Annotated in this window: 53 protein-coding genes and 6 pseudogenes; 24 read left to right on the top strand and 35 right to left on the bottom strand. The window is 69.4% G+C overall.

The window, feature by feature from the left end; all coding sequences use genetic code 11:
- The first annotated feature begins 13 nt into the window (after positions 1-13).
- The 3 genes from ABZ826_RS26230 (at position 14) to ABZ826_RS26220 (ending at position 1,491) form a co-directional block, all read left to right on the top strand.
- On the top strand, positions 14-535 hold the full coding sequence (locus ABZ826_RS26230) for a hypothetical protein (protein ID WP_361453007.1): 522 nt from the start codon (positions 14-16) through the stop codon (positions 533-535).
- Positions 532-1,245 carry a 2OG-Fe(II) oxygenase gene (locus ABZ826_RS26225; protein ID WP_361453004.1) on the top strand — a complete coding sequence of 238 codons (714 nt, stop codon included), beginning with the start codon at positions 532-534 and terminating at the stop codon, positions 1,243-1,245. Before ABZ826_RS26230 ends, ABZ826_RS26225 begins: the two co-directional genes overlap by 4 nt.
- Before the next feature lie 81 nt (positions 1,246-1,326).
- Positions 1,327-1,491 (top strand): hypothetical protein, encoded by a 165-nt coding sequence (locus ABZ826_RS26220; RefSeq protein ID WP_361453001.1) that lies wholly within the window; start codon positions 1,327-1,329, stop codon positions 1,489-1,491.
- A gap of 260 nt (positions 1,492-1,751) precedes the next feature.
- Here ABZ826_RS26220 and ABZ826_RS26215 read toward each other — a convergent pair.
- Positions 1,752-1,877: pseudogene (locus ABZ826_RS26215) on the bottom strand (transposase); the annotation flags it as partial.
- 258 nt (positions 1,878-2,135) lie between these two features.
- Positions 2,136-2,555 carry a CBS domain-containing protein gene (locus tag ABZ826_RS26210; protein ID WP_361452998.1) on the bottom strand — a complete coding sequence of 140 codons (420 nt, stop codon included), beginning with the start codon at positions 2,553-2,555 and terminating at the stop codon, positions 2,136-2,138.
- Positions 2,556-3,660: 1,105 nt separating this feature from the next.
- Here ABZ826_RS26210 and ABZ826_RS26205 point away from each other — a divergent pair.
- Entirely contained in the window at positions 3,661-6,378 is a 2,718-nt protein-coding gene (locus tag ABZ826_RS26205) for a GNAT family N-acetyltransferase (protein ID WP_361452995.1), read from the top strand.
- Positions 6,379-6,513: 135 nt separating this feature from the next.
- On the opposite strand, the pseudogene ABZ826_RS26200 reads toward ABZ826_RS26205, so the two are convergent.
- The 8 genes and pseudogenes from ABZ826_RS26200 to ABZ826_RS26165 all read right to left on the bottom strand — a co-directional run.
- Positions 6,514-6,783, bottom strand: a pseudogene (locus ABZ826_RS26200) (flavoprotein); the annotation flags it as partial.
- A gap of 75 nt (positions 6,784-6,858) precedes the next feature.
- Positions 6,859-7,956, bottom strand: coding sequence for an XRE family transcriptional regulator (locus ABZ826_RS26195; protein ID WP_361452992.1), 1,098 nt, complete (start codon positions 7,954-7,956; stop codon positions 6,859-6,861).
- Positions 7,957-7,988: 32 nt separating this feature from the next.
- Entirely contained in the window at positions 7,989-8,627 is a 639-nt protein-coding gene (locus tag ABZ826_RS26190) for a hypothetical protein (protein ID WP_361452989.1), read from the bottom strand.
- Positions 8,628-8,769: 142 nt separating this feature from the next.
- Complete coding sequence (locus ABZ826_RS26185) at positions 8,770-9,462, bottom strand: hypothetical protein (protein WP_361452986.1); 693 nt, start codon at positions 9,460-9,462, stop codon at positions 8,770-8,772.
- 405 nt (positions 9,463-9,867) lie between these two features.
- A complete protein-coding gene (locus tag ABZ826_RS26180) occupies positions 9,868-10,941 on the bottom strand; it encodes an HAD family hydrolase (protein WP_361452983.1) in 1,074 nt (357 codons plus the stop codon).
- Positions 10,910-11,299, bottom strand: a complete 390-nt coding sequence (locus ABZ826_RS26175) for a hypothetical protein (protein ID WP_361452980.1) — start codon at positions 11,297-11,299, stop codon at positions 10,910-10,912. The genes ABZ826_RS26180 and ABZ826_RS26175 overlap by 32 nt, the downstream gene beginning before the upstream one ends.
- Before the next feature lie 22 nt (positions 11,300-11,321).
- Positions 11,322-11,462: pseudogene (locus ABZ826_RS26170) on the bottom strand (hypothetical protein); the annotation flags it as partial.
- A 35-nt stretch (positions 11,463-11,497) separates the two neighbouring features.
- Positions 11,498-11,785, bottom strand: a complete 288-nt coding sequence (locus ABZ826_RS26165; RefSeq protein ID WP_361453087.1) for a cation-transporting P-type ATPase — start codon at positions 11,783-11,785, stop codon at positions 11,498-11,500.
- Positions 11,786-12,319: 534 nt separating this feature from the next.
- Here ABZ826_RS26165 and ABZ826_RS26160 point away from each other — a divergent pair.
- A complete protein-coding gene (locus tag ABZ826_RS26160; protein ID WP_361452977.1) occupies positions 12,320-13,474 on the top strand; it encodes a site-2 protease family protein in 1,155 nt (384 codons plus the stop codon).
- Positions 13,471-13,701, top strand: coding sequence for a hypothetical protein (locus tag ABZ826_RS26155; protein WP_361452974.1), 231 nt, complete (start codon positions 13,471-13,473; stop codon positions 13,699-13,701). Before ABZ826_RS26160 ends, ABZ826_RS26155 begins: the two co-directional genes overlap by 4 nt.
- Positions 13,702-14,320: 619 nt before the next feature.
- Here the strand turns inward: ABZ826_RS26155 and ABZ826_RS26150 are convergent.
- Positions 14,321-15,442, bottom strand: coding sequence for a YbhN family protein (locus tag ABZ826_RS26150; protein WP_361452971.1), 1,122 nt, complete (start codon positions 15,440-15,442; stop codon positions 14,321-14,323).
- Positions 15,443-16,148: 706 nt separating this feature from the next.
- On the opposite strand from ABZ826_RS26150, the gene ABZ826_RS26145 reads away from it, so the two are divergent.
- The gene (locus tag ABZ826_RS26145; RefSeq protein WP_361452968.1) at positions 16,149-16,613 is read left to right on the top strand and encodes a universal stress protein; all 465 of its coding nucleotides are present in this window, start codon (positions 16,149-16,151) and stop codon (positions 16,611-16,613) included.
- 199 nt (positions 16,614-16,812) lie between these two features.
- Here the strand turns inward: ABZ826_RS26145 and ABZ826_RS26140 are convergent, their stop codons facing one another.
- Complete coding sequence (locus tag ABZ826_RS26140) at positions 16,813-17,316, bottom strand: hydrogenase maturation protease (RefSeq protein WP_361452965.1); 504 nt, start codon at positions 17,314-17,316, stop codon at positions 16,813-16,815.
- A gap of 178 nt (positions 17,317-17,494) precedes the next feature.
- Between ABZ826_RS26140 and ABZ826_RS26135 the strand changes: the two genes are divergently transcribed.
- Genes ABZ826_RS26135 through ABZ826_RS26115 form a run of 5 tightly spaced genes read left to right on the top strand, consistent with a single transcriptional unit; the run spans position 17,495 to position 22,094 of the window.
- A complete protein-coding gene (locus ABZ826_RS26135; protein ID WP_361452962.1) occupies positions 17,495-18,655 on the top strand; it encodes a 4Fe-4S dicluster domain-containing protein in 1,161 nt (386 codons plus the stop codon).
- Positions 18,652-19,113, top strand: a complete 462-nt coding sequence (locus ABZ826_RS26130; protein WP_361452959.1) for a cyclic nucleotide-binding domain-containing protein — start codon at positions 18,652-18,654, stop codon at positions 19,111-19,113. Before ABZ826_RS26135 ends, ABZ826_RS26130 begins: the two co-directional genes overlap by 4 nt.
- On the top strand, positions 19,110-19,946 hold the full coding sequence (locus ABZ826_RS26125) for an FAD/NAD(P)-binding protein (protein ID WP_361452956.1): 837 nt from the start codon (positions 19,110-19,112) through the stop codon (positions 19,944-19,946). Before ABZ826_RS26130 ends, ABZ826_RS26125 begins: the two co-directional genes overlap by 4 nt.
- 1 nt (position 19,947) lies before the next feature.
- Complete coding sequence (locus ABZ826_RS26120; protein WP_361452953.1) at positions 19,948-20,730, top strand: oxidoreductase; 783 nt, start codon at positions 19,948-19,950, stop codon at positions 20,728-20,730.
- The gene (locus ABZ826_RS26115) at positions 20,727-22,094 is read left to right on the top strand and encodes a nickel-dependent hydrogenase large subunit (RefSeq protein ID WP_361452950.1); all 1,368 of its coding nucleotides are present in this window, start codon (positions 20,727-20,729) and stop codon (positions 22,092-22,094) included. Before ABZ826_RS26120 ends, ABZ826_RS26115 begins: the two co-directional genes overlap by 4 nt.
- Before the next feature lie 91 nt (positions 22,095-22,185).
- Here ABZ826_RS26115 and ABZ826_RS26110 read toward each other — a convergent pair whose 3' ends face one another.
- Complete coding sequence (locus ABZ826_RS26110; protein ID WP_361452947.1) at positions 22,186-22,467, bottom strand: dsRBD fold-containing protein; 282 nt, start codon at positions 22,465-22,467, stop codon at positions 22,186-22,188.
- 283 nt (positions 22,468-22,750) lie between these two features.
- On the opposite strand from ABZ826_RS26110, the pseudogene ABZ826_RS26105 reads away from it, so the two are divergent.
- Both ABZ826_RS26105 and ABZ826_RS26100 read left to right on the top strand, forming a co-directional pair.
- A pseudogene (locus ABZ826_RS26105) lies at positions 22,751-22,936 on the top strand (Tn3 family transposase); the annotation flags it as partial.
- A pseudogene (locus ABZ826_RS26100) lies at positions 22,936-23,238 on the top strand (PadR family transcriptional regulator). The pseudogenes ABZ826_RS26105 and ABZ826_RS26100, both read left to right, overlap by 1 nt.
- A gap of 4 nt (positions 23,239-23,242) precedes the next feature.
- Here the strand turns inward: ABZ826_RS26100 and ABZ826_RS26095 are convergent.
- Complete coding sequence (locus tag ABZ826_RS26095) at positions 23,243-24,502, bottom strand: APC family permease (RefSeq protein WP_361452944.1); 1,260 nt, start codon at positions 24,500-24,502, stop codon at positions 23,243-23,245.
- A 331-nt stretch (positions 24,503-24,833) separates the two neighbouring features.
- Here ABZ826_RS26095 and ABZ826_RS26090 point away from each other — a divergent pair, with 331 nt between their 5' ends.
- From ABZ826_RS26090 to ABZ826_RS26080, 3 genes and pseudogenes are all read left to right on the top strand, one after another.
- Positions 24,834-25,067, top strand: a complete 234-nt coding sequence (locus ABZ826_RS26090; protein ID WP_361453084.1) for a recombinase family protein — start codon at positions 24,834-24,836, stop codon at positions 25,065-25,067.
- 17 nt (positions 25,068-25,084) lie between these two features.
- Positions 25,085-25,234 (top strand): annotated as a pseudogene (locus ABZ826_RS26085) (recombinase family protein); the annotation flags it as partial.
- Positions 25,235-25,332: 98 nt separating this feature from the next.
- On the top strand, positions 25,333-25,554 hold the full coding sequence (locus ABZ826_RS26080) for a hypothetical protein (RefSeq protein WP_361453093.1): 222 nt from the start codon (positions 25,333-25,335) through the stop codon (positions 25,552-25,554).
- A 43-nt stretch (positions 25,555-25,597) separates the two neighbouring features.
- Here the strand turns inward: ABZ826_RS26080 and ABZ826_RS26075 are convergent, their stop codons facing one another.
- From ABZ826_RS26075 to ABZ826_RS26035, 9 genes are read right to left on the bottom strand one after another with little or no spacing between them, the layout of a single operon-like run.
- Positions 25,598-26,233, bottom strand: a complete 636-nt coding sequence (locus ABZ826_RS26075; RefSeq protein WP_361452941.1) for a V-type ATP synthase subunit D — start codon at positions 26,231-26,233, stop codon at positions 25,598-25,600.
- Positions 26,230-27,609: a V-type ATP synthase subunit B gene (locus tag ABZ826_RS26070; protein ID WP_361452938.1), complete on the bottom strand. Its 1,380-nt coding sequence runs from the start codon at positions 27,607-27,609 to the stop codon at positions 26,230-26,232. Before ABZ826_RS26070 ends, ABZ826_RS26075 begins: the two co-directional genes overlap by 4 nt.
- Entirely contained in the window at positions 27,606-29,339 is a 1,734-nt protein-coding gene (locus ABZ826_RS26065) for a V-type ATP synthase subunit A (protein WP_361452935.1), read from the bottom strand. Before ABZ826_RS26065 ends, ABZ826_RS26070 begins: the two co-directional genes overlap by 4 nt.
- Positions 29,336-29,860, bottom strand: coding sequence for a hypothetical protein (locus ABZ826_RS26060; protein ID WP_361452932.1), 525 nt, complete (start codon positions 29,858-29,860; stop codon positions 29,336-29,338). Before ABZ826_RS26060 ends, ABZ826_RS26065 begins: the two co-directional genes overlap by 4 nt.
- Positions 29,857-30,078 carry a V-type ATP synthase subunit F gene (locus tag ABZ826_RS26055; protein ID WP_361452929.1) on the bottom strand — a complete coding sequence of 74 codons (222 nt, stop codon included), beginning with the start codon at positions 30,076-30,078 and terminating at the stop codon, positions 29,857-29,859. Before ABZ826_RS26055 ends, ABZ826_RS26060 begins: the two co-directional genes overlap by 4 nt.
- A 2-nt stretch (positions 30,079-30,080) precedes the next feature.
- A complete protein-coding gene (locus tag ABZ826_RS26050; protein WP_361452926.1) occupies positions 30,081-30,503 on the bottom strand; it encodes an ATP synthase subunit C in 423 nt (140 codons plus the stop codon).
- A complete protein-coding gene (locus tag ABZ826_RS26045) occupies positions 30,500-31,906 on the bottom strand; it encodes a V-type ATPase 116kDa subunit family protein (protein ID WP_361452923.1) in 1,407 nt (468 codons plus the stop codon). The genes ABZ826_RS26050 and ABZ826_RS26045 overlap by 4 nt, the downstream gene beginning before the upstream one ends.
- Positions 31,893-32,777: a hypothetical protein gene (locus ABZ826_RS26040; protein ID WP_361452920.1), complete on the bottom strand. Its 885-nt coding sequence runs from the start codon at positions 32,775-32,777 to the stop codon at positions 31,893-31,895. The genes ABZ826_RS26045 and ABZ826_RS26040 overlap by 14 nt, the downstream gene beginning before the upstream one ends.
- A gap of 14 nt (positions 32,778-32,791) precedes the next feature.
- Complete coding sequence (locus ABZ826_RS26035; protein ID WP_361452917.1) at positions 32,792-33,166, bottom strand: hypothetical protein; 375 nt, start codon at positions 33,164-33,166, stop codon at positions 32,792-32,794.
- Between the two features lie 337 nt (positions 33,167-33,503).
- On the opposite strand from ABZ826_RS26035, the gene ABZ826_RS26030 reads away from it, so the two are divergent.
- On the top strand, positions 33,504-35,381 hold the full coding sequence (locus tag ABZ826_RS26030; RefSeq protein ID WP_361452914.1) for a GAF domain-containing protein: 1,878 nt from the start codon (positions 33,504-33,506) through the stop codon (positions 35,379-35,381).
- Positions 35,382-35,399: 18 nt separating this feature from the next.
- Here the strand turns inward: ABZ826_RS26030 and ABZ826_RS26025 are convergent, their stop codons facing one another.
- The 3 genes from ABZ826_RS26025 to ABZ826_RS26015 form a co-directional block, all read right to left on the bottom strand.
- Positions 35,400-36,110, bottom strand: a complete 711-nt coding sequence (locus ABZ826_RS26025) for a response regulator transcription factor (protein ID WP_361452911.1) — start codon at positions 36,108-36,110, stop codon at positions 35,400-35,402.
- A gap of 102 nt (positions 36,111-36,212) precedes the next feature.
- The gene (locus ABZ826_RS26020; RefSeq protein ID WP_361452908.1) at positions 36,213-36,674 is read right to left on the bottom strand and encodes a cyclic nucleotide-binding domain-containing protein; all 462 of its coding nucleotides are present in this window, start codon (positions 36,672-36,674) and stop codon (positions 36,213-36,215) included.
- A 248-nt stretch (positions 36,675-36,922) separates the two neighbouring features.
- Entirely contained in the window at positions 36,923-37,654 is a 732-nt protein-coding gene (locus ABZ826_RS26015; RefSeq protein ID WP_361452905.1) for a pyridoxamine 5'-phosphate oxidase family protein, read from the bottom strand.
- Between the two features lie 466 nt (positions 37,655-38,120).
- Here ABZ826_RS26015 and ABZ826_RS26010 point away from each other — a divergent pair, with 466 nt between their 5' ends.
- Entirely contained in the window at positions 38,121-38,519 is a 399-nt protein-coding gene (locus ABZ826_RS26010) for a hypothetical protein (RefSeq protein WP_361452902.1), read from the top strand.
- A gap of 335 nt (positions 38,520-38,854) precedes the next feature.
- On the opposite strand, the gene ABZ826_RS26005 is transcribed toward ABZ826_RS26010, so the two are convergent.
- The 4 genes from ABZ826_RS26005 to ABZ826_RS25990 all read right to left on the bottom strand — a co-directional run bounded on the left by ABZ826_RS26005 (position 38,855) and on the right by ABZ826_RS25990 (position 43,212).
- Entirely contained in the window at positions 38,855-39,730 is an 876-nt protein-coding gene (locus tag ABZ826_RS26005; RefSeq protein WP_361452899.1) for a universal stress protein, read from the bottom strand.
- A gap of 60 nt (positions 39,731-39,790) precedes the next feature.
- Positions 39,791-40,792 carry a nitroreductase gene (locus tag ABZ826_RS26000; protein ID WP_361453081.1) on the bottom strand — a complete coding sequence of 334 codons (1,002 nt, stop codon included), beginning with the start codon at positions 40,790-40,792 and terminating at the stop codon, positions 39,791-39,793.
- A gap of 133 nt (positions 40,793-40,925) precedes the next feature.
- On the bottom strand, positions 40,926-41,573 hold the full coding sequence (locus tag ABZ826_RS25995) for a CBS domain-containing protein (protein WP_361452896.1): 648 nt from the start codon (positions 41,571-41,573) through the stop codon (positions 40,926-40,928).
- 211 nt (positions 41,574-41,784) lie between these two features.
- Positions 41,785-43,212, bottom strand: coding sequence for an MBL fold metallo-hydrolase (locus ABZ826_RS25990; RefSeq protein WP_361452893.1), 1,428 nt, complete (start codon positions 43,210-43,212; stop codon positions 41,785-41,787).
- A gap of 175 nt (positions 43,213-43,387) precedes the next feature.
- On the opposite strand from ABZ826_RS25990, the gene ABZ826_RS25985 reads away from it, so the two are divergent.
- The 5 genes from ABZ826_RS25985 to ABZ826_RS25965 all read left to right on the top strand — a co-directional run bounded on the left by ABZ826_RS25985 (position 43,388) and on the right by ABZ826_RS25965 (position 52,002).
- Positions 43,388-44,461 (top strand): zinc-dependent alcohol dehydrogenase family protein, encoded by a 1,074-nt coding sequence (locus ABZ826_RS25985; protein WP_361452890.1) that lies wholly within the window; start codon positions 43,388-43,390, stop codon positions 44,459-44,461.
- Between the two features lie 241 nt (positions 44,462-44,702).
- A complete protein-coding gene (locus ABZ826_RS25980; RefSeq protein ID WP_361452887.1) occupies positions 44,703-47,105 on the top strand; it encodes a glycoside hydrolase family 65 protein in 2,403 nt (800 codons plus the stop codon).
- Positions 47,106-47,219: 114 nt separating this feature from the next.
- Positions 47,220-48,731, top strand: a complete 1,512-nt coding sequence (locus ABZ826_RS25975; protein WP_361452884.1) for an ArsR family transcriptional regulator — start codon at positions 47,220-47,222, stop codon at positions 48,729-48,731.
- A gap of 322 nt (positions 48,732-49,053) precedes the next feature.
- Complete coding sequence (ppsA, locus tag ABZ826_RS25970) at positions 49,054-51,495, top strand: phosphoenolpyruvate synthase (protein ID WP_361453078.1); 2,442 nt, start codon at positions 49,054-49,056, stop codon at positions 51,493-51,495.
- 51 nt (positions 51,496-51,546) lie between these two features.
- Positions 51,547-52,002 carry an Hsp20/alpha crystallin family protein gene (locus ABZ826_RS25965; RefSeq protein WP_361452881.1) on the top strand — a complete coding sequence of 152 codons (456 nt, stop codon included), beginning with the start codon at positions 51,547-51,549 and terminating at the stop codon, positions 52,000-52,002.
- 185 nt (positions 52,003-52,187) lie between these two features.
- Here the strand turns inward: ABZ826_RS25965 and ABZ826_RS25960 are convergent, their stop codons facing one another.
- From ABZ826_RS25960 to ABZ826_RS25940, 5 genes are all read right to left on the bottom strand, one after another.
- On the bottom strand, positions 52,188-53,063 hold the full coding sequence (locus ABZ826_RS25960; RefSeq protein WP_361452878.1) for a universal stress protein: 876 nt from the start codon (positions 53,061-53,063) through the stop codon (positions 52,188-52,190).
- Between the two features lie 118 nt (positions 53,064-53,181).
- A complete protein-coding gene (locus ABZ826_RS25955; protein WP_361452875.1) occupies positions 53,182-53,820 on the bottom strand; it encodes a CBS domain-containing protein in 639 nt (212 codons plus the stop codon).
- A gap of 17 nt (positions 53,821-53,837) precedes the next feature.
- Positions 53,838-54,440, bottom strand: coding sequence for a CBS domain-containing protein (locus ABZ826_RS25950; protein WP_361452873.1), 603 nt, complete (start codon positions 54,438-54,440; stop codon positions 53,838-53,840).
- Between the two features lie 237 nt (positions 54,441-54,677).
- The gene (locus ABZ826_RS25945) at positions 54,678-55,370 is read right to left on the bottom strand and encodes a CBS domain-containing protein (RefSeq protein WP_361452870.1); all 693 of its coding nucleotides are present in this window, start codon (positions 55,368-55,370) and stop codon (positions 54,678-54,680) included.
- A 28-nt stretch (positions 55,371-55,398) separates the two neighbouring features.
- Positions 55,399-56,268 (bottom strand): universal stress protein, encoded by an 870-nt coding sequence (locus ABZ826_RS25940; protein ID WP_361452867.1) that lies wholly within the window; start codon positions 56,266-56,268, stop codon positions 55,399-55,401.
- Between the last annotated feature and the right edge of the window lie 208 nt (positions 56,269-56,476).

Raw genomic sequence — 56,476 nt, 5'->3', positions numbered from 1 at the left:
GATCGCCAAGCGGGTGGCCCCACTTGACGACTTGGGCCGCGACTACGGCGAGCGCCACAGCACCCTGCACCCGGAGGTCTGGCAGGCGCTGCGCGCCTCGCCGTTCCCGGCCGCCGCGCTGCCCCTGCCCTTCGGCGGACTCCAGTGGCCTGCCGGGCAGATCATCGACGCGGTTCGCCAGCTCGCGCTCGCCGACCCGTCCGCCTTCCGCGTCGGCATGCTGCCGCGCACCCGCGCCGAATACGCCGCGCTCGCCGCCCGGCTGTGCCACGTGCTCGCCGCCGCCGACGGCTACCTGCCAGCCGCCATCACCGCGGACGTCGTCCGCACCGAGCTGACCAGCACCCGCACCGGCCGCCGCCACCCCGTCCTCAACCTGACGCTCACCCCGGCCCCCACCAGCACGTGGGCCGACTACTTCACCGGCCTCGACCAGGCCGTGCGCACCCTCACCCGCATCGCCCGCCACACCCCGGCTGTCACCGGATGCGCCTGCACATCCCGCCCGCCCCGCCCCTCCCGGGAGGCACAGTGATCCACATCGCGGAGACGCTCACCGTCTCCAGCATCGAGAACTTCCTCACCACCGACGAGGTCGCCACCCTCATCACCGCCGTGGACGACGTCCTCGGCGACACCGGCTTCCGCCGCTTCGACACTGAGCGCACCACCACCCTGCACTCCATCCCCGGCCACACCAGCGAACAGGCCATGGCCGTCTACGAGCCCGCCGGCCGCCTCGAAATCCACCCGCCGCCCGAACTCGCCACCAAGGTCCTTGACCAGGCCGTCGAGCGGGCGATGCCCGCCCTGCGGCGCGCCCTGCCCGCCCTGACCTCCTGCCGCGAATGGATGTACGTCGAGTACGCGCCCGGCCAGCACATCACCCCGCACGTCGACGGCATCGCCCCGCACCCCACCGACCCCGTACGCCAGCTCGCCGGGATCAGCGTCGTCCTCGAACACGCCGAAGAGGGAGGGGAGTTCTTCGTCGATACCACCTCCTACCCCGCCCTGTGGAGCGAGCACAAGGGCGACGACGGCTACGACCGGGCCATGGCGTTCATTCACGACGGCGCGGACCACTCGGCCGACTGGTTCCGCGCCATGCCGCGCACCCGCTGGAGCGTGAGCCCCGCGCCCGGCACCGCGCTGCTGTACGGATCCCAGGTCACCCACGGCACCGAACCGGTCCGCGCCGGGCGCGAACGCAAGTTCATCAGCTGGCTGATCAGCGAAGCCTGACCCGGCCATGGCCCCGCCCATCCGCAGTCCGCCCCTCATGCGGCGTATCGCGACCAGGTCCCTGCAACCCCGGAGGAAGAGATGACGAAGACCCCGACGACCGATCCGTGCGGCGAGTTCCTCGCCGCCGTGGACAAGCTGCACGACGACGGCGGGACCGTGCGCATGACCGCGCACACCTCCAGCGTCTCCGCCGACGCCTGGAGCACCCCGGATCTGCTTATGCGTGCAGGTGCTGAACAATGAGAGAGGCCGCGCGTGGTTGAGGCAGGGCGGTTTGTCCGTTCCGATCTGTGTGTGATCCCTCGGGAGGGTTGAGGGCGGGATCTTGGAGCGCCTGGAGCATCGGCCGGAGTCCATGCGGAACCCGGGCGGTGTGCCGACTTGAGTGTGGCTGCTCCGACCGACCCGCCAGGGTGGCCAGGAGGTGTTGGAGGAGGACCAGGGCCTGGCAGGAGCTTTTGGGTAGGGCCGCTGTTCGGTCAGGAACAGTTGGCGTCGGTCACGAGGGCGACGTGGTGGTGCCGGCCGGTGAACGAGCGGCCTTCGAAGTGGTCGAGTCCGAGGATGGTTTTGAGCTCGCGGTAGTCGTGCTCGATGCGCCACCGCAATTACGCGAGGCGGACCAGATCACGGGCAGGGAGGTCGGAACAGAAGTCCCCGCTGCCACGGACACATGACGCTGTGGTGTCTGAGTGAGGCGGGCGTCGACGTGGTCGAAACAGCCACCACACCGCGGTTCCGCGCCGCAGACCGCACAGTTGCCGAGATTACTGCCCAACAGGCACCGTCACCGGAACTCCTCGTGGCCCCACGCCGCCACCGAACAGGAGATCCGCGCCGCCTTCCAGTGACGGCCACGTCCCGAGCCTGGGCCCACAGCCGAATCGTCAGGCAGTGGCGCAGACGACCTCGACGAAGTGGCCCACCTGTTCCTCCGGCAGGCGGCGTGCGAGGTCCGCTTCGCTGATCATCCCCACGAGGCGATGGTTTTCGATGATCGGCAGTCGCCGGATCTTGTGTTCCTCCATGGTCTGGAGGACCTGTTCCGTGTCGGCGTCGGCGTCGACCGTGATCGGTTTGCCCTGCTCGAGTTGGCCCGCTGTCATAGTCCGCGGGTCTTTGCCCTTGGCGAGACACTTCACCACGATGTCACGGTCTGTGATGATCCCGTGGAGCCGGTCGTCCGGCCCGCAGATCGGGAGCGCTCCGACGTCCAGCTCTTTCATCCGGCGCGCCGCGTCCTCAAGCGTCTCGGTCTCCTGGACGCAGGTGGCACCGGCGTGCATGATCTCCCGTGCAGTGGTCATGGCCATCTCCTTCGAACCTCGCGATATGCGTGGGGCGGCCGATCGAGCCGGACCCGCCCCGACTGGTACTCCTACGGCCAGTGTGGATTCTCCGTATCCCGTACGCATGCTGGCAATGAGGAGGTGACCAACTGTTGTGCCCTCGCTGTGCGAAGGCCGGTGGTCACGGCTGTCTTTGTACGGCCCGATTGGATGCGGCTGGCCAGGGCCGCCCCCTTCGGCACCGACCACCACGACCGATGAAGGGATCGAGCAGCTACCGGTGGACCCAGCGGGCCAGAGCGGCCCAAGGGGCGAGGCTGATGTGCACTGGCGCCCTTCTCGGCAGCCGTGGAGAGTGGAACAGTCGCAGGAGGTGAGCCACGGTGATGTACTGGAACGGTGGCTGGACTTGGATGACTCTGATGCCCCTGCTGTGGATCGCGTTGACGGCCCTGGTGGTGTGGGCGGTCGTGCGCCTGACGCAGCACTCGGCCGGTCGCCACGACGCCACGGATCCCCGATAAGGCGCTGTGCGGTGCAGCACCGCACATGCCAACAAACGCCAACGACTCTCTGCTGCAGTGACCCGAGGCTTTGACTGATGTGGTCCTACTGCGAGTACAGAAGGCAGCTCCGGCCTCGTGGCCGGCCAATGGGTCGGGCGCGCTCTTCGTCGAGGACGGCGCGGGCGGGGTGCAGGCTCAGCTCCTTCAGCGCGGTGAGTGTGAGCCGGTCCTCCAGGGTCGGCTCACCCGGGACCGGGGCCGGGGCGATGTTGGTGAATTGCGACGGCGGTGAGGCCCTCACCGCTGGTGGCCCCGGGGGCCGGGTTGCACGGGCGGGCGGTCGCGTTGAGGACCTGGCGGGTGTCGAAGTACATCGTGATGAGCGTGCACCCGTGTACTTCAGCCGGTCCGCCTCCGGGTGCGCGAGGTGCCCGACAATTGCGGCGCGGTCCTACGCGGCGTGGGCGCGCATCAGGTCGAAGGGATCATGCCTATCTGCTGGCGGACCAGGATGACAATGGGAACGGGGCCCGCCGTGGCGGACCGCGAGATGGGCAGCCACTCGGGTGCTCGGCCACCTCCACCGAGCGGAGCACTGGCGCAAAGGCGGGACGCAGATGTCAGATACACCGCAGCGACGGCACCAGGTTCACGCACTGCTCACCGACGGCAGCACCGTTGAGATACGGCCCGCCGGCCCGCAGGACCTGGACGGGGTGCAGCGAATGCACCAGGAGATGTCGCAGGAGGACCTGCGGCTGCGGTTCTTCACAGCGAACCCCCGCTACGCGCGCGAGGCGGCGGCGCGTATCTGCACCCCGGACCGCAGTGGCTACTGCTCCATTGTCGTCGTGGACAATGGGCGAGTGGTCGGCGTGGCCGAGTACACGGTCCTTCCGGCGGACCCGGACGCGCCCCGCTCGGCCGATATCGCCCTTGCCGTTGCCAGCGGCCGACATGGCCGGGGAATCGGCACCTTGTTGCTGGAGCACCTGGTGCACGCCGCCCGGGAGGCGGGCATTGGGACCTTCATTGCCGACGCGCTCGTGGAGAACCACACGGTCCTGAAGGTCTTCGCCGATCTGGGCCTGCGGACCTCCCGGCACTTCGAGGGCACCGAGGTGCGCTGCACCGTGCATCTGGAGCAGGACGAGCACTACCTTTCGGCCGTCGACGAGCGCGGCCGGATCGCCGATGTGGCGAGCCTGGTTCCGCTGCTGCGCCCGGGCTCGGTGGTCGTTGCCGGAGCTGGAAGGCGGCCGGGATCGGTCGGACGCGCCGTGCTCAGGAACCTACGTTCTGGCGGCTTCGGCGGCTGCTTGCACGCGGTCAACCCGCACGCTCACAACATTGAGCAAACGCCGACATACCCGTCGGTTGAATCTCTGCCGTCCCCACCGGACCTCGCCGTGGTGGTCGTCCCTGCGCGGGCCGTTCCGGAGACGGCCGAGCAGTGCGGCAAGATCGGCGTACACGCGCTGGTCGTCCTGACGGCCGGACTCGACGCTGATCAGGCCACAGCTCTGCTCGCCATCTGCAGGCACTACGGAATGCGGCTGGTCGGCCCCAACTGCCTGGGGATCGCCCACACGGACGACACTGTCCGCCTCAACGCCACGTTCGCCGCCCACCGCCCTGTGCCGGGCCGCGCGGGCATCGCCGTACAGTCGGGCGGTGTCGGCATCGCGCTTCTCGAGCACTTCTCCCGGCTTGGCATCGGTATCTCCAGCTTCGTCTCCCTCGGCGACAAGTACGATGTCAGCGGCAACGACATGCTCCAGTGGTGGGAGTCCGACCCCGGCACCGACCTCGCCGTGCTGCACCTGGAGTCCTTCGGTAACCCGCGGGTCTTCTCCCGCACCGCACGGCGCGTCGCCCGCAGCATGCCAGTGCTCACCGTGGACGCGGGCCGCTCGGACGCCGGACGCCGCGCCGCTGCCTCGCACACGGCGGCCGCGGCCACCCCCACCATGACCCGCCAGGCGCTCTTCACGCAGGCTGGGATCATCGCCACCCACGGTATCGGCGAACTCGTCGACACCGCAGCCTTGCTGCACGCCCAGAAGTTGCTCACCGGCACTGGGGTCGCGGTGGTCAGCAACGCCGGAGGAGCCGGCGTCCTCGCTGCCGACGCCTGTGTCGACGCGGGGCTGACCGTCCCCGCCTTCGACGCAGCTCTGGCCGACGAGCTGCTGGCCGTTCTACCGCCCGGGGCGGCCTCGGCCAACCCTGTGGACACCACGGCCGCGGTGACCGCCGACCGGCTTCGGACCTGCGTGGACCGTCTCGCCGCCCACGGAGCCGTCGATGCGGTTCTTGTGGTGTTGGTGCCCACCGCTCTGGCCACAGGGACCGGCGAAGACCCGCTGCTGGCTCTCACCGGTGTACCGGGCCGGCGCCCACGGCCCGTCGCAGCTGTCCTCCTCGACCAGGACACACCGGTACGGCTCCTCAGGACGGCCGATGACGTTACCATCCCCTCCTACGCCGAGCCGCAGTCGGCCGCGCGCGCCCTCGCCCACGCCGCACGCTACGGCTGCTGGCGCGCCGAACCCTCTGGCAGCATTCCGCCTCTGTCGGGAATCGACCGGCCCTGGGCCACTGCGAGGGTCGAGGCGTATCTCGCCGAACATCCCGACGGGGGATGGCTCCACCCGCGCGACTGCGCCGCCCTTCTCGACCGGTACCACATCCCGCAGGTGCCTTGGGGCTGGGCCGAGACCGAGGACTCCGCCGCACATATCGCGGGGCACCTGGCCGGCCCGGATGGAAGGGTGGCACTCAAGGCTTATTGGCCCGGGCTCGTACACAAGAGCGACCGGGGCGCACTGCGCCTGGACCTGGAAGGTCAGGACCAGGTCCGCATGGCCTACCTGGACCTGCGGGCGCGCTTCGGTGACCAGATGACCGGAGCACTCGTTCAGCCCATGGCGCGCCGCGGGACGGAGCTGTTCGCCGGCGTCGTGCAGGACGAAGTGTTCGGCCCCCTGGTGCTGTTCGGCCTCGGCGGTACCTCCACCGAGCTCCTGGCCGACCACGCCGCCCGGCTCGCCCCGCTCACCGACCGCGACGTCCACGCACTCATCACGTCCCCGCGCTGCGCCCCGCTGCTCTTCGGCTACCGAGGCGGCGGCGCGGTCGACGTGGAAGCGCTCGAACAGCTGCTGCTGCGACTGTCCCGCATGGCCTGCGACCTGCCGCAGCTGGCCGAGGCCGACCTCAATCCGGTGGTGGCCCGGCCTGATGGTGTGATGGCACTCGACGTCCGTATCCGCCTGCTGCCGCGCCACGCCCACGATCCCTACCTGCGTCAACTACGCGGATCGGCCCAATGACCGTACGTCCAGGAGGGCCGCCCGTGCCCGGCTGTGCTCGGCCTTCTGACGGCCGCACCGAGCGGCTCGACGCGGCAAGGCCGATGATGAACGGTGAGCGCGGCCGGGCTCGTCCTTTGCGACACCGACGAAGGTGGCCTGGGCGGTGAAGGTGGAGGCGGCGAGCCGACGACGGCGGTTCGTCGCTTGCCGACGTAGCGGGCGCGGACGGCCGCGTCCTTGAGGTCGGGGGCGCGGTAGGTGATGTGGTCGGCCGGCGCCTTCTTGCGGAGGGTGGGCAGGCTGCTGGCGTCCGCCGGGCCGGGGGTGGTCCAGGGCGCCGGAGGCGTCGATGACCGCACGGGCGAAGGCACTCTCTTCGCCGTCGTCGGCAGTGGTGAAGTGGACAACGAAGGGCTGGGCCTCGCCGCCGCCCCGGTCCGGGCGGGGCGGCAGGATCAGGGCATGTCTGATGGTCATCCATGACTCATCGGACAGCTCCTAGCCGTGTACGAGCCGTAGGTCGGGGCGTTGCGCGGTGGTGGTCGGCTGACCGCCACCGCCGCCGTTCAGTTTGACGGGGACGAGGCCGAAGACGTAGTCGTTCAGGTCGTCTGCGTGAATGCCCATGTGCTGTGCGGCTTCGGCGGGGGCCATGCCTTTGGCGCGCAGGGCGTCGAAGACCTTGGCGAGGAGCTGGCTGCTCTCGCGTGCCAGGAGGGAGCCTGGTTCGCCGTTGCGGTAGCCCATCTGGGCCAGTTTCTTGACGGTCTGGTTGTGCCGCCATTCTGAGAGCAGGCCGAGGTCGCGGAGCCGGTAGGCCAAGGCCATCGCGGATACGCCCCAGCGGCGCTTGGCGCTCAGTATCCGCTCGACGGAGGCATCGTTGAGCTGTTGGGCGATGATGCCGGCCCGGGGCATGAGGAAGGCGGAGGCGAAGGCGTTGGCTTCCGGTTCGCCTTCGCGGCCGCCGGGAATGCGGTGTTCGGAGTGCAGGACGAGGTGGCCGAGTTCGTGGGCGGCGTCGAACCGGCCGCGTTCACCGGTCTTGCGGGTGTTGAGGAAGACGTAAGGGGTACCGGAGTGAGTGGTGGAGTAGGCGTCCGCGTCCAGGCAGTCCGGGGCCAAGGAGAACACGCGCACCCCGTTGGCCTCCAGCAGATGGACCAGGTTCGGCACGGGAGCCTCGCCCAGGCCCCAGGCGGCCCGCACCTGTTCCGCAGCCTGCTCCGGGGTCAGGTGCGGGTAGGTGGGCACGTTCGGCCTGGGAAGCCGGAAGCGGTCCTCCAGCCAGGCGTTCAGGGTGGAGGCGATGGCCCCGGAGCTGAGCGTGGCGTCGCGCTCCAGGGCGCTCATCTTCGTCGGTGCCCTGAAGCTGACGGCGTCCAGTTGCATCTCCGGGGCGGGTGGGGCTTCGAAGAACGCCACGGGGAAGCGCAGGGTCTCGGCGAGCAGGACAAGGGAGTCCGCGGACGGCGTCTTACGGTGCTTCTCGAAGCCGTTGATGCTCTGCGGGGACAGGTCCGCAGCCGCCGCCAGGGCGGCCTGGGTCATGCGCCGGCGCTTGCGCGCGAGGACCAGACGCTCTGGCGTGAACACGTGCCTCAACTCCCATGTCTTGCTCTGACCAGCTAATTCTCCCCCAGGAACTCCACGATGACCTCCGGGCCCTGGTCGTCGCCGGGCTCGTCCAGGGAGATGTCGAAGCCGGGGTCCTCCATCAGCGGGAGGCTGACCGGGATGCGGGTGAGCCACTCGTCGACGAACTTGCCGTTCATCTTCACCGGCAACGACAGCTCTGCCCGGATGTCGCCGTCCTCTTCCCTTTTGTACAGCAGGCACCACGTCGGGAGCTGGTCCAGTTCCACCCCGTACAGCACCTCGTCGCGGGAGAGGAATGCCAGCTGGCCGTTCCTCTCCACCATCCGGGCCATAGCGGACCCCTTGGGGTTCTTCGACCGGACCGGCTTGTCCGGGTCGCCCACCGCGCCCGCCGCGCTGATCGCGGTGATGGCGTGCGTGCGATCGGGGTGGATCACCCGCATGATGCTGTCCCTCGATGTCCAGGCCCAACCGTCCGGGACCAGGATTTCAGCAAGGTAGCGGTTGGTGCGGCTCCAGAAGGTGAACCCGTGCATCGCTGGGGCGTCGAAGTCCGTGCAGCCGCGCACGTCCTCCAACGCCATCCCCAGCACAAGAGTGAACAGGTCGATGGATACATCGAGTTGGTCAAGTCGCTGGCTGTGGTGCTGGGGGTCGAGCTGGGCCAAGGTCCAGTCCTCCAGGCGTGGTTGGTTTCAGAAACTGTACCTCAAGCGAGGTGCCGTTTCTGAAACCAACGACATGTTCGCACACCAGTTTGAAAATGTCACGTAGGCCGGCCTGTTCCGGTTGCCCTGGCTCATTGGTCCGTCAGGAGCTCGTCGTGAGCCGTGCGTTCAGTTGGGATTGCGTCCTGGACGGCGGGGGCTTTTCCGGGGTGTGCCGCTCCCTGTGGATGCGGCGGCTGGTGGCGTTCTGGGCTAGAGCGAAGCCGAGGGCGAAGACTCTCTGGCGTTCGAGGCCGTAGGAGATCATGCGGTTGTTCCACATGCTCTGGTCGAACTGGTTGTGCAGGGACTCCGAGTCGCTGCGCAGCGGGTAGGTCAGCTGGTGGCTGAGAGTTGCCTCGGGAATCTGCTGGAGGTGTTCGGCGCGGTGGAAGTCGCGCTCGGTGTCGCTCTTGAGGCGGCGGCCGGTGGCCGGATCGGTGCCGGTGCGGTCGTCGGGGGTGGTCGTGATGCCGAGCTGGACGCGGTGGGGGTGGGCGCCGTGGCGGCAGGGGATGTCAAGCAGGTGGTACCAGCGTGACTTGGTGCGACCCTGTCGGTGTTCGAGACGGGTGACCGGGACGGGGAGCAAGGCGCTGGTGCCGTCGTCGAGGAGAATGCGTTCCGCGATGCGGCCCTGGTCGCACCACAGGTCGTGGCGGCAGCGCCCGAAGCGCAGGAGTTCGTAGGCCCGGGGTTTGACCGAGCCGTGCTGCCGGTTGACGACCAGCAGGCCGAGGCGGGCGAGGGCGTCGCGGTGGACGCCGCGGAAGGCTCCGTCGTAGGCGACGCCCATGCAGCCGGGCAGGACGCTGCTGAGCTGACTGAAGGCGCGTACGGCGACGGCGGCCTCGTCCTCGTACTCGCCGCCGGCGACATGCCGGACGGTGAGGATGACGCGCTGCCAGTAGCCGTCGTTCCGGGCCGAGGCGAAGAACCACTTCGTGCCCCTGGCGAGGCGCTTTTCCGTCTCGCCGTTCTCGTAGTACAGGCGGGCGGCGGAGTCGACACGGTGCGTGCGCTCCTGGCCGGTGACGGCGTCGACGGTCAGGGCCTGTTCTGCTTTGGAGGGTGCTTTGGGGACAGTGGCGTCGCCGACGAGGAGCTGGCGGCGCTCGGGCCGCGCCCAGGTCCGGGCGGCGTCTTGTGGGAAGAGTCCCTGGTCCAGGGCCTGTTGGACGGCGCCCTGCTCGAAGAGGCCCTAGAGGGCGTCGATGCTGGGGGCCAGGAGATTCAGCTCGGCGTACCGGTACTGGTAGCGGCTGGGCGGGTGGACCGGCAGGAGTGCGGCCGCTCTACGGCCGGCGTGACGGCGTACGGAGGCGCGCACCGCGCTCCACTGCTTGTCGTCCAGGGTGCCCACAGCGGAGCGCTTGGAGCCGGTGACGACCATCGGCTGCTCGCCGGCGATGCCGAGCTGGTGGGCGATGGCGGCGGCGGTCAGCGCGTGGTCGCCGGAGACCACGGTGATCCGAATGCCGGCGGTGTGGCAGTCGGCGACAGCCGCGGCCACTTCCGGGCGTGGTGGGTCGAGCATCGCTACCAGGCCGAGCAGGGTCAGCGACAATTCGGCTGACTCGCGGCGTTCGGGCAGCGGCTGTTCGGCTTGCAGGCGCCGGTCGGCGACTGCAAGCACCCGAAGTCCTTGCCGTGCATAGGTATCTACACGCTGCTCGACGACGCGGCGCTCCTCGGGGGTCAACGGGTGGAGGCAGCCGTCGGGCTCTGCGATCTTGGTGCAGCGCGGGATCACGGCCTCGGGGGCTCCTTTGGCATCCACCCACACACTGCCGTCGCGCTCGTCTAGTGTCGACATCAGCTTGAGCACCGGGTCGAAGTGGAACTGGCGACGGCGGTCTTGGTCCCGATCCGTCGTGGTGAGGCGGTGGCCGAGCCGGGCTGCCGCCTCCAGCAGCGCCACCTCGGTGGGGTCTCCCACTGTGCCGCCCGCGGAATCGGGCTGGGCGTTGGTACAGGCCGCCATCGCCACCGCGAGATCGCGCATCGCGACATCGCCTGGTCGGCCGGGTGATGTGCCGTCCAGATGCTGTTCCCCCGAAGCCGTCCAGACGATGCTGACCCGCATGTGGTTCTCGGTCAGGGTGCCGGTCTTGTCGGTGCAGATCACGTCGGTGGAGCCCAAGGTCTCCACCGCGCTCAGGCGCTTGACCACCGCGCCGCGCCGCACCAGGGCGCGTACGCCCAGGGCCAGGGTGATGACCGACAACAGCCCTTCGGGGACGTTACCCACGAGCAGACCGACCGCGAACACCACGGCATTCCTGATCGAGGGCCCGGAGCCCGGCGCCGAACGTCGCGACCGGGAGGAAGGCCAGGCCGGTGAGCACGGCTATCAGCGCGATCAGCCAGGCCACCCGGCGGACCTGGGACTCCAACAGGCTTTCCTCACGCTCGACCCGTTCGGACAGGGCAGCGATCCGGCCCAACTCGGTGTGCATGCCGGTGGCGAATACAACAGCCCGCGCTTCACCCTCGGTGCAAGTCGTTCCGCTGAACACCAGGTCGCGGGCGTGCAGCAGCGGAACACGAGTGTCGAGCAGGTCCGCGGACCGGAAGGCAGGCATCGATTCCCCGGTGAGAGCGGGCAGGTCGACCTCGATGCCTCCATCCATCAGCCGAGCCGTCCGCGGAGATGCGATCCCCCTCTTCGATCACCAGGACATCCCCAGGCACCAAAGCACTGGCGTCGACCACCTGCACCTGGCCCTCGCGCACCACCTTGGCATTCACCGGAAGAAAAGCCGCCAGCGCCTCCACCGCCCGCTCGGCCTGCATCTCCTGCGCGAACGCAAACCCCGCGTTGACGATGATCACCACCACGATCGCCACGGCCACCGCGGCGATCCCCGCCACCCACGCCAGCCAGCCGCCGCCCACAGCAGCAGCGCCAACGGATGCGCGACCTGTCGCGCCAGCTCTCCCGGCCACCGCCGCCCACCCCTCCGGCGCAGCTCGTTCGGACCGTAATGAACCAGCCGCCGCGCCGCCTCCCGCGCGGAAAGCCCCTGCCGCGAGCTGCGCAGATCCCGCCGCAGCCAGTCCACCCGCTCCGTGGGATCCAGCGCCGGGCGGACCTGCTGCACCTCGGGCACCGTCATCAGCCTCACCCAACATCCCTGTGCCGGATACTGCCCGGCTTCACGGAACGGTCCTGGGCCTGGGGTGGCTTCCCCTCCATCCGATTGTGCGTCACCGCCCCGGGACTCGCTCCCCGGCCCTCATCGGCGTGTGCTACCCGCTTGGCCAAGGCCCGAGTCATAGATCCTGTGGCCCAGGGCTCCACAGCCGCGATGTTCACCACGGCACCGCAAGGGCACGTGGGTACGGGGGTACTCGGTGCAGACACGTTGGATGCACTCGGCTCAGGCGGTGAGTGGATGGTGCGTCGGGGGTCGGACGGCCGGACCACCACTGATACTCAAACTGCGGCAGAGGCGCCATGGACATCCCCGGTTCGGCGCTGTGCCGGGGCCCGGATCGGGCTTTCCTGGGCGACGATGGACGGAGCGAGGATGCGGCCGCACGATTGAAGGGTGGGCCTTGTCTGCGGACTCGCACCACCTCACACGAAGATCCCAGGACGTCGGGGTCGGAGCCCTGTCCTGGGCGGGTTCGAGCAGGGGAGAGACGCTGTGCGGGCGACCTTTGCGCTGGGGCGGATCGCGGGGGTTCGGATCGGGGTCCACTGGAGCGTGCTGTTCATCTTCGGCATCATCGCGTTCGGCCTCGCGCAAAGTCGTCTCCCGCATGTGTATCCGGGCCATGCGCTGGTGGTGTACTGGCTGGCCGGCCTCGGGGCTGCCGTGGTCTTCTTCGCCTCTCTGCTCGCCCACGAATTGGCGCACGCCGTGGTGGCGCGGCGCAACGGGGTGGTCGTGGACGACATCGTGCTGTGGCTGCTGGGCGGGGTCGCCCGGCTGAAGTCGGAGGCTTCGAGCCCGGGGGCGGAACTGCGGATCGCGGGTGTCGGCCCGCTGGTCAGCCTTCTGCTGGGCGGGCTCTTCCTGCTGGGCACCTGGCTGCTCGCCCTGGTGTCCGCGCCCGTGCTTCTGGTCGAAGTCGTGGCCTGGCTCGCGGGCATCAACCTGTTGCTCGCCGTCTTCAACGCTCTTCCCGCCGCTCCGCTCGACGGCGGGCGGCTGTTGCGCGCCTACCTGTGGTGGCGTACGGGAGACCGGCTGCGGGCGACCGCCGGGGCCACCACGGCGGGACGCGTCCTCGGCTGGCTGCTCGTCGCGCTGGGGCTTGTGGCGTTCATGAGGGGCGGCGGGTTCGGCGGGCTCTGGCTGGCCCTGATCGGCTGGTTTCTCATCGCTGCCGCCACCGCTGAGGGACGGCAGGCGCAGCTGCGCGGTGTGCTTGCCGGTGTCCCGGTGCGTGACGCGATGACAAGGGATCCGCTCACGGTGCCCGCGGCCCTGGCGATCGCGGACCTGTTGGCCGATCCGCTGTACCGGTACCGGCACTCGGCGTTCCCGGTCAGCGGTGTGGACGGGGCACCGCTCGGGCTCGTGACGCTGGACAGCGCCAGACAGGTGCCGCTGGAGAGGAGCGGGACGGTGACGGCGGGCGAGGTGATGGTGCCGCTGTCGCGGGTCACGGTCGCGGGCCCGGACGGCTCACTGGCGGATCTGCTGCCCCGCATGGAGCCCGGGGCCGAGCACCGCGTCCTGGTGATGGACGAGGGCAGACTCGTCGGGATCCTGTCGCTGTCGGACATCAGCCGTACGGTGACCTGGCTGATGAACCCCGCATCGAGAGGGCCGCACGGTGTTGGGGGCCTATGACGGGGGCCACAGGGTCGACGGCGGGCGCGGCCTGCCAGGCCGCCCGCGCCCGCGGGGCTGCTCGGATCGTGCTCGCCGCCAAAGACCTCGATGACCTCAGCCGACTGTACGGCGGAGCCACCGACCTCTACCTCCGCCCGGTCGACCCGAACGATGCTCTCACCGCGTCCCTGGACGACCTCGGGCCCGGCGGGCACACCATCGACGACCTCCGCTGCCCGACGTGATCGCCGATGCCTCCCTCCTCAGAGGCTGTCGGGTGACCTCTGACCGGGCGGCCACGCCCTGGCACGCACGCTTCCCGCGCTGTCGTCGGTCGACGACGCTCCGCGTCGCCTCCCTCCTCCGCCCTGGAATCGCACGCACCAGACCGCGTCCGCTTTCCGGTCCGAGGTCACCCGACAGCCTCTCAGCCGCGTACTTGCCTCGCGGGCAGCCGACGCACCGCACCACAGCCCGCCCTGCCAGCCGCCGACCCTCACCGCCGAAACCCTGCCCGGCCGTCTGCAGATCCGCATCGCGGACGCCAACTCAGGAACCGCCCTCATGCCCCGAGCACCGAACCGACGACCGCGCCGGCCTCAGCCGGAGCAGACAGCTTGGCCCTGCGACTGTCGCGAGACCTCACTGAAGCCATGGCAGGCACCCTCGAATCCGAATTCACCAGCCCCTCCTCGTTCTCGGAAACGATGACCCTCCCCACATCCGCGCGGAACCGCATTCCGCACGCCGCACGACCGCACCTCTCCTCCCGGCGTCATACAGGAACGACCACGGCGCTGAGTCACCACGGCCGGTGCTGGTGATGTCAACGGATGCCCCTCCCCGCGGCACGGTGAGAGCCGGTCAGGTCCCTGGCTCACGCGGATGTGGCTGGGTCGGCTGGTGTGTGCCGCAGTCTGTCCGGCGCCCAGGACGCCGGGAGGGCCGATCGGTCTGGAAGGTCACGCCGATCCAGTTCGCCCAGCCGACCGGCTGTAGTGCCCAATAGCTGATGGCCCGGTACAGCAGTACCCCAGCGATCGCCGGTCCGGGAGGCAGGCCATACAGCACCAGCAACGCGGACAGGCTCGCCTCGACCACCCCGATGCTGCCGGGCGTCAGCCGCAGGCTGCCGGGGATCTGTGTGAGCGCGTACGCGAGCAGGATCCCGCGCCAGGGCACGCCGATGCCCAGCGCCCACAGACAGACTGCCAGGCAGGCAGCGTCGAAGACCCAGTTCATCAGGGCGTACGTTGCCGGTCTCAGCCACGGCCGGAAGCCGGGCTGCAGGCTTCTGGCCTGCTCCATCACGCGCACCAGCATCAGCTCGGCCTGCCGTACCCGCCTGGACCGCCCGCCCGTGCCAAACCAGGTCCGCCGCACCGCTGCGCGGAAGCCCGCGAAGCGGGACAGGCTGAAGACCACCAGACCGATCACCAGCGCCAGCACCAGGACCCCGGCAACCGGACCCACCACGGCAGCGGCACCGGCCGCACCGACCGTGAACATCCCCAGCACTGTCAGGATCGCCAGGCCGAGCGCCGAGAGCGCCCCGGCGACCACCAGCACGGCGGCCCCGAGGACTGGTTCCACGCCCCGACGGCTCAGCTGCCGGTACACCCATGCGGTAGCGAAGGCCGCCCCGCCCGGCAGCGCGCCGGCCACGGCGTTGGCGGCCACCGCGATCGCGGTCATCCGCCGCAGACTCCACCGCACCCCGCCCGCCAGCAGCAGCCGACGAGGCACAGCGGCGAAGCAGACCACCGACAGCGCCTCGCACCCCACGGCAACCGCCAGCTGCGGCACACGCACTTGAGAGATGAAGTAGAACGCCTGGGCAAGCTCGTGCCGTCGCCAGACGGCCACCACGACCGCAGCCCCCACCATCAGGCCGGCACCGAGCCACCACGCCGGGCCCGGCCGTACGAGACGGCCTGCGGCCCAGCCCTCGCGACCAGCTGCCGCGGATTCCGGCCGCTCAGACACCGGTCGTCACCGCCGAGGGGCAGCACCGCGTCAGGGCCGGACGGCGTCGAGGCGCCCGGGGAGGGACGCTGTCCACGGCACTCCTCCTGCCAGAATTCACTGTCCGCGTCAGCACATCATCAGGGCATACGGGCACTGCGACAGGCGCGCTCCTCCCGGTGGAGAGCCTGCGCCATGCGGCGGCACCACCACCGGGCTGTGGGCGCCGCCGACGACGATGACCCCGACCGGCACGCTCGCCACGAATTCCAGATGGTGCCACCTGCTGACCCGAACCGGTATGCACCGCAACGTAGCGACCTACGGCTTCATACACTTCTGCCACGGGGCCGGTGCGGTGACCGGGGTTTTTTGCGCGCTGTGGACAGTCACCTTCCTCCGCAACACCCCGGCGGCGGCTCAATCGTCTGCGCTCTGATCCAGAGGTCGCTTTTGCTGTTTATAGACTAGTTGAGGGCTTTTTCATGGGCGAGTGAGTGCCCCTCCGGAGCGCCGACTGGGGGCCAATAGGGAAACCGTCTGCGGCCACTTCGCCAAATAGCAGAGGGACGGCGTCTTCGAGCAGCCCACCGGGCTGCTGCGTCGGCGCGAGGGCCGCGAGGCACAGCCGTCGGCATACGTCATCGACGTCCTGCTGAGGTGGCGGCCCGCGGCTGCCACAGGGATGGTGAGAAGGGGATACCAAGCGCGACCAGGCAGGTGCGTGATGAGTGACGAAGCAACATCAGTTCCGCGGATTGTGGTGGGTGTCGACGGCTCCGAACCGTCGAAGGCAGCCCTGCGGTGGGCGGTCGGCCAGGCGAAGCTGATGGGTGGCGTGGTCGACGCGACTATTGCCTGGGACTTCCCGACGGCCTGGTATGGCTTGGCCCCGCCCATAGACAAGGATCCGGCTGACTACCAAAAGCAGGCACGCAAGATCCTGGATCAGGCGATCGACGAGGCCCTCGGCCAGGGCCCGGGACGGCCGGTCGACCTCCGCCCCATCTCGGCCCACGGACATCCGGCTGTCGTCCTGCTCGCTGCCGCCGCAGGAGCACGACTGCTGGTCGTGGGCAACCGGGGGCACGGCGGATTCAACGAGGCACTGCTGGGGTCGGTCGGCCAGCACTGCGTGCAGCACGCCCCGTGCCCCGTTGTCGTGGTCCGCGGCTCCGGCCACGGAACCTGAACAGCGCGGCGGTGTACGTCCCCCATGGACCGCCGTCGGCCAAATGCGTTGCGGCTCACGGAGCTTGCCCCCTACCTCAAGACCCCGCGCGACAGCCTCATCGAAACGCTCACCAGCCCGACGCGCCGGGCGATGGTGGCCGCGGTGATCCGCGTGGACCGGGCTGCCGCCCCGGGTGCCGAGCACAGCTGGTTCCGGTCTATCGGGCGCCGGCAGAACCCCCGTGGTGCTCGATTTCTTCCGCAATCCGTTCGCTGAGCGGTTCCACAACCGCTGCGACAGGTGCCGACAGGCCTTTGCCCAGGCTGGTGTCCGCTCCTTCCACGGCGTAGACGACCAGCTGTCCGGGCAGCCGGTCCAGCTCGCGGGCGAGCTGGACCGCGTAGCCGAGCCCGAGCCCGTGGGAGCTTGTCGCACTGCTTGTCCGCGGCAGCTGTCCACCGTCCAGCTCCAGGCGATGCAGCCGACCGGGATGCCCGGGATGTGCGTGTGCGGCGTCCACCACGATGGCGAGGCCGGCGCCCTCCCACAGTGTGATCAACCGGGCAGGGTCGCCGTCGCACACGAACAGGGCGGTCCCGCTCGGCAGTGGCCGTTCCTCGGCTCGTTCGGCCAGCCGGGCCACGACAGCCCATCCCACACCGTCGTCGTGGCGGAAGTCGTTCCCGACACCGATGACGGCGATTCGCGCGGCGAGGTTCACACGCCTGCCTCTTCCCGCCGCATGGGATCGCCTCCCGTACCGGGACCGCGCGGGGTCCGTACGGGGTACGGACACAGCCACCTGGACCATGCTGGGCCCGGTCGGCCCAGGCCAGGCAACAGGTCCGTGCACATACTGGCCGGGAGAGCATCATCGGCGGTGTCGGAAGGTGGGCGCGATGGCGGACGACGACGGCACGGCTGCGGTGATCGACAAGGCCGGCCTGGACGTGCTCATCAGAGTGCTGGCCGGGCGTGGCCGTACGGTCGTGGGACCGACCGTACGCGACGGAGCGATCGTCCTGTCCGAGATCTCCGGTGGTGCGGAACTCCCCTACGGCTGGGGAGTCGAGTTGGAGGCAGGCGTCTACCGGCTGTGTGCCCGCGAGGACGGCGCCGCGTTCGCGCACAGCGCGGGCCCTCAGTCCTGGAAGACGTTCCTGCACCCGCCGCGCGAGCGGCAGTGGACCGCCGATCGCGGTACCGACGGCGAGCTGGTGGTGAGCGAGGACCGGACATCGCCGTCGCCGTACGCGTTCCTCGGTGTGCGCCCCTGTGACCTACGGGCCATCGCGATCCAGGACCGGGTGCTGACCGGCGGGACGTACAGTGACACGGCCTATCGCGGACGTCGTGAGAGGGCCTTCCTGGTAGCGGTGGAGTGCACCGAGCCGGGTGCCACCTGTTTCTGCGTGTCCATGGGAACCGGCCCGGCCGTGGGGCCCGGTTACGACCTGGCGCTGACCGAGGTGCTGGATGCCGACGGCCACCGCTTCCTGGTGCGGAGCGGCAGTGAGGAGGGGCAGTCGGTTCTTGCCGAGCTGCCACGCCGTCCCGCCGACGCCGCGACCCGGACCGCGGCCAGTGAGCGTGTCGCCGACGCGGCCGATCGCATGGGGCGCAGCATGCCGCTGGTGGACCTGCAGGTGCTGATGCGCGAGACCCTCACGGCCGAGCGCTGGGACGATGTCGCGGCCCGCTGCCTGACCTGCGGAAACTGCACCATGGTCTGCCCGACCTGTTTCTGCACCACGACGGAGGACGTCACGGACCTTACCGGTGACCACGCCGAGCGGTGGCGGCGCTGGGAGTCCTGCTTCGATCTGGATTTCTCTCACCTTCAGACGGGTCCGGTCCGCGACTCCTCGCGCAGCCGGTACCGGCAGTGGGCCACCCACAAACTCGGCACCTGGTACGACCAGTTCGACAGCTCCGGGTGCGTCGGCTGCGGACGCTGCATCGTGTGGTGCCCGGTCGGCATCGACATCACCGAGGAGGCCCACGCGCTCAGCCTGGAACGGGAGGCCGCTGGGCAGGATACGGGGGAGACCCCGGCATGACCGTCGTTTGCCACGGCTTTCTCGGCGCCCTGTCGCTCGGCCACCGCGAGCAGCTGGTCGCGACTGCCCACGATGTCTCCTTCCCCGGTGGCACCCGCATCTTCGAGGAGGGCGGCGTCGCCGACCGGTTCTGGATCGTCCGTTCCGGGCTCGTCGCGCTTGACGTCCACGTCCCGGGCCGGTCCGCGGCAGTCGTGGAGACCCTCGGTGAAGGCGATCTGCTCGGCTGGTCCTGGTTGTTCGAGCCGTATCGCTGGCACCTCGGCGCGCAGGCCCGCAGTACCGTCTCGGCGTCCGAGTTCGACGCGGTGCGGATCCGCGCCGCGTGTGAGGAGGATCCCGTATTCGGCCTGGCGCTGACCAACTGCGTCGCGCAGGTGATCGCACGGCGGCTGAAGTCCACCCGCCTCCGCCTGCTCGACCTGTACGGGCCTCCTGACGTCGGCGAGGCGAGATGACGGCTCCCGAGACATCGACTGCTCGCCCGTCGGCTGTGCCCGTCCCGTACCGGGTGGTGGCACGGGAGGCCGAGACCTCCGACACCGCCACGATCGTCCTGGAGCCGGTCCGCTCGGCCCTCCCGCTCTTCGCTCCGGGGCAGTTCGCGATGGTGTATGCCTTCGGCGTCGGTGACATCCCGCTGTCGGTGAGCGGGATCGACGGGCACCGCCTGACGCACACCGTCCGCACGGTCGGGGTGATCTCCGGCGCACTGCACGCCCTGCGGCGCGGTGACACGGTCGGAGTGCGCGGACCGTTCGGCACCGGCTGGGAACTGCCCGCCGCGGCCGGCACGGACCTGATCGTGGTGGCCGGTGGCATTGGTCTGGCGCCGCTGCGTCCGCTCGTACGCGACGCGATTGCCGCACCCGAGCGGTACGGACGGCTGAACGTTCTCATCGGAGCGCGCACGCCCCACGAGCTGCTCTACGGGGAGGAGATTCGCGGTTGGCGGTCGGCTGCCCGAGTCCTCACCACCGTGGACCGCCCGGACCAGCTGTGGAGGGGCGACGTCGGCGTGGTGACGACCCTGCTCGACCGGGCTGCCTTCGCCCCCGGGGCGTCGTCGGCGTTCATCTGCGGCCCCGAGCCGATGATCCGGGCCACCGCCGACGAGTTGGTGCACCGCGGCGTCGATCCGGAGCTGATCCGGGTCTCGCTGGAACGCAACATGCAGTGTGCCACCGGCCACTGCGGGCACTGCCAGCTCGGCCCCCTCCTGCTCTGCCGCGACGGCCCCGTGGTCAGCTGGACCAAGGCCCGATCCCTACTCCTGGTCAGGGAGTTGTGACATGACCGCGAGTGACCGACCCAGACTCGCCGTGTGGAAGTTCGCCTCCTGCGACGGATGCCAGCTCACCATGCTGGACTGCGAGGACGAACTCCTCGGCATCGCCGAGAAAGTGGAGATCTCCCACTTCCTGGAGGCTTCCAGTGCCGACGCACCGGGCCCGTACGATCTGTCACTGGTCGAGGGATCGGTCACCACCCGGCAGGACGCCGACCGGATCCAGCAGATCCGGGCCGTCTCCAGGAGATTGGTGACCATCGGGGCGTGCGCGACCGCGGGCGGCGTCCAGGCGCTGCGCAACTACGCGAACGTCGCCGACTTCCAGGCCGCCGTCTACGCCAGACCGGATTACATCGAGACGCTCGCCACCTCCACACCCATCAGCGCCCACGTTCCCGTGGACTTCGAGCTGCGCGGCTGCCCCATCGACCGCGGCCAACTGGTGGAGGTCATCACCGCCTACCTGGCCAGCCGTAAACCGGACGTACCCGCGCACAGCGTCTGCTTCGAATGCAAGCAGCGCGGCACGGTCTGCGTGACGGTGGCCCACGGCACGCCCTGCCTGGGGCCGGTCACCCACGCCGGATGCGGGGCGCTCTGCCCTGCGTACGGACGAGGCTGTTACGGCTGCTTCGGCCCGTCGAACTCGACCAACTTCCCTTCGTTCATCCCCCTTCTGCGCCGCGACGGCATGGACACCCTCGACGTGGTGCGAGTGCTGCGCACCTTCAACACCGCCGCTCCCGAGTTCGACGCGGCCTCCCGGAAGGAACTGGAAGGGTGACCCACCGCGGCTCAAGGGTGTTGCACGTCGGATCGCTCGCCCGCGTCGAGGGTGAGGGCGCGCTGTACCTGCGCACGGACGGCGCCGAGGTCACTGAGGCCCGACTGGCGATCTACGAACCTCCGCGCTTCTTCGAGGCGTTCCTGCGCGGACGTTCCTACACCGAGCCGCCCGACATCACCTCCCGGGTGTGCGGGATCTGCCCGGTGGCGTACCAGCTGAGCGCCTGCCGCGCGGTCGAGGACGCCTGCGGCGTCGTCGTGGAAGGACAGCTGGCCGCGTTACGGAGACTGCTTTACTGCGGTGAGTGGATCGAGAGCCAGACACTGCACATCCACCTCCTTCACGCGCCCGACTTCCTCGGCTGCGACAGCATCATCGACATGGCCCGCACCCGACGTGCCGACGTCGAACGCGGCCTTCGGCTCAAGCAGGCCGGCAACGCGATCATGGAGCTGCTGGGCGGCCGGGCTATCCACCCGGTCAATGTGCGACTCGGTGGTTTCCACCGCATCCCGACCGCGAACGAACTGCGCCCGCTGGCCGAGCGGTTGCGCCGGGCCCGCGACGACGCGGCCCAAACCGTACGCTGGGTGGCCGGCTTCGAGTTCCCCGACGCCGGATGCGACAACGACCTGTTCGCCCTGTCCGAGCCCGGCACCTACGCGATCGAGTCCGGCACCCCGACCGTCATGCCCGCGCCGCACACCGCCGGTCTACCGCCCGGATCCGACCGCGCGCTGCCCCTCCGTACCTTCGGGGCCCGTGAGTTCGGCGCCCACGTCGCCGAGAGCCAAGTGCCCCACTCAACTGCCCTCCACTCCCTGCTGGACGGCCGCCGCCATCTCACCGGCTCACTCGCCCGATACGCCATCAGCGGCCGCTGGCTGTCGTCGATCGCTCTCCACGCCGCCCACGACGCCGGACTCGGCGACCCCCGGCAGGGCACAGTCTGCCGGAACCCCTTCCGCAGCATCATCGTCCGAGCAGTCGAGGTGCTCTACGCAGCCGACGAGGCACTGCGCATCATCGACTCCTACGAACCCCCACCGCGCCCCTACGTCGACGTGCCCGCACGAGCCGGAACCGGGCACGGTGCAACCGAGGCGCCGCGCGGCCTGCTCCACCACCGCTACACCCTCGACGCCGAAGGGACCGTCACCGACGCCGGCCTGGTCCCGCCGACCGCGCAGAACCTCGGCGCGATCGAGGAGGACCTCCGCGGCATCGTGCAGGAACGCCTGGGAGGCGGCGACCCCACCGATGCGGAGCTGACCGCCTTGTGCGAACGGGCGATCCGCAATCACGATCCGTGCATCTCATGCTCGGCCCACTTCCTCGACCTCACCGTCGAGCGAACCTGAAACGGCTGCTGACGCCCCCCACTGAGGATTCGGACGTCTGGCGGAAGCACCACGGCCCAGAGGGCGGCTGTTCTCAAGTTCGTTCATCCGTTCACCCCGGGGCGGCGAGGTCGCTCGACGCGGCGTCCGTACTTCCGGCGCGGAGCAGCTGATTGCCGAGGTCGATCAGGGCCCGGCCGGCAGCGTACTCGTCGCCGATCTCGGGGACGGGTGCGTCGTGAGGGTTGCGCTGGGCGGAGGTACGGCTCTGAAGGATGGCGTCACCGGTGTCGAGGATGGCATGAACCTTGGTGAGGTCACTTTCCTCGAAGAGGTCCAGACGCACGCTCCACTGCTTGGTGCGTGGCTTCTCGGTGCTGGTGTGCCGGGTCATGGCCAGGTACTTCCTTCCGCTGAGTACTCCAGGCTGCCTGGGAGGCGTGCCGCCGTCGATTGGCGGCACGTCGCTTCGCCTGCGAGGAGAAGCGGCAACCGCCTCCTCGACCTGCTGAGGACTCCAGCCTGCGCCGTGCGGGTCGTCCCCGGCTTGGGCCTACCGGACCACAAGGCGTGCCGGCCGGGTCCGCTCGGTACGCCTCGCGGCCTGTCCCGCTGGTACTACATCCTGCGGGCGCGAGTCCGGAGGCCGGTGCCGCACGCTGCCTTTCGCACCTGCGGTGGTCGGCGTTTCGGCTCTGTTCTCGTACAGCCGCTACGGCCAGGTGGCGTGTGGACCCAAGCACCCGACCGACCAGGCGATCGAGGAGCTGGGCCGCGCGGTGCGCACTGCGTTCGTCTGCGACTACCTCGCCGACGTCGAAATGCGCCAGGAGATCCATGAAGGGTTGCAGGTAGTGGAGAACTGGGACCCCGCGAACAACGGCTGCACATCCTGCACCATGCGGCCCAGGAGGAGATCCACGGCGCGTGGATGGCCCAGGAGCTGGCCGGTCACGGCTACCAGATCGGCCCCGGACCCTGTACCCGACGCTGCACCGGCTGGAGGCGGACGGACTGCTCGTCTCCGAGCAGAGGGTGGTCGAAGGCCGCACCCGCCGGGTGTACCGGGCGACGGAGGCCGGGCGGGTGGCGCTGGCCGAGGACCGGCGGGCGTTGGGCAGAGCCGGCCCGTGAGGTTCTGCCCGCCGACCGGTCCCTCCCGTAGCCGTTCAAGTGCGGGTGGCCGCCTTCCGCAGGCCGTAGACGGCGGCGCCGAACGCGATCACCACCGCCCCGGTCAGCACGGAGGCCAGTGGCAGGGCGAAGGCCAGGACCACGCATCCGGCGGCTCCGATGACAGGCACGATCCTCGGCGGACGGCCCTCGGTGAGGGTGAAGGCAGAGGCGTTGGCGATGGCGTAGTAGGCCAGCACGCCGAAGGACGAGAAGCCGATCGCCCCGCGCACGTCCACAGTCGCGGCCAGCACCGCGACGACAACCCCGACGGTGAGTTCGGCACGGTGGGGAACCTGGAAACGCGGGTGGACGGCGGCCAGCGCGTGCGGCAGGTGCCGGTCGCGGGCCATCGCGAGGGTGGTGCGCGAGACGCCGAGGATCAGTGCCAGCAGGGAGCCCAGCGCGGCAATCGCGGCCCCGACGCGCACCACGGGCACCAGGGCGGGGGCGCCGGCGGTACGGACGGCGTCGGTCAGCGGGGCGGTGGCATGCCCCAGGCCGCCGGGCCCCAGCACGGTCAGGGCGGTGATCGCGACGGCCGAGTACACGGCCAGGGTGATGCCGAGCGCGATCGGGATCGCACGCGGGATGGTGCGGGCCGGGTCGCGGACTTCCTCGCCGAGGGTGGCGATGCGCGCGTACCCCGCGAAGGCGAAGAACAGCAGCCCGGCCGCCTGGAGTACCCCGCCCGCGGTCGCGTCCGTGCCGATGTCCAGCCGCGCGGTGTCGGCTACACCACGGGTCAGGCAGACGGTCACCACTGCGGCGAGCACCGCCAACACGACGGCGACGATGCCGCGGGTCAGGAGTGCGGACTTCTGGACCCCGGCATAGTTCACGGCGGTCAGCGCCACCACTGCGGCGACCGCCACCGCGTGCGCCTGGTCCGGCCACATGTAGAAGCCCACCGTCAGGGCCATCGCCGCACAGGAAGCAGTCTTGCCGACCACGAAGGCCCACCCGGCCAGGTAGCCCCAGAAGGCCCCCAGGCGCTCACGGCCGTAGACGTAGGTGCCGCCCGAGGCCGGGTAGCGGGCGGCCAGCCGGGCAGAGGACATCGCGTTGCAGTACGCCACCACCGCCGCCAGCGCCAGACCGAGCAGCAGCCCGGACCCCGCCGCGCCGGCGGCCGGGGCGAGCGCCGCGAAGATACCCGCGCCGATCATCGAGCCGAGTCCAATCATCACGGCGTCGAACACCCCCAGACGTCGCTTCAGCTCCCCGGTGCCCGCAGCGGCTGCCGACGTGTCCATCACTCACTCCCCATATGATGGCCGCACCGGCCGAACAGAAACGGATTGCGATATCGGCGCACGGTATAGGGCGAGGGTGTCGAGCTGGAGGCGAGGAGGGGGACACGGCGTCGTCGCGCACTGCGATTCGCAGAAACGACCCTTTCCCGGAGCAAGATCAACAGCGCCCCATGGAGGCGGCCCGGATCGCCGTTTCACTGTCACAACTCGTTCTCACTCAAAAGTGGAACCGGGCATGTTGCTGGAATGAACTGCCCCGGCGCGCGAAACTTTTGCGGGTACCGACACCCGCCGCTCCCCGGCCAGCCTTGGCGGCCAGGCGTCCCGGTGCCTGCACCCCGTTGACCCGGACACTCCCAGCGCGGACATCCGCATCGGGTACGCCCGCTGTCCCAACCTCACGCAGGAGCTCCAGTCGCAGTTCGACGCGCTCGCCGAACGCGGCATCTCCCGGGACAAGATCTTCGCCGAGAAGATCAGCACGCGAGTGCGGGTCCGCCCGCAGTTCGAGGCCGCGCTCGCCGCCGCCCGCGAGATCAAGGCCCACGCCCCCACTGCCGGGTGATCTTCACAGTGAACGAGATGAAGAGGCTCGGGCGGGATGCCGCAAAGCTGACCGCGCTCGCCGACCACCTCACCGCGCACGGCCTGGTGCTGGAGATACTGGCCGGGATCTACGACCCCACCGGCCCGGGCCGCCTGCTGTTCGGGTTCTTCGCCGCGATGGCGGAGACCGAGCGGGAGGACATCCGGGAGGCGGCTCTCGAAGGGCTGGACGCCGCGGCCCGCAGGGCAAGCACGGCGGACGGCCGCCGGTCATCACCGACGACATGCTCCACACCATGCTCCGCCGCGCGAATGGCGAGATCGTCGAGACGATCCAGCCCGACCTGTTCATCCCCACCGGCCGCCGCAAGGGCCAAAACCCGAGTCTGTCGAGCATTTACCGGGCGCTCGCCGAGCACGAGAAGATCCAGGCGTATCCGGAGGCCATTACTCAGGCCCACGCCGACTTCGCCGACCTTCAGCAGCGTGGCCACAGCCCAGAGTAGTTACTCAGCGCTACATGCCACCTGGCCGTAGCTCAGGGCCGTTTCATCGGGAGCGCGGTCCTTCTTCCCGGCGCACGCCGGAGGCCCAGCATCGCCGGACGGCGTCCTCGTGTTCGCTCTCTTCCAGGGCGAGCTCGGTCCGGGCGAGTGCCTCGCGCAGATTCGGGATCCAGTGGCGTTGCAGGGCGCGGACCCGTTGGCGGGTGCTCAGCACCTCCGCGCCGATGATGCGGACGGCGGCTGCGGCAACGGCGTGCTCTGCGGCCGCCCGGACCACATCTCGGTACGCGGCCTCCGCGTGCACCAAGGCGGTGTTGGCCGGTGCGGCAGTGGTAGGGGGGCGCGCGGGCATGGTGCAGGAGGCGTCCTCCGGGTACCGGGCGCCCATGGAGCTGGTCCAGCGGGCCACTACATCGGTTCGGTCCAGTGCTACCGCCGCCGCCTCCAGGGCCCCCTCCCCGCTCAGCAGGAGACCGCGCACCAGCCAGGTTTCGGCCTCCTTCACCCGCTCGTGCCAGACCTGCGCGGCGGCTTCCTCGGCCTGTCGCAGACGCTGGTGCTCGGCGCGCAGGATGCGGAGCTTCTGCTCGAGGAGGTCCGCGCCGCGCTCGGCGACGTCCAGGCTGTGCCGAAGACGGAGGCGTCCGGCACGTCCGGGCGGGACGTGAAGGGTGCTCACGGCCCTGCCCCGTGAGCGTCGAGCAGGGCGGTCGGCAGCATGGCGAGCTGACTGCGGGGCAAGGTGAGGAGCACCTGCCAGGCGCGGTCCAGGGTCTGGTCCAGGGTGCGCAGTTCGTCGGGTCGCTGATCCACGAAACGGTGCAGGAAGGCCTGGTCGAACTCCAGGTACCGGCGGTCGGCCGGGCTCAGGGCCGTCTCCCCGACCAGGTCGGTGAGTTCGCGGACCTGGCGGGCGCGGGCGAGCGCGGCCAGCAGTTGCGCCGCGACGTCGAGATGGTCGTCGCGAGTGCGGCCGGGCCCGGCACCCTTGCGCATCAGCCGGGAAAGCGAGGAAAGCGCGTCCACAGGGGGGTACACACCCTGGGCGTGGGTCGCGCGGGAGAGGACGACCTGGCCTTCGGTGATGTACCCGGTCAGATCGGGAACCGGGTGGGTGATGTCGCCCGCGGGCATGGTCAGCACAGGTAGGACCGTGACGGAGCCCGGCCGGCCCTGGATCCGCCCGCAGCGCTCGTAGAGGGAGGCGAGGTCGCTGTAGAGGTAGCCGGGGTAGGCGCGACGCGCCGGGATCTCGCCACGCGCCGCGGACACCTCGCGCAACGCCTCCGCATAGCTGGTCATGTCCGTCATCACCACGAGGACGTGCCTGCCACCGTCGAACGCGAGGTTCTCGGCGACGGTGAGTGCCAGACGCGGGGTGAGGATCCGCTCGATGACTGGTTCATCAGCCGTGTTGAGCAGCAGCACCAGCTCGTGGGCGGCGGAGCGCCCCTCCAGGGCATCTCGGACGAAGGAGGCATCGGCGTGGGTGAGCCCCATACCCGCGAAGACCACGCAGAACGGCTCGCCACCAGTGGTGGACTGCGAGGCGATCTGCACGGCCAGCTCCAGATGGGGCAGACCGGCGACGGAGAACACCGGCAGCTTCTGCCCGCGCACCAGTGTGGTGAGCCCGTCGACGGCGGCGACACCGGTGAGTACGGGCTCTCCGGGTGGCTGCCGGCTCACCGGGTTGATCGGGGTGCCACCGACAGCCGCGGTGGTTGTCCCGAAGACCGGGGGCCCGCCATCGGCCGGCTCGCCGCGGCCGTTGCAGACCCGGCCCAGCCAGCCGGGGCCGACCGGGATGCGCAGCGGCCCTCCGGCGAAGGCCATCCGCACGCGTGCGGGATCCATGCCGGCAGTGTCCTCCAGGACCTGCACCACAGCGACTTCGCGGTCAACTTCCAGCACGAGGCCGTGCCGTTGCTCGCCGGACTCCAGGGTGACCCGGACGAACTCGTCCCAGCCGACCCCGCTCACCCCTTCCACGACGGCGAGCGGGCCGCGCAGCTCGCGGATGGCCGTGTACTCGACCTCGCCCCAGGCGGTCACATCAGCTCCCGCAGTACGGCGAGCACGGCGTCCCGCCGCAGGGCCACGCCCGCAAAGTCGTGCGGGCCGACTTCCTCTCGGGCGCGCAGCAGGGGGCCGAAGTCCGCCTCCTCGATGGAGCCTGCCGGCACACCGGCCTCGGCCTGCTCCCGGCACCGCGCGATGACTGTGAGGACCGCTTCGGCCAGCGCAGAGGTCTTCTCCGGACCGCAGTAGGCGTCCCGGTCGGACAGGGCACTCTGCTGGAGGACCCCTTCGCGCACCAGTCGGCCGCCGAGCACGCTGACGCGTTCCTGGCCGGGGAGTGCGGTGATGCCGACCAGGTCGACGAGATCGGTGAGCCGGTCGGCCTCCGCCAGCAGGGAGCTGATCTCTGCCCGTCTGCCCGGCCATGCCGGGTCGCCGGCCTCCGCGTGCCCGGCCGCGAGGGTGTCGGCGTCGCGCGAGAAGGAGCCCGCCCAGGAGATCGCCGGGTAGCGGCGGGCGTAGGCGAGCTCGCGGTCGAGCGTCCACAGGCAGCGTACGAAGCGCTCGGTGTGGGCGGTCACCGGCTCGGCCATGTCCGCCCCGGGTGGGGAGACCGCGCCGATCACGGTGACCGAGCCCCGGTCACCCCCGAGGGTGGTCACCGCACCGGCGCGCTCGTAGAACGCGGCGATCGCCGAGGCGAGACCCGCCGGATAGCCCTCCTCGGCTGGCAGGGCGCCGGTGCGGGAGGCGAACTCGCGCAGCGCCTCGGCCCACCGCGACGTGGAGTCGGCGATGACCACTACATCGCGCCCCATGTCCCGGAAGTACTCGGCGACCGTCGCACCGGTGTAGATGCTGGCCTCCCGGGCCATCATCGGCATGTTGGAGGTGTTGGCGATGACCACCGTGCGCTCGATCAGTCGGCCTCCGGTGCGGGGGTCCGCGAGCTCGGAGAATTCGGCGATGACATCGGCCATCTCGTTGCCGCGTTCGCCGCAGCCGACGTAGACGATGACATCGGCGTCGCACCACTTGGCGATCTGCTGGAGCAGCAGGGTCTTGCCGGTTCCGAATCCGCCGGGGACGGCTACCGTGCTGCCCCGGGCGACGGGGAAGAGAAGGTCGATCGCACGCTGACCGGTGTGCAGCGGCTGGCGGGCGTCGAGGCGTTCACGCACGGGGCGCGGCCGGCGGATCGGCCAGTCGGCGGTCATCCGGACCTCGGTGCCGCCGACGACGGCCAGAGTTGCGTCCTGGGTGTAGTTCCCTTCCGGGACGATCTCCTCCACCGGGCCGGTGCAGCCGGGCGGTGCCAGGATCCGAGTCTGCACAGGACCCGTCTCCCGGACCTCGCCGAGCGCCTGCCCCCCTGTCACCCGATCGCCGACTTCCACGGCAGGGGTGAACCCCCAGGTACGCGCCTCGTCCTCGCTTCCCCCGCTTCCGGGCAGCAGCCAGTCGCCAGAGCCCGACAGCGGGCGGAGCAGGCCATCGAAGATCCCGCCGAGCAGCCCGGGGCCCAGTCGCGCCGACAGCGGGCTGCCCCGGGGGCGGGCGCGGTGTCCGGGCGCCAGGCCACCGGTGTACTCGTACGCCTGGACGGTCACCACGGTGTCGGTGATCGCCACCACCTCGCCGGGCAGGCTGGCCTCTCCGAGGGAGACCAGGTCGTTCATGGCGGTGTCTCCGGTGTACTCCAATTCGACCAGCGGTCCCGCGACCCGCAGGATCGCGGGACCGGCTCGGGGCGAGCCGGTCATGGCGCCCACAAGGCTTCCGTGTCCGCGCCCAGGCGGTCGAGTGCACGGGCGGCGAGGGCGTCCAAAGTGAAGTCGGCCCGCCGACTTGTAGCGTGGGCGATCACCCCGCCACCGGGCTGTTCCGCAACGGTGGCGTCGGGACCGAGGAGCTGCCGGGCCCGCCGCTCCAACCTGTCACGCAGGCCGGGGTAGTCCGCCGTGTACCGCAGGGCCCGGAAGCGTTCCGTCACCTGGCGGCGGAGCTCCTCGTATGCTTCCCGGCGGGTAGCCTGCTCGCAGGCCCTGGCATTCCGGCGGGCCCGCAGCAGTTCCGCAGCTCCGGCTGCAGTGCCCTCTGCCGCACCCTCACGGTGGGCCTGTTCCACGATCTCCTCGGCCTCGTTCCTGGCGCGTTCGAGCACCGTCTCGGCATCGCGTGCGGCCTGGACGATCAGTGCTTCGGCGTCGGCCCGGGCCGAGCGCAGCAACTCGGCCCGTACCGTCGCGAGGGCGTCTGCCTGGTCAGCGGCCGGTGTCGTCATGCCGGCATCACCGCGATCAGGGGCCGTGTGCTTTCCAACTGTGTCCGGCTAAGCACTTCGGCTGCGGCCGGGGTGACGATCACCAGCGTGACCTCGTCCGACACGCTCTGCCAGGCCCGGCGTACCGCCTCCGGGTCCTCTGCGACGAGGACGCTCACCCCGGCCAGCGACAGCCCGGCCACCCGTGCCCGTGTTCCGATGGCTACCACCCGGCCCATAGTCAGGCCTTGCCCAGCAGCAGGACCGCGACCACCAGCCCGTAGATGGCGATTCCTTCGGCGAGTCCGACGATGACCATCGCCCGGCCGAACAGCTCGGGACGCTCGCTCATGGCGGCCAGCGCCGCCGCTCCGGTGTAGGCGACGGCGATCGACGCACCGATCGAGGCCCCTGCCACCGCGATCGCGGCGCCGATCAGAGCGGCGGACCCGGCACCGGACCCGGCAGCGGCCGTGCTGGACGCCGCCGCCCGCGCCGCGCCGCCGCTGAGCGCGACGATCAGCACAGCGAGCGCACCGACGAACAGCAGCACGTCAGCGGCGATGATCAACCGGAGGGCGGCGCGGCCGTGCCGGCGCGCCAGCCGGCGGGTGACGGTAAAGATCAACGCGAGGGCGGGAAGCGCGATGAGCCAGGCGATCACGGTGCCACCTCCGTGTGGTGCGTGGGCACATGCCAAGGGCGGAAGGGACGGCCCCAGGTTTCGAAGACCCGGGAGAACAGCTCGTAGAACTCCAGCCGCAGGGCCTGTACCCCGGCGACCAGCGCCTCCAGTGAGAACGCCAGGGCATTGCCGACGGTGAAGACGGCCGCCGCCCCTATCAGCCCGCCCGGACCCATGTGGGCCAGTGCGGTCGTTCCCCGCCACACGACGGCGCCGAGCGCCGCGTGCGTCAGCCCGAAGGCGGCCAGCCGCGCGAAGGAGATGGTGTTCGAGAAGATCCGCACCACCGAGTCGAAGAGCTGGACCGCGGTCTGCATCGCACCGGCGACACCGCCCCCCGAAGCGGTGAACAGTCCCGAGGCGGCCAGCACGAGACCGCCAGCCGCGATCACGGTTCCCGTGAGGGTGAGGTACGTGTGGTGCAGATACCCACCTGCGGCGAGGCCGACGAGGCCGAGGAAAAGGGCCGAACCTGCGATGCCGGAGACCGCGTACAGCGCCCGCGCCGGGCCGCCCTCCCGCCAGCGGTTGACGATTCCCGCGCCGTACGCCAGCGCGAGCAGTACTGCGCCGATTCCGCCGGCGGCCGCGAGCAGCTGTTCGGGATGGTCCAGAGGGGCCAGCCACAGTACGGGAAGGACCTTCGTCGGACCGAAGAACTCGCCATAGGCGAAGCCGAACGCGATGCTCGTGACCCCGGCCCCCGCGACGAAGGGCCACATCGCACGGAGCCGCACCAGCCTGCGGGGGCGGCCGGTCCGCAGCAGGAGCGCCACCAGAAGCAGCAGCGTGCCGTGCCCCGCGTCGCCGAACATCATGCCGAACATCACCACGTACGCGATCCCGGCCGGCCACGTCGGGTCGACATCGACGTACGGCACTGTCCCGTAGGTGCGCACCAGCGGCGTGAACGAACGGTGCACCGGTCCGGTGCTGCGCAACAGGGTCGGCGGGTCGACGCCCCGCGGTGCTGTCAACGCCACGAGCGCGCCGCCGAGTTCGGCCACCCGCCCGGCCGTCGCCGGTACCTTGTCGGCTGGGCACCAGCCGGCCAGGGCCACCACGTTTCCGCGCCGCACAGCGCTGCCGGAACGCTCCTCAAGCTGTGCCTCGCCCGCCAGCAGATCCGCGTGGCCCTCGTGTTCGAGGGCGTCGAGGTCGGGAGGGTCGGCGGAGAGCATCGCTCTCGGCGGCTCGGCGCGCAGAAGCTTCAGTCGACGCGCGGCCGGTCCACGCTCTCCCTGCCCGGAGCCGTCGGCCCGGTCGATCTCGACGCACCCGGCGTCCGCGAGCCGCACCAGCGTCTCCCGGAGTGCCTCGCGCGGCGCGACGATCGCCACCCGTTGCATGCGGACCGGTGTCACGGCCTCAGCCCAGCGCATCGAAGGCCTCCAGCTCGCCGCCCCGTGCGGCCGACTCCAGCGCCGCCCGTACCCGCCAGGCGTCCGTCGAGAGCACCGCGACAGCACCGAGGACCGGGGCGGTGTCCAGGCGCGAGCCGCGCAGCAGCGCGGAGCCGTCCTTCTCGACCCGTGTCCACCAGCGCGCCTCGGCTCGCCAGAGGTCGGCCGACTCGTCGATACCGTCCACCGCCCAGCGCGCCGTGCCCGGCATCTGCCGACGGAAGTCGGCGAAGGTGGCGGCGCGCAGGACTCCGGGGCCGAGGACCCGGGCAGCGCGCCGACCGGACGGTTCCGTCAGCGGACGCCCGTGAACGAACAGCTCACGGGCGACCAGCAGGGCAAGACGTCCTGCTGCCCAGGACACCGCCTCCGGCACGGCCCCCGCTGTGCGGGTAGCGGCAGAGATCCGCATGCCGATGCCCACCGCAGCCGCCGAGTCGTCCCCGGGATCCCCCCACGCACAGGAGGTCAGCGCGGCCCGCAGTTCGGCCGGGGACCGGCTTTCGGCCAGCCGAGGCCAGGCCGTCGCCAACCCGCCGAGCCGGTACGAGCCCGGCCTGTCGGGGGCCGAGCCTGACAGCACCCGAAGGTGTTCCTCCACGTTGGAGATCTCGAAGCCGGCCGCCAGCAGGCGGACCGCGCCTGCCCCTTGACGCGGCAGCCAGCCCGCGAGCACCCGCAGATGCCACAGCAGGGTGGCCGCTACGGACCGCTGCGCGGCAGCCAGCCCGGCGTCCGCGTCGAGCGCGCGCCGGTACGGCGTAGCCGCCAGTTGTCCGAGGGCGTCATCGAGTGTGGCTGCGGCGGCGACTTCCCGGGCCGCGCGGACTCCCAGACGGCGCGATGACATGGCTCTGGCCCGGGTCACCCCCGCGACCCATCCCGCTGCCACCGAGACCTCCCCCCGGCGCGTTCCCCTGCGGGCACCACCGAGTCGCCGATCTGTCCGATGTCCGCCAGCGTGCGGTCGACGAGGGAAGCCATGCGCTGCTGCGCTCGGCGCTTCAGCAGTGCGACTGTGTGCTCCGACTCCGCGAGACACTCCGCCGCCTCGGTCTTGGCCAGGCCGTAGGCATGCGCGGCGCTCTCCGTCCGCACCTCACGGGCGCGGACGCGAGCCAGCCTCACGATCCCCTCGGCCTTGTCGACAGCGGCCCGTCGGTTCTGTTCCGCCTGCTGAGCGGCCGCTTCGCGGATCTGTTGTGCCTCGGCCTCGGCTTGACCCAGGTGCGAGAGCACTGGGCCCAGTTCAGCTGTGAGGTCCGCCGAACGATCTGCGGGCACACCCGTTGTGGCTGCCGGGCCCGGCGAGCCAGCCGGACGAAACCGCATCAGGAAGTCCCGAAACGCCACCACGAAAGCTCCTTAAAGGTGCATCCCCAATTCAGTCTCCACGGTTGCCGTACCGCTGTCGCCCTGGACTGGGCCGATCGGCCCGCACCGGGGCACGCCTCTTCGCGGCTCATCCAGTGGCTGCCGGACTGATCACCGAGGGCTCGTCCCGTGACTGACCCGGCGATCCGCCTGCCGCAGCGGGAGCGATATCGTCGAAGGCTGCCTGGCGGACCGTTACGGCATGACCGATCCCGGCCACCCACGGACTTTGGTCACCGTCCGGAGGAAATGCCCGACTGTACGAGCTGAGCCGATTGCAGTCCACGAGGTGCCGCTCGGTGTGCGCCCATTACCGTGGAGGTGTGGCCCGCCCGGGATCCGCGGCGGTCACGACGGAGGCACCGTGAGCGACAACGGAACTGACCGCTGCGGCGAGGAGCGCCATCGGCTGAGCACGTTGCCGGAGGACCTCCATGGGCGCCTCGATGTCGTGAAGCGTGGCCCTGCCGAAGCGGCCCTGCTGCTGGAGGCCGTCATGTCGGTGGGCCGGGGGCTCGACCTGCCGCAGGTGCTGCGCCGGATCGTTGAGGCCGCAGTCGTCGTGGTCGATGCCGAGTACGGGGCCTTGGGCGTGGTCGGTGAGGGAACCCGGCTCACGCAGTTCCTGCCGGTGGGGATCACGGAGGAGCAGCGCGAGGCCATCGGTCCCCTGCCCGAAGGGCACGGCATCCTGGGCGAGTTGATCCACCACCCCGAGCCGTTGCGGCTCGGGGAACTTTCCGAGCATCCGTCGTCCTACGGGTTTCCGCCGAACCATCCCTCGATGCACTCGTTCTTGGGAGTTCCCATCCGGGTGCGCGACGAGGTGTTCGGCAATCTGTATCTCACCGAGAAACGGGGGGGCCGCGCATTCGACGCCGAGGACGAAACCGTGCTCTCGACCCTCGCGGTGGCAGCGGGAGTGGCCATCGAGAACGCCCGCCTGTATACGCAGACGCGCGACCGTCAACGCTGGCAGGAAGCCAACAGCGAGATCGTTGCGGGTCTGCTGAGCGAGGTGGACGACTCACATGTCCTGCGCATGATCGTCGAGCACTCCTCGCGTATTCTCGGGGCGGATCTCGGAGTTCTCGCGCTTCCCGCCGGGGGCCGGTCCCTGCGCGTGGTGCTGGCGTCGGGCATGGACGCCGAGATGCATAGCGGCCTGATCCTGCCCCGCGAGGGATCGCTCGCCGGGGCGGCTCTCGACGCGGGCGAGCCGATCACCAGCCTCGATGTCGCAGACGATCCCAGGATCACCGCCGGCCCCCCGAGGTGGACAGGGCTCGGCCCGGCTGTCGCGGTCCCGATGGTGACAGGAGAGCGGACCCGTGGGGTGCTGCTGCTGGCCCGGGTACAGGGCCGTCCCGCCTTCACCGATTCGGAGACCGCGCCCCTCCTGACGTTCGCCGGGCAGGCCGCCCTGGCGATGGAACTCACCGAACGGCGCGAGTCCGCCGAGCAGATCGCCCTGCTGGAGGAACGCGACCGCATCGCCAGGGATCTGCACGACCTGGCCATTCAACGGCTGTTCGCCACCGGAATGACCCTGCAGAGCGTGGTGCGGCTCGTGGAACAGCCACAGGCGACCGAGCGGCTGTTGCGCGCCGTGGACGATCTCGACGAGACCATCAAGATCATCCGGTCGACCATCTTCGGCCTCCGCGCCCGTGACTCGGGCCGGGCCGGCCAGGGGCTGCGCGCTCGGACGGCGACCACGGTCGAGCAGGCCGCACGGACCCTGGGCTTCCAGCCGTCGCTACGGATGGAAGGGCTCATCGATACGGATGTCCCGGCCGAGATCGCCGAGCAGGTGATCGCGGTCCTCGGCGAGGCGCTGAGTAACGTCGCCCGCCACGCACGGGCGACGGCGGTGGACGTCTCGCTGGTGGTGGGCAAGGGGGCACTGGCCCTCGTCGTGTCCGACAACGGTGTGGGCATGCCTGAGCACGGCGGTTCCCGGAGCGGGCTCGACAACCTCGTGCGGCGCGCCGAGAAACTCGGCGGCGAGATGAGCGTGGAAGCGTCGGGGCAGGGCGGCATCCGGCTGAACTGGCGGGTGCCGTTGCGGATTTCCTGATCCATCGGGGCCGCACGGTTACCTCCGATGGTGCCCAGCACCGGATGGGGAGTGTTCCGTGGCGTGCGCGGCGAGCACGGCGGCCTGGATGCGGCGCTCGACCCCGAGCTTGGCCAGCAGACGGGAGATGTGATTCTTGACTGTCTTCTCCGACAGGTAGAGACGCTTGCCGATCTGACTGTTGGTCAGCCCGTCACCGATCAGAGCGAGGACGTCCTTCTCCCGGGGCGACAGCCCCGACAGCGCGTCGTCCTCTGCGGGCTCAGTGCCGAATTCCTCCTCGCGCAGGCTGTTCATCAGCCGTGCCGTGGTCGCCGGGTCGAGGGTCGAGCGCCCGGAAGCCAGTGTGCGGACGGCGGAGACAAGGTCCGAACCCTTGATCTCCTTGAGTACGTAGCCGGCCGCGCCGGCCATGATCGCGTCGAGCAGCGCTTCGTCGTCGTCGAACGAGGTGAGCATCAGACAAGCCAGTTCCGGCATCCGTGAACGCAGCTCACGGCAGACCGTGATCCCGTCACCGTCCGGCAGCCGAACATCGAGAATCGCGACGTCGGGACGGAGAGCCGGGCCGCGGGCCAGCGCGTGATCGGCTGTGCCGGCGTCGCCGACGACCTCGATATCGGGTTCAGCGTCCAGCAGATCCTGCACCCCGCGCCTGACGACCTCGTGGTCGTCGAGCAGGAACACGCGGATCGGCTTCTGCGCCGAGAACCCCCTTTCGTCGCTCATGGTGTCCTCCTCGCTGTGATGTGCTGCGCAGTCCTGCCCCACTCATCGTGGGGCGGCGTAGTAAGCACGCACCAGGGCCGGACGGCCCCCTACCCCGGACCGTCAGACATCGGGAGCGTCGGCTTGGGGACCGTAGAGCTGCAGCAGTCTTGTCCGCGTTCCGTACAGTCGCTTCGCCACCGTCTCGGCGACGTACTTGTACACCGCCCGACCGAGCACCGCATCGTCCTCGCACAGCGTGCGGACGGCAGCGGCATCGAATTCCACGGCCTGTCCCGCCTGGATCACGTGCGCACCCAGGTGCCACACGTGCGGGGTGAACAGCCAGGACCAGCCCAACAGGTCGTCTTGGCCCACTGTCTCCACGACCACCGCACGACGGCCGGGTACATGGAGATCGACCTCGACCCGTCCCGAGCGGATGATCCAGAAGCGGTCGGCCCGTCTGCCCTCCTCGAAGAGACGTGCGTCGAGGACCAGCGGCACCTCCCTGGCCGCCTCGGCGAGCAGACGCGCCCGGCCCTCGCTCGGGAGCACGTCGAGCAGACTCCTGGTCGATGACATGGAATCCTCCGTCCGTGGCGACATCCCGGGCGTGATGTCCCTGACAAGCCGCGGCGGCCGCACGTGCCGCCGCCCTGGTCACGTGCCCGACCACCTGCTGTGAACGATATGCGCGGTTCCGAGGGAGCGCTCGGTTGTGATGCGCATTACGGAATCCGCCCCACGCCCCACCCCACCCCGCACGGCGACGGCCAGAACCTGTGGCATCCTGCGCTTCGGCTTCGCCGTAGGCCTGTCGCGGCTCGGCGTCAGGTCGAGAGATCGCGGGGACCGTCACCGGTCCGAGGGGCGTGGCTCTCGAGTACGTGAATGCGTCGCCCGGTCATGCGTGTGGGGGTGATGGTCAGCCACTCATCCCGACGGCCGCCGGCCCACGGCGTGGTGTAGGCGAGGTCGTCCAGCCTGCGCGCGGCTTCAGGATCGGTGACGGCTGCCGCTGTACCGAGGAGGAGGACGCTCCACCCTTGGCTCAGAGCCTCATCTATGTGATCCACTTCGAAGGCGACCGAGTGATCCGCGGCGATGGCGGGCAGCGTGTTGTGGGCGCTGCGATACGCGACCCGGTCACCGTCCACGACGTAGTTGACCGGCAGGATGGCCGGCCCGTCGTCCGTCGTCACACCGATCCGGCCCACTCCGTGAGTGGACAACAGCCGGCGACACTCCTGAGGGCCGAGTTCGAGCAACTCGGTGTGATAGCCGGCGCGGCCGATACCAGGGGGAAGCTCCGTCGTGCTACCGGTCAGCTCGGCCACAGTGGTCTCCAGCGCTTGGGCCAGCCGCAGCAGAAAGCCTATGCCGGGTGTGGCCTGCAGCTCCTCGACGTACTGGATGTAACCGGGTGCCGAACCGGCCCGCTCGGCCGCTGCCTCTCGGCTGAGTCCGAGCTCCTTACGGCGCATCGACACCCGTCGGCCCAGGTCTCCCAATGGGGCTCTGTCCGGCTTGCTGTCCGATGAGTGGCTTTCTCCGTGGACCATGCTGCACACATCCTTCGAGGGAATCTGATCCGGCCGTCAGGCCCGCCAATATTCCGCGTGCTCGTCGTCCACTCCATCGTGTGCCGTTAAGGATGCATGGCGCTTGGGCCGACCGGCCCGGTCTCACGCCCCACTCAGCCCATGCCACGAGCCGTGCGGGATGTGCAGGGTGGTGGTACGCGCTTCTGCTCACACGCTTCGCGATGCACTGCGGGCAGAGTCCGTTGTCGCAGGGGAACGAGGCCAGACCATGACTGACGAAACGCACCCCGGAGATAGAGAAGAAGGACAGGGACACGAAGCGCCCAGCGCGCGCGGGCTGCCGATCCGAGCATCGGATCGCATCCAGTGCTGGGGCAGGGTGCTCTTGGTCGTGGTTTTCCTGATGGCAGCACCCCTGGTGTCGGCTGCCACGGGCCGTGCGGCGTACGACGCCGAGACACATCGTGTCAACACACTTCCCCATATGAGGAAGGTGGAGGCGCGGCTGATTTCCGACGCGGGCGCCCCCGCTGCAGCTGTCGTAGCACAGACAACGGTGCGTGCCCCCGTTCGGTGGACGCAGCCGGACGGTACCGAGCGCACGGCAGTGGTCAGCGTCTGGGCGGGCAGCCCGGCCGGTACGGCCGTACCGATCTGGATCACTGCTCAAGGCGTGGCCACCAGCAGGGCACCCACAACGCCCGGTGCGGCCGATGCATCTGCATGGATGACGGCAACAGGGACCTTCGTAGTGGCGACGGGACTTTTCATCGCAGCGTGGAAAAGCTTCACGAAGCTCGTGGACATTCTCAGGTACCGGGGGTGGGAGAAGGAGTGGGACGAGGTGGAGGCCGGTCTGTCCGAGCAATTTCGAAACCGGTAGCAAGCCGGTGCTCGCCGCGCCTCGGGTACGGAACTTCAAGAAGAGACCACAGAGAGCACTCAACCCGGCGTTTCCATGACGGGTCCCGTCGTGGTCGGCACCGTGGTTCCGATCACGCGATGCGGGTCGTGCGGTGGGCGAGGCCGCCGCACGTAGTCAGCCGCTGCGGATGGTGCACGCCACCGCGAGCGTTCCCGCTCCATCGGCTCTCCGCTCGGCCATATGACTCATGCTGTGCTGCACCACTCGCACTCGTTCCCCACCCCTGAGTGTCCTCACCTATTGAACGGGAAGCGCCCCTTGAGGAGCGGTATCGCAGAGGACCGGTATCGCGCTCAGCGGGTGTCCGGGACCACGGCCACGGGACAGGGCGCGTAGTGCAGCACCGAGTGGTTCACCGGACCCAGGCGCAGTCCGTGGTGCCTGCCGGCACCTCGTGTGCCGACGACCAGAAGTTCCGCGCCGGTGGCCGCCTCGATCAGTATCTGGTGTACGGGTCCCTGCTCCACCGAACGGTGGACGGCGGCCTCGGAACCGGTCCGGTCCAGTACCGTCAGGACATCATCGAGGTGCTCCTCGGCCCGCTGGCGGTGTGCGGAAGCCGGGGAGCCCGAGAGGAGTGGATGGTCCGCAGTCTCGTGGGCGGGGCAGCGCCAGGCCCGTACGGCGATCAGTTCGCCGTGGCGCGATATCGCCTGGGCGAGTGCGAAACGGGCGGCTGCTGTCGGCCTTTCGGCATCGCCGATCCCGACGACGACGCGGCCCGGCTTCGGCTGAGAGCTCGGTGCCATCGCCGGAATCACGACAACCGGACAATGTGACCGATTCGCGAGGGCGAGGCTGACGGATCCGAGGAGCATCCCGGCGATCCTCCCGCGGCCGCGGGAGCCGAGGACGACCATGGCTGCCTCGTGACTCTCGTGCACGAGTGCCTTCACCGGATCTTCGGGCTGTACGTCGGCGACCACGTCCAGGTCCGCATCGAGGAGTTGCGCGCGTTCCTGCGCGGACGCGACGAGATGCTCGGCGAGGACCTGCTCGGCGGGACGCTCGGTGTCGAAGGTGGGACGCATGCCTTCGTAGCGCTCCCACAGCGACGCGTGGACGATGCGCAAGGGGTGTTGTGAGCGTGCCGCTTCCGCCGCTGCCCAGTCCAGGGCGCGCAGACTGCCTGCCGATCCGTCCACTCCGACGACTATCGGGAGCTGCATGGCTTCTACCGCCTTTCCTGCTCGGGGGGCCGCCTGCCTCGATGCATACGGCCCGGGACTCTACGGTTCGATCGTCAGTACCCGTTCCAGGGGGCGACGTGGCGTGCGTGGCCCTGTGGGCCCGTATCCCAGGCGGATGATCATCTGTGGGTGTCCCGTGCCGAAGACGGGATCACGCAGGATCCATCGCAGGTCCGGCCATTCGAGGGGCTGTGTCGCGAAGGAGGTGGACACCGCGTGGAGTGTGGCGGTGAGCAGGACGCGTTCCAGGGCCTGACCGGCGCGCAGCCAATCTCCGGGACGGTCGCCCGGGGTGCTCAGCAGAGCGAGCTGGGGCCGGTTCTCGAACAGGACGCGGACCCGGCCGGCGAAGACGGCGGTGCCCGCGAAATCGCGCACGGTCGCCCGTTCGGAGGCATCGCGGGGGCCGAACGCGTAGTCCGGGATTCCGTCGACGGGTGTCTCGGTCTTCGTGTCCCGGATCCAGTGCCGTTGCTCGGCATCGCGTGCCGGATCCCTACGGTCGTATCCCTCTGCGTCGCGGATCAGTTCGAGCACGGTCTCCAGATGCGTCGGGGTCAGGAACGCGAAGTCTGCGCCCTCGGCGCGGGCCGCGGCGGCGAGGTGTGCGCGGATGTCCTCGGGGATCGCCTGTTCGTCGAACGGGTAGCGGCTGGTGTGGCGTTCCCGTATCGCGGGGTGGAGAGAGGCGAGGGCTTCGTCCTCAGGCTTCCGGGGGGCGTCGGGGTGGATGTCGAGCCGGACGTGGGCCAGTACGGTCGGGTCGGATGGTTCGGGCAGCAGTGCGGTGACCGCGTCCAGGCCGTGGTGGGCGGCGGACACCCGCAGATTCAGCAGGGCCGCGCCGCAGCCCACGTGCAGAGCGCGGGTCGCGGGGTCGGCCTCCGGCATCGCGCGGTCGAGATCCGCCAGGAGGGTGAGGGTCCGACCGGCCCGGGTGTAGCGGAACTGCCAGGGCTGGGCGTTGTGCATGGACGGGGCGGCGGTGGCATCGGCGACCAGGTCGGTCAATGTGGTGTCGCCGAGCGTTCTGGTGAGCATCGGGTCTCCCGGGGAGTCGGGAACGGTCGATGTCTTCAGCATGGAGTGGACCGTTGCCCAGTACGTATGGGCCGTTCGTCCCCTTGAGCCGGGCCGGATGGGCTCCTCAGCGAGAGCACGTCCGCTGTTGGGCTCAGTCGGATGCCTCTCCTTCGAGTCGGCAGTCCACGCCGACCACGCCTTCCACGGACTGAGCGAGGCGGGCGGCGACGGGAATGAGAGTGGCGTCGCGGACACGACCGGTGAGCGTGGCCATGCCCCAGGTGACGCTGACCTTCACGGATGAGGCGGGGAACAGCCGGTTGACGACCTCGCGGCGTATTTCGGCAGCGAGCTCGTCGTCGGAGCGCAGGAAGACCTTAAGGAGATCGGCGCGGCTGACAATGCCCTTGAGGTTGCCGTCGGCGTCGACGACCGGGAGGCGCTTGACGCGCTGATAGGCCATCAGCCGGGCGGCCTGTGGAAGGGGCACCTCGGGCTTCACCGTGATGGCGGGACTCGTCATCAGCTCCTCGGCCCGGACCGCGCCGGCCTTGGCGGTGTCGCCCGGGCGGTACATCTGCTCGATCAAGCCGATCCTGTGTCCGTGGAATTCCTCCTTGGGGAGCAGATCGGCTTCGGAGACGACGCCGACGACGTGGCCCTCGCCTTCCACGACGGGCACGGCAGCAACCTTCCACTTTTCCATGCAGGCAGCGATCTCTTTGAATTCCGTGTCAGGGGTCACGGTGATGACGTTCTTCGTCATGACGTCGTTGACGGTGTAGCAGGCGGAGGTCATGGCAGGTTCCTCGGTGTATGCGAGTGAGCGGCCGACTGCTGCCGCATGGGTGGGCAGGTCCGATACGGCCATGGCGTCGAATCCGCGACGAGCGGGGGCTCCATGGCTTTCATGGTGTGCCTCCCCTCTCTCACTCGCAGCTTCGCACCCGGGGTGAACGAAGTGAGGCGGAGCATCGCGTTGCTCTGTCGCGCCAGCCGTCCGGCGCGGGTCAGCGGACCAGGACGGCCTCCCCGGGCCTGGGTACGACCGCTGTCCAGCCCAGCTCACGATCGATCCGGTCACGCAGGGCGTCGGACGACGACTCCTCGCCGTGGACCATGTAGGTCGTGCGCGGTGCGGGGGCGTCGCGCAGCCAGTCCATGATCTGGTCGGAGTCGGCGTGTGCCGAGAAATGCGGAAGGTCGGCCACCTCCGCGCGTACGGGGACGTAATCACCGAACATCTTGAGCGTGCGGGCACCATCGACAAGATCGCGGGCCCTGGTGCCGGCAACTGCGAACCCGACGATGACGACGGCATTGCGTGGATCGGGCAGGAGCCGGTGGAGGTGGTGCAGGACCCGGCCGCCGGTGGCCATGCCGGCCGACGAGACGATGACCGCGGGACCGGGCGCGCTGTTGATGTCGATGGACTCCTGGACGGTTCGGGCGGCCAGGAACGGGTCCGGGCTGATCGCTTCCTCACCGCGGGCAAGAACCTCGGGCCTGATCTCGGGGGACCGGGCACGCAGAGCTTCGCGATAGACGTCGAGCGCGGCCAGCGCCATGGGACTGTCCACATGGACGGGAACGGACCGCGGCAGAACCCCGGCTTCGCGCAGCCCGGCGAGCTCATGCAGGACGACCTCGGTGCGGTCGATCGCGAAGGCAGGGATGACGGCGGTACCACCGCGCGCGAGCGTACGTGCGAGCACAGCCGCGAATTCGGCCCGCGCTCTGTCGGGTTCGTGACGGCGGTCGCCGTACGTCGACTCCATCAGCAGCACGTCGGCGCCGGTGAACGGCTCCGGCGGCAGCAGCAGCGGGTGGCCGGGGCGGCCGAGGTCTCCGCTGGTGGCGAGGGTGTGGCCGTCCTCAAGGGTCAGATGGGCCCAGGCAGAGCCGAGGATGTGTCCACCGTGGTGCAGCACGAGCCGGGTGCCCGCCATGATCTCGACTTGGCTGCCGACCGGGACAGGATCGAAGAATCTCACGGTGGTGTCGACATCGGTTTCGTCATAGAGCGGCCTGGCGGGCCGGTGCTTGGACCAGCCGTGTTCGTTGGCGTGCCGGGCCGCCTCCATCTGAAGGCGCGCGCTGTCACGGAGCACGATCTCGGCGAGCCGGGCAGTGTGGGCGCTGGTCAGGATCGGTCCCCGGAAGCCGTCTCGGACCAGTCGGGGCAGGTAGCCGCAGTGGTCCAGGTGGGCATGGGTGATGACCACGGCGTGGATGGACGAGGCGTCGCACGGCAGCTTCGCCCAGTTGCGGCGGCGCAGGTCCGCGAAGCCCTGGAAGAGGCCGCATTCGAGGAGGACCCGGGCATGGTCGCTCTCGATGAGGAACTTACTGCCGGTGACGGTCCGGACGCCCCCGAGAAAGCGCAGCAGCGCGGGTCTCGACGCGGGCGCGGCCGGACCGGGCTCTGTCTCGGACATGACCGCCGCTCCTTCGATGGGTGGCAACCGTCTTCACCATCGCACTCCCGGCGCCGGAGGCGTGAGGGGCCCACCCGGTCTCAGCAGGGACCGACCGGCCCATGTACGACGGGCCGACACCGGGTCAGCCTGAGGAAGAACCTCACCGAAGGAGACACCGGAAGAGGGCGACGTCGTGAAGGCACTCGTTTTCCAGGGACCGGAGCAAACCGCATGGCAGGACGTTCCGGACCCCGCGCTCCAGGACGCTGCCGACGCCATCATCCGCGTCGACGTCGTCACCCTCTGCGGTACCGACCTGCACATCATCAAAGGCGACGTGCCCGAGGTGACTCCCGGCCGGGTGCTGGGGCACGAAGCCGTCGGCACCGTGGTCGAGGCCGGGGCCGACGTCCGTACGGCCCGTCCCGGCGACCGTGTCCTGATCTCGTGCATATCCCCGTGCGGCCGGTGCCGCTTCTGCCGTGAGGGCCACTACGGCCAATGCCGTGGCGGTGGTGGCTGGGTACTGGGCCACACCATCGACGGCACCCAGGCCGAATACGTACGGGTCCCCTTCGCGGACTTGTCCGTGTACGCTTTGTCGGCCTCCATCGACAGCTATGACGGCGTACTGCTCGCCGACATCTTCCCGACCTCCTACGAGGTCGGCGTGCTGAACGGCGGTGTAAGACCTGGCGATACGGTCGTCGTGGTCGGCGCCGGCCCGATCGGACTGGCCGCCATCGTCTGCGCCGGCCTCTACAGCCCGGGACGTGTCATCGCGGTCGACCTCGCCGAATCCCGACTGGCCGCCGCACGCTCCCTCGGCGCGGACGCGACAGCGAGCGCGGCCGAGGAACCGGAACAACTCGTCGACGACCTCACCGAGGGGCTCGGCGCGGACGTTGTCATCGAAGCCGTCGGCATGCCCGAGGCCTTCGAGATGTGCACTCGCATGGTCCGGCCCGGGGGCCGTGTCGCGAACATCGGTGTGCATGGCAAGCCGGCAACGCTGCACCTCGAAGACCTGTGGATCAAGGACATCACCCTCACCACGGGACTGGTCGACACGTACTCCACACCCATGCTGCTGCGCATGATGGCCGCCGGGCGGCTGGCTTCGTCCCCATTGATCACCCACCGCTTCGAGCTGGGACAGATGGACGAGGCCTACGACGTGTTCTCCCGCGCCGGAGACACCGGTGCCCTCAAGGTGGCGCTGGGCGGACCGCAGCACAACGAGATCACCGCCCCGGCTCAGCCCTGAGCCCGAGTGGGTGTGAAGACCACGAGCGGGACCGGGCCCGGACCCGCCGCCGTCGAAGTGCCCGCCGGGCCGACCGGTCCGGGGCTGTCGGCCGCTCGCCAAGGCCCCAGGTCTCACCAGGTGCGGGTGGACCTGTACCGCGGCAGGGGCCGCACTTCACATGTCGGCCTACCCAGAAAGCACCTCGGTGTCCGTGACCGACTCACCCCGACGGAACGCCGGAGAACTGCGGAGAGTGGTCATGAGCACGGAATGGACTTGGGACTTCAGCGGCTACGATCCGAAGAAGGAGCGCACTGTCGAGGCTCTGTGCACACTCGGCAACGGCAGGTTCGCCACCCGGGGGGCCGCGCCTGAGTCAACCACCGACACCGCCCACTACCCAGGGACCTACGCTGCCGGGTGTTCCAACCGGCTTTCCTCGGACATCGCAGGAGAACAGGTCTACAACGAGGACATGGTCAACCTGCCCGACTGGTCGCGCCTGCGCTACCGCTGCCTGCCGGACGACGGGCCGGCAGGGGAGTGGCTCACGCCCGACGATCCGAGCGTGCGGCGCTGCAGTGTCTCGCTCGACCTGCGAGGCGGCGTTCTCACTCGCCACTTGTTCTTCCAGGACGGTCACGGCCGTCGACTCGGCGTCACCCACACCAGGTTCGTCCACATGAGTGATCCATATCTCGCCATCCAGAGGACCACTTTCCACGGGTACGGCTGGAGCGGGGCGATCGAAGTCGAGTCCATCATCGACGGCAACGTCACCAACGCCGGCGTCGAGCGCTACCGCGGCCTGAACGGCCGCCACCTCACCGCCCACCGCGCCGGGGTGGAAGCGGACGGCGTGGCCTGGCTGTCCTGCCGGACCCGTTCGTCCCGGATCCGGATCGCCATCGCCGTCAGAACGTCGTCGCGGCCACTCGTCGCCGTGGGAGCGCGCTGCACGCAGTCCGAAACGGCCCAGAGACTCAGGCTGCCGCTCTCCCGCGGGCATTCCGTGGCCGTCGTGAAGTGCGCCGCCTTGTACACCTCGCTGGACCGGCCTCCGGGCGATCTCCTCTCACTTGCCGTCGAGCACGTGTCACATGCGCCGACGTTCACCGCACTGCTCACTTCCCACCGTGCTTCTTGGGAACGTCTGTGGAGCCAGGGCGAACTGAAGGTGCCCGGCGAACCGGGTCGCATCCTGAGGCTTCATCTCTTCCACGTCCTGCAGACCCTCTCCCCGCACACAGCCGAGCTGGACGTCGGAGTACCCGCCAGGGGCCTGCACGGCGAGGCCTACCGAGGGCATGTCTTCTGGGACGAGCTGTTCGTGCTGCCCTACATCACCCTGCACTTTCCCGAGGTGGCACGGGGCCTTCTCATGTACCGGCACCGCCGGCTGCCCGCAGCCCGTTCCGCAGCCCGGCGGGCGGGTCTTCGAGGAGCGATGTTCCCCTGGCAGAGCGGTAGTTCGGGTGCGGAGGAGACACAGACATTGCACCTCAATCCCCGATCCGGCCGTTGGCTGCCCGACCACTCGCACTTGCAGCGCCACGTCGGCTCGGCCATCGCCTGGAACATCTGGCGGTACGGGCAGAGCACCGGCGACACCGGGTTCATCCAGGGCCCAGGGGCAGAGCTGATGCTCGACATTGCCCGCTACTGGGGCGCCGTCGCCACGTACGACGCCGATCGCGACCGCTACCGCATCCGCGGTGTGGTGGGCCCCGACGAGTACCACGACGCCTACCCCGAGGCAGCTGCACCTGGGATAGACGACAACGCGTACACCAACGTGACCGCCGCCTGGTCGCTCGCACGTGCACTTGAGGTGTTCGACGGGCTGCCTGCGGCCCGTCGGCGGGAGCTGGCTGAGCGAATCGGCCTGGACGACGAGACGTTGAGCCGCTGGGAGGCCGTCTCCCGCCGCATATACGTGCCGTTCCACGCTGGCGTCATCAGCCAGTTCGAGGGCTATGGCGAGCTGGCCGAACTGGACTGGGACGCCTACCGCTCCCGCTACTGCGACATCCGCCGCATCGACCGGATCCTGGAGTCCGAGGGGGACACGGTCAACCGCTATCAAGCATCCAAACAGGCCGACACACTCATGCTCGGCTATCTCTTCCGCCCCGCCGAGCTGCGGGCCCTCTTCGACCGTCTCGGATACCGCCTCGATGACGAAGTGTGGCACCGGACGGTCAGTTACTACCTGGCTCGTACCAGTCATGGTTCGAGTCTCAGCAGCCTGGTGCATGGCTGGGTGCTCGCTCGTGAGAGAGGCTCGGACGCCTGGAGGTACTGTGAGGAAGCCCTGCTCGGCGACGTGGCAGACATTCAGGGCGGCACCACCGGGGAAGGCATCCACCTCGGGGCCATGGCCGGCACCCTCGATCTCGTCGAACGGAGCCTCGCGGGTCTGGAGGCAGGCCCGGACGGACTCCGCATCGACCCCACCCCGCTCCGCGAGATGCCACGCTGCACGTTCACGTTCTGTTACCACGGACACCGGGACATCCGTGTCCGTCTCCTTCCGGGCCGGTTGGGGATCCGTGTTCCGCACTCCCGGCTCACACCCCCTCTGCGCGTATGCCTCCCCGGTGAGCGGCTGGTGACCGTGGCCGCGGGCGAACAACGTTGGTTCCGTCTGCCCGTGCTCTGACTTCATACGGATTTCGCGCGGCCCGCCGGGACGACGAGGGCCGGCACAGCGAGCGCCCGACGGCCACGAGGCCGAGAATGAAATAGCCCTCAGCTGGTTCCGGAGGTGCATGGTGTGAATGCCGTACACGGACAGCAACAGACCTCGATCGTGGGCCCCGAGCGGTCGGCCAAGCCCGATCGCCTCTTCGACAGGGATGACGAATGGGCAGCCCTGATGTCCTTTTCGAGCGATCCGCACCCGGGAACGGGCCTGGGCGTCGTCATGGGGCGGCCTCGCCAGGGCAAGACGCTCCTGCTGGAATCGGTGGCACGAGCCACGGGAGGGTTCTATTTCTGTGGCCAGCAAGCCACCGAAACCGAGGCGTTGCGCAGGGCGGGCGAAGAGTACGCGCGATACCGGCAGGTCGCACGGCCCAGCCACTGGTGTGATTGGAAGGAGGGCCTCGACGCCTTGCTGGCGCTGGGTGACACCAGGCCCCTGCCCGTCATCATCGACTCGTTCCCGGACCTTGTGGCCGCGAGCCCGGCCTTGCCGTCCATCATCCACGGTGCCCTCCGGCACCTCGACAGACCGCCGCTGGAAAACCGTGCGCGACTGCTGCTCGGTGGTGAGACCGCACCGGTCATGACCCGGCTGTTCGCCTCCTCCTCGTCCTTGCGTGCCCTTGCCGCTCTGAAGCTCGACATTCAGCCCCTGGACTTCCGCAAGGCAGCGCAACTGTGGGGCATGGACGACCCGAGGCTCGCCTTTCTCGTCTACACGGTCGTCGGCGGTACGCCCGCCTACCGGCACGACTACGTGGGCAACGACGTTCCCGTCGATCGTGACGACTTCGACGCCTGGGTCTGCCGCACCGTCCTGAATCCGCGCACGCCACTGTTCCACGAAGCCCGCCACCTCCTCGACGAGGAGACCGGGCCCTGGAACCGCGGGACTTTTCACTCCGTACTCGCCGCCCTGGCCAAAGGCTGCACGACCCACGGCGAAATCGCCACTTTCCTGGGACAGCAGCTCACTGATGCCTCGCGCGCTCTGGCCGTCCTCCGTGACCATGGTCTACTCCGATCGCAGACGGACGGACTGCAGCCGGGGATCACACGTCACCACATCGCGGACCCGCTCCTCGCATTCGAGCACGCCGTGGCACGTCCGCGCAGGGCGGCTCTCGAACAGAGTGACGCCGAGACGGTGTGGGAGGACGCGCGAACCGATTTCAACACTCACGTCGCCGGGCCCCGGTTCGCCCAGGTCTGCCGGGACTGGGCAGCCCACTTCGCGGCCGCGGCCACCTTCGGTGCCGAACGTGGCACGGCGTCGTACGGCTCCCTCGGCGACCCGTCGGCGACTGCCGGGCTCGACGCCGAGGTCGTGGTCCGCCGACGGGACGGCCACATGAGAGGCCCCCTTCTGTCGGTGGGGCTCGCACGCTGGCACACCGGCATGGACATCCACCATCTGCAACGCCTGAGGCACATACTGGACGCGCTCGATTCCCGTGAGGATCTCAGCCGTGTCCGCCCGGCCCTCTACGGAGCTTCGGGATTCAGCCCCGAGCTGCATGCGGCGCACGCGCGCGGAGAGGTCCTGCTCGTTGACCTCGAACACCTGTACCGCGGTGTTTAGGGACGGACGCCTCTTCGCGAAGCCGTCGTGGTCCGGCGGCCACCAGATCCGAGCCGACCCCCGGCCATGGGCCGTTCGGTCCCTCCCGGCTATGGCCCACTTGGCACTTCGGCGGCGACGTTTCCGGGGCGATCGTGGAAGTCGGACGCTTTTCCGGGCTCCGCCCCCCGAAGAGGTGACAACGATGCAGCGCATCCGGACCCAGATCAGGCCGAGACAGCCCCGCAAGCCCGCGCAGCCGGATCTGCGAACCCCATCCGGCCGGCCGATGCGCTACTGAAGCCCGCGATCACCCGCACCTACGGCGGAGGACATCATGGCAATGACGCGACGCGTCGTACCTTTCGCGGAGTTCGGTCGGCAGGATGTCGGCCGTGTCGGTGGCAAGAACGCCTCGCTGGGGGAGATGGCCGCGCACCTGGCTGCTGCGGGCGTGCGGGTGCCTCCTGGCTTCGCGACGACGGCGGATGCGTATGGGGAGTTGCTCGACAGCCACGGGCTGCGTGCACGGATCGCAGCGCAGATAGGGCGCCTGCACGCAGGGGCCGTGCTGGACGAGGTGGGGGCGGCGATCCGGTCGATGATCATGGCCGAGCCGCTGCCGGCCGGGCTGCGGACCGAAATCGTCTCCGCGTACGAGCAGCTCGCGCGCGACCAGGGCCGTGACGATCCCGAGGTCGCCGTGCGAAGCAGCGCCACCGCCGAGGACCTGCCCCAGGCGAGTTTCGCCGGCCAGCAGGAGACCTACCTGAACGTGCGCGGGCCCGACCAGCTGCTGCGGTCCTGCCACCGCTGCTATGCCTCCCTGTTCACCGACCGCGCGATCGACTACCGGGAACGGATGGGCTTCGACCACCTCTCGGTCGCTCTCTCCGTCGGCGTCCAGATCATGGTCCGCTCCGACCTCGCGGGCGCCGGCGTGATCTTCACTCTCGACCCCGAGAGCGGCTTCCCCGAGGTCATCGTGGTCAGCGCGGCGTGGGGCCTGGGCGAGACCGTCGTCAGCGGCCAGGTCGACCCCGACGAGCACACGGTCTTCAAGCCGAGCCTGAAGGATCCGGCACTGGATCCCGTGATCGATGTCCGGATCGGAGCGAAGCGGAGAAAGGCGGTCTATGGAGAGCACGGGCTCACCCGCACCGTCGACACGACTGCGGAGGAGCGCTCGTGGCGTGTTCTGACAGACGCGGAAGTCCGACTGCTGGCCGAATGGGCAATGACCGTAGAAGAGCACTACGGGTGCCCCATGGACCTGGAGTGGGCCAAGGACGGCCTGACCGGAGAACTGGCGATCGTCCAGGCCCGCCCCGAAACCGTGCAGTCCCGCCGCCGTACGACGACGCTGCGCCGCTGCCGCCTGACCACCACTCCGGCGCAGAGCCTCGTCGAAGGCATCGCGGTCGGTGAGGCCATCGGCTCAGGCCCGGTCATCGCCCTTGACGCGCCGGTGGATCTCGACCGCTTCCCTACCGGCGGGGTGCTCGTCACCGGCATCACCGACCTGGACTGGGAACCGGTCATGAGGCGGGCCGCCGCGATCGTCACCGACCACGGCGGCCGGACCTCGCATGCCGCCATTGTCAGCCGCGAACTCGGCGTACCCGCTGTCGTCGGCACCGGCCGGGCCACCGAAGTACTGCACAACGGCCAGGACGCGACCGTCTCCTGCGCCGAAGGTACCCGGGGCCACGTCTACGCGGGGCAGCTGGACTACGAGGAGCGCGAGACCGATCTCACCGAACTCCCTGCCACCCGGACCCGCGTGATGCTCAATCTCGCCGACCCGTCCGCCGCCTTCCGCTGGTGGCGTCTGCCTGCCGACGGGGTCGGGCTCGCGCGCCTGGAGTTCATCGTCGCCCACCAGGTCAAGGCCCACCCCATGGCGCTGCTGCACCCCGAAAGGGTGGACGAGCACGACCGCTGCGTCATCAAGCAGCTCACCGAGGGCCACCTCGACCGCGGCCAATACTTCGTCGACCGACTGGCCCACGGCGTGGCACGCATCGCCGCATCCCGCTGGCCCGACCCGGTCGTCGTACGGACCAGCGACTTCAAGACTAACGAGTACGCGCGTCTGCTCGGTGGCCGGGCCTTCGAACCGGTCGAGGCGAATCCGATGATCGGCTGGCGCGGCGCGAGCCGCTACTACAGCGACGGCTACCGCGAAGGATTCGCTCTGGAATGCCGAGCCCTGCGCCGGGTTCGCGACGAGATGGGCTTGACGAACGTCATTGTCATGATTCCCTTCTGCCGGACCCCCGGAGAGGCCGACCGGGTGCTGGACGTCATGGCCGAACTGGGTCTGCGCAGGGGCGAGCGCGGCCTCAAGGTCTACGTCATGGCGGAGATCCCCTCCAACATCATCCTGGCCCAGGACTTCGCCGAGCGTTTCGACGGCTTCTCCGTCGGGAGCAACGACCTGACCCAGCTGACCCTGGGTGTCGACCGCGACTCCGAAGCCCTCGCCCATGTCTTCGACGAGACCAACCCCGCGGTCACGGACAGCATCCAGTTGCTCATTTCGCGCGCCCAGACCGTCGGCCGCACCGTCGGCCTCTGCGGCCAGCGTCCCAGCGACGACCCCGCCTTCACGGAATTCCTGGTGAAGACCGGCATCGACTCGATCTCCGTGACGCCGGACAGCTTCGCCACGGTGAAACGGCACGTGGCTGCTGCCGAAATGAACCTGCGTGAGGAGAGCCGAACGGCCCCACTCGGGACCCGACAGCCCCAATCGGGCCTGTCGCCCAGCGACGGTAAATGAAACCAGACACCGAACAGAGGCGCCGCTGAGGCGCTGGAAACGGAGGACATCATGTCCGGAAGCCAGATGGAACGCAGGCGCAGCATTTTCCCCGACCTCCCTGACTGGTTCGGAAGCGACTTTCCCCGCTTCCCGATGTGGCGGCCCATGCCTCACGTCCACCCGATCCCGATCGAGGTGACCAGCCAGGAGGGGCAGTACACGCTGCGTGCGGAGCTTCCCGGGATGGACCCGGAGAAGGACATCCACATCACGGCCGAGGGCGACACTCTCACCGTCAGCGCCGAGCACGCCGAGAGCAAGGAGGAGAAGGACCACTCGGAGTTCCGCTACGGCTCCTTCCACCGCACCGTGCGTCTCCCGGCCCAGATTCCGTCCGACGGAGTCGAGGCAGAATACGAGGACGGGATCCTCACCGTGCGTGTGGAGCTGGAACCCGAGACAGCCGAGACCACACGCAGCATCCCCGTGAAGAGAACTACGGCCGGTGAAGGCGGCGAGTCGTGACGACCCGCTCCTGAACCGTGGCGCTGGGCTCGACGCACGCACCGGAACCCGCAGCGCCGCCATGGTCTGATGTCGGCCCGTGTCACGCACATCCTGATCATCCTGATGGAGGTACGGACGGTGTACGGCCGCGTGTCATGGGCTGCCAGGAGGGGACGGATTTCGTGGCGCGGCGCTGCGGGACCCTATTCGTGAGCGACGACGGCGACGGGTGCGGTGGAGTGATGGAGGATCGCGTGAGTGATCGGACCGATACGCGTGCCGACCGAGGAGCGGCGGATGCGGCGGCCAACGACTACGAGGCCTGCTTCGGAACCTGCCTCCAGGAGTTGATCGGAGGCATGTCCGACCGTCACCTGTACGTCGAGACCGACCGTTGGGTACCTGTCCCGCCAGGGCTTCAGCATGTCGTCCAGGCCGGTGGTCATGCTCTGGGCGACATGCGCATTGACCTCCGGGTTGTACGCCGCCCCGGACCCGGCCAGAGGGGGCAGCATCCAGCTGTGCAGCGCATGAAGCGTGCAGCCTCGCCGTGCTGCCTCATCGAACGCGAAGGCGAGCAGGGCGTCGCACGGCCGGCCGATGTCGATGCCCACGACCACGTCACGGTCCGAGTGCTCTCCCCGGGCGTGCGGCACTGTGTCCTCTGTCGCCCGCACCAGGACAGTGGGCCTTTCCACGCCGTGGATGACTGCCATACCGACAGAGCCGAGGACGAAACCCGTGAGCGTTCCCAGTCCTCGGGAGCCGAGGACCAGCATGCCGGCGCTTGCTGTGACACCGGCCAGTGAGTCGGCCGGTCGGCCGTCGAACGATTCGGCGCTGATATCCAGTTGGGGGTGTTTCTCCAGCAGCTCCTCAGTAGCCTCGCGAAGGAGGGACCGCGCCCACTGGCGGCGCGCATCGGACCTGGCGGCAGGAATGTTGAGGGGCGAAAACCATTCTTCGGCATGAACGAGGTGCAGCGGCGCGTCGCGAAGGAGCGCTTCCCGCGCGGCCCAATGGGCCGCTGCGACGCTTTCTGCGGATCCGTCGAGGCCGACGACAATGCGTTGGTTCATGATGGACTTCCTTGGACAAGGGCTTGCTCGCGGTCGACGGAGTCGCGAATGCCTGGAGGCGGCGTTCCCGGGATGGTCACGAACTCACGGGTCATGAACTCGCGGTTGTGTCCATGCGTCAGGTCGTCTTCTGCCGACGGGTGTCCGTTCGTTCGTCGACCGGCAGGTCGTCCTGTTCGTAGTCGAGCCGATCGATCACGTCCACGACTCCGTCGACGCTCCGGCACAGACGCAGGACGATGGGGACGAGGCTGTGTCGGCTCACCGTGCCGCTGAGGGTCACGAGACCATCGGCGACCTCGACGGTCAGCGACGAGGGACTGAGTCGGAGCGTGTGGGTCAGGACGTCTTCGAGGATCTCCTCCTGGATCGCGTGATCCCTGCGCAGAAAGAGTTGCAGGAGGTCGCTGCGGCTCAGGACCCCGATCAGCCGGCCTTCGCTGTCGACGACGGGGAGCCTCTTGACCTGGTGCTTCTCCATGACGCGGGCGGCGCGGACGGCGCTCCACCCGGGCGCCGCAGTGATCGCAGGGTGGCTCATGAGGTCGGCTGCGGCGTTCGCGCCGCTCCCGGAGTCGCGCCTGCGGAGCAGGTCCGCTTCGGAAACGACGCCCACGGGACATCCGTTCTCGTCCACGACGGGCACGGCGCTGACACCGAACTCGTCGAGGAGCCGGGCAATCTCCTTGAACGTCGTGCCGCGCTGGACGCTGACAGCCGTGGGCGTCATGAGGTCGGAGACACTGCGATGCCTCATCGTCGTCTCCTTCACGTTCACGCCGGAACTTCGGCGTCGAACCGGGCCGCCACGTCCACGACTCCCGGCACCGTGCGCGCGACACGCACCAGCACATCACTGAGTGACGGATCGGGGATGGTGCCGTTCAGATGGACGACGCCGTCGGACACATGGACGTACACGGTCGCCGAGCCCGCCGGGATGAGCCGACTCATGATCAGCTCACGCAGCTCCTGGGCGATGTCCTCGTCCGGGCGGAGGTAGATCTTCAGCAGATCACCCCGGCTGACCACGCCCACCAGGCTTCCGCCGTCGTCAACGACCGGCAGCCGCTTGAGGTGGCCGCGGGCCATCAGCCGAGCCGCACCCGCGATGCTCGCGTTCCGGGGCACCGTCACGGCGGGTACGGTCATCAACTGACCGGCGGAAACGGCGCGGGAATCATCCCTGCCTTGCGCTTTGAGCAGAAGGTCCGCTTCGGAGACCACGCCGACGACCCGTCCTTCGTCCGACACGACAGGCAGGGCGCTGATACGCCATTGCCGCATGGCCCTGACCACGTCCTTGAACGGTGCTCCGCGGTTGACCGAGATGACGGCGTGCGTCATCACGTCGTCGACGATACGCAGATGCTTCATAGTTCCTCCAAGAACCAGGCCCTGTACGTCCGAGCGTCGGCACCCTTCTCGGCCGGCGGTAGGACCACCCGGGGTCCGCGGGGGACTGTTCGGCCCTGTTGCCCGGGCATGACCGGGTGCTTTCATGGAATGGACGGGAGGAGCCTTTTCGAGGATGTGGAGCAGCGGCTGATGGCCGCGCACCGCACGATCGGGAACCGCTGGGGAGCGGTTGGCTCTTTCCGTCCCATGGCGTGCTCAGGAGTTGTCGGTGCCGCGCACCGGATCTGGATGCGGTGCCAGATCGTCTACGGCGTATTCGAGGGACTGGTCGACGCTGACGACGCCGTCGACGGAGAGACACAGAAGTTCGATGACGGGAATGGTTGAGCGTTCCTCGACTCCGCCACTCAGGGTGACGACTCCTTCCTGAACGGTTACGGTCACGCCGCCGGGCGTCATGCGGAGAGTGTGGCCGAGTACCTCGTCGACGATTTCATCGCGTATGGCGTCGTCTCGGCGGAGCATGGGGCGCAGCAGGTCGGAGCGGCTGACGATGCCCACGAGTGCGCCAGTGTCATCGATGACCGGAAGACGTTTGACGCCGCGCTCGTTCAGGAAGCGCGCTGTCTCGACGATGCCCCACTCGGGTCGGGCCGTCAGTACAGGGGTGGACATCAGATCCCCGGCGGTGCGGGCGTCCATGGTGTGGCGGTCCACGGCCGCTGTCCCGCGCAATTGATCACGGCCTTCAGCGTCCGGGAGGCCGGCTTGCCTGCGGAGCAGGTCGGCTTCGGAGACGATACCGATGGGGTGACGGTGGGTATCCACGACGGGCAGGGCCGAGACATCGTTGTAGGCGAGGCTCCAGGCGACCGTCTTGAGCGTCGCTTCGGGGCTGGCGGTAGCCACGTTCCGGGTCATGACTTCGGCCACAGTGCGATGCATCATGGTCCGATTCACCTTTCGTGCAGGGCCGTCAGCCGTGGGCGATGACGGCCACAGGGACGGCTGCGTGATGCAGGACGGCATGCGCCACCGGCCCGAGGTGCGCGCCCAGGGGAGAGCCGCGCAGGTGCCGGCCGATGACGAGGAGGTCCGCACCCGCAGCCACGCGGACAAGTTGACTGCTCGCGGATCCCATGAACGCCGTCTGGCTGACGCTGACCGCGGGGAATCTGTGGCGCCAGGGCAGCAGCAGGTCGGCGAGCATCTGCGCGGCTTTCCGGGCGGCTTCCCGTTCGCCGTCGGAGTCGAGGAATGGGAAGAACCTGTAGGCGGGAGGAAGTGCCCACCCGTGGATCGCCCGCAGGACATAACTGTGACGGGCGGCCTCTTCGAAGGCGAAGGCGAGAACCCTGTCGGGAGCTTCGTGGATGTCGACACCCACGGCTATTTCGCCGTACGGGGCGGGTCCGGTGTTCTCCGGTTCATCCGCCGCCCGTACAAGGGCTACAGGTGTTTCGGTGGCTATGAGGGTCGCTGTGCCCACCGCACCGACGAGGAAGCCCTTCAAGCCTCCCAAGCCGCGCGAACCAAGGACGAGCAGGTCGGCATCGGCTGCTTCGACGGCCAGGGCACCGGCTGGTCTGCCGGAGAGCCTCCGGGTAGTGATCTCCAGATGTGGGTGCCGACGGCGTACGTCACCCAATGTCTCGGCGAGTGCCTCATCGGCCCATCGGCCGGCCGTCTCGCGATCCAGCCGCGGGACAGCTGTGCTGATGGGCCAGTCGATGACGTGGACCAGCCTCAGCGGCACCTCCCGCAAGGACGCCTCCCGGGCGGCCCGTACGGCGGCCGCACGGCTCTCCGGGGCGCCGTCGACGCCGACTGTCACGAGACGCGGCATTGCGGGAACCTCCTGATTACTGCACGTATGCGATCTGCTCTCAGCCTGGCCTGTGCGGCAGGAGCGCAGGAGGGGCCATGTGGCCCCTGGCGGGGCCGACCGGCCCCGTCTAACCTCGATCTTTCGTGATTGGTCGTCAGCTTTGGTTGGCGGCTGATGCGTCGTTGTGGAGAGTGTGCGGGCAAGCGGAGGGCCCGATCGTCACATC

Origin of the sequence: Streptomyces sp. NPDC047515, assembly GCF_040643055.1 — a bacterium.
GTDB lineage: Bacteria > Actinomycetota > Actinomycetes > Streptomycetales > Streptomycetaceae > Streptomyces.
The sequence above is the reverse complement of the archived record's forward strand: the minus strand, read 5'-3'. Positions and strand labels throughout refer to the sequence as shown.

Bases quoted from the DNA above. Each gene is read 5' to 3' on its own strand.
- ABZ826_RS26145 (WP_361452968.1), top strand. From the start codon at position 16,149: ATGAGTGACGAAGCAACATCAGTTCCGCGGATTGTGGTGGGTGTCGAC.
- ABZ826_RS25990 (WP_361452893.1), bottom strand. From the start codon at position 43,212: ATGTCCGAGACAGAGCCCGGTCCGGCCGCGCCCGCGTCGAGACCCGCG.
- ABZ826_RS25965 (WP_361452881.1), top strand. From the start codon at position 51,547: ATGTCCGGAAGCCAGATGGAACGCAGGCGCAGCATTTTCCCCGACCTC.
- ABZ826_RS26155 (WP_361452974.1), top strand. From the start codon at position 13,471: ATGACGGGGGCCACAGGGTCGACGGCGGGCGCGGCCTGCCAGGCCGCC.
- ABZ826_RS25940 (WP_361452867.1), bottom strand. From the start codon at position 56,268: ATGCCGCGTCTCGTGACAGTCGGCGTCGACGGCGCCCCGGAGAGCCGT.
- ABZ826_RS26045 (WP_361452923.1), bottom strand. From the start codon at position 31,906: ATGCGCTGGGCTGAGGCCGTGACACCGGTCCGCATGCAACGGGTGGCG.
- ABZ826_RS26000 (WP_361453081.1), bottom strand. From the start codon at position 40,792: ATGCTCACCAGAACGCTCGGCGACACCACATTGACCGACCTGGTCGCC.
- ABZ826_RS26025 (WP_361452911.1), bottom strand. From the start codon at position 36,110: ATGAGCGACGAAAGGGGGTTCTCGGCGCAGAAGCCGATCCGCGTGTTC.
- ABZ826_RS26120 (WP_361452953.1), top strand. From the start codon at position 19,948: ATGACCGCGAGTGACCGACCCAGACTCGCCGTGTGGAAGTTCGCCTCC.
- ABZ826_RS25980 (WP_361452887.1), top strand. From the start codon at position 44,703: ATGAGCACGGAATGGACTTGGGACTTCAGCGGCTACGATCCGAAGAAG.
- ABZ826_RS26065 (WP_361452935.1), bottom strand. From the start codon at position 29,339: ATGACCGGCTCGCCCCGAGCCGGTCCCGCGATCCTGCGGGTCGCGGGA.
- ABZ826_RS26135 (WP_361452962.1), top strand. From the start codon at position 17,495: ATGGCGGACGACGACGGCACGGCTGCGGTGATCGACAAGGCCGGCCTG.
- ABZ826_RS26060 (WP_361452932.1), bottom strand. From the start codon at position 29,860: ATGACGACACCGGCCGCTGACCAGGCAGACGCCCTCGCGACGGTACGG.
- ppsA (WP_361453078.1), top strand. From the start codon at position 49,054: ATGACGCGACGCGTCGTACCTTTCGCGGAGTTCGGTCGGCAGGATGTC.
- ABZ826_RS26130 (WP_361452959.1), top strand. From the start codon at position 18,652: ATGACCGTCGTTTGCCACGGCTTTCTCGGCGCCCTGTCGCTCGGCCAC.
- ABZ826_RS26080 (WP_361453093.1), top strand. From the start codon at position 25,333: ATGCTCCACACCATGCTCCGCCGCGCGAATGGCGAGATCGTCGAGACG.
- ABZ826_RS26095 (WP_361452944.1), bottom strand. From the start codon at position 24,502: ATGGACACGTCGGCAGCCGCTGCGGGCACCGGGGAGCTGAAGCGACGT.
- ABZ826_RS26040 (WP_361452920.1), bottom strand. From the start codon at position 32,777: ATGTCATCGCGCCGTCTGGGAGTCCGCGCGGCCCGGGAAGTCGCCGCC.
- ABZ826_RS26125 (WP_361452956.1), top strand. From the start codon at position 19,110: ATGACGGCTCCCGAGACATCGACTGCTCGCCCGTCGGCTGTGCCCGTC.
- ABZ826_RS26210 (WP_361452998.1), bottom strand. From the start codon at position 2,555: ATGACCACTGCACGGGAGATCATGCACGCCGGTGCCACCTGCGTCCAG.
- ABZ826_RS26205 (WP_361452995.1), top strand. From the start codon at position 3,661: ATGTCAGATACACCGCAGCGACGGCACCAGGTTCACGCACTGCTCACC.
- ABZ826_RS26005 (WP_361452899.1), bottom strand. From the start codon at position 39,730: ATGCAGCTCCCGATAGTCGTCGGAGTGGACGGATCGGCAGGCAGTCTG.
- ABZ826_RS26020 (WP_361452908.1), bottom strand. From the start codon at position 36,674: ATGTCATCGACCAGGAGTCTGCTCGACGTGCTCCCGAGCGAGGGCCGG.
- ABZ826_RS26165 (WP_361453087.1), bottom strand. From the start codon at position 11,785: ATGACGGTGCCCGAGGTGCAGCAGGTCCGCCCGGCGCTGGATCCCACG.
- ABZ826_RS25955 (WP_361452875.1), bottom strand. From the start codon at position 53,820: ATGAGGCATCGCAGTGTCTCCGACCTCATGACGCCCACGGCTGTCAGC.
- ABZ826_RS25960 (WP_361452878.1), bottom strand. From the start codon at position 53,063: ATGAACCAACGCATTGTCGTCGGCCTCGACGGATCCGCAGAAAGCGTC.
- ABZ826_RS26030 (WP_361452914.1), top strand. From the start codon at position 33,504: ATGACCGATCCCGGCCACCCACGGACTTTGGTCACCGTCCGGAGGAAA.
- ABZ826_RS25950 (WP_361452873.1), bottom strand. From the start codon at position 54,440: ATGAAGCATCTGCGTATCGTCGACGACGTGATGACGCACGCCGTCATC.
- ABZ826_RS26185 (WP_361452986.1), bottom strand. From the start codon at position 9,462: ATGGGCGTCGCCTACGACGGAGCCTTCCGCGGCGTCCACCGCGACGCC.
- ABZ826_RS26015 (WP_361452905.1), bottom strand. From the start codon at position 37,654: ATGGTCCACGGAGAAAGCCACTCATCGGACAGCAAGCCGGACAGAGCC.
- ABZ826_RS26110 (WP_361452947.1), bottom strand. From the start codon at position 22,467: ATGACCCGGCACACCAGCACCGAGAAGCCACGCACCAAGCAGTGGAGC.
- ABZ826_RS25945 (WP_361452870.1), bottom strand. From the start codon at position 55,370: ATGATGCATCGCACTGTGGCCGAAGTCATGACCCGGAACGTGGCTACC.
- ABZ826_RS26175 (WP_361452980.1), bottom strand. From the start codon at position 11,299: ATGGATGGAGGCATCGAGGTCGACCTGCCCGCTCTCACCGGGGAATCG.
- ABZ826_RS26220 (WP_361453001.1), top strand. From the start codon at position 1,327: ATGACGAAGACCCCGACGACCGATCCGTGCGGCGAGTTCCTCGCCGCC.
- ABZ826_RS26010 (WP_361452902.1), top strand. From the start codon at position 38,121: ATGAGGAAGGTGGAGGCGCGGCTGATTTCCGACGCGGGCGCCCCCGCT.
- ABZ826_RS26055 (WP_361452929.1), bottom strand. From the start codon at position 30,078: ATGGGCCGGGTGGTAGCCATCGGAACACGGGCACGGGTGGCCGGGCTG.
- ABZ826_RS25995 (WP_361452896.1), bottom strand. From the start codon at position 41,573: ATGACCTCCGCCTGCTACACCGTCAACGACGTCATGACGAAGAACGTC.